Annotated in this window: 50 protein-coding genes, 2 tRNA genes and 1 pseudogene (1 of these 53 running past the window's edge); 20 read left to right on the forward strand and 33 right to left on the reverse strand. The window is 68.2% G+C overall.

All coding sequences use genetic code 11. The features are described from left to right. Positions 1 to 73: 73 nt before the first annotated feature. Positions 74 to 379, reverse strand: a complete 306-nt coding sequence (locus tag ACFV7R_RS16920; protein WP_385264419.1) for a winged helix-turn-helix domain-containing protein — start codon at positions 377 to 379, stop codon at positions 74 to 76. Between the two features lie 196 nt (positions 380 to 575). Here ACFV7R_RS16920 and ACFV7R_RS16925 point away from each other — a divergent pair, with 196 nt between their 5' ends. Beyond that, positions 576 to 809 carry a hypothetical protein gene (locus tag ACFV7R_RS16925; RefSeq protein WP_385264131.1) on the forward strand — a complete coding sequence of 78 codons (234 nt, stop codon included), beginning with the start codon at positions 576 to 578 and terminating at the stop codon, positions 807 to 809. An 87-nt stretch (positions 810 to 896) separates the two neighbouring features. Further along, entirely contained in the window at positions 897 to 1,607 is a 711-nt protein-coding gene (locus tag ACFV7R_RS16930) for a restriction endonuclease (RefSeq protein WP_385264133.1), read from the forward strand. Between the two features lie 96 nt (positions 1,608 to 1,703). On the opposite strand, the gene ACFV7R_RS16935 is transcribed toward ACFV7R_RS16930, so the two are convergent. Genes ACFV7R_RS16935 through ACFV7R_RS16960 form a run of 6 tightly spaced genes read right to left on the reverse strand, consistent with a single transcriptional unit; the run spans position 1,704 to position 5,833 of the window. Next, positions 1,704 to 2,456: a class E sortase gene (locus tag ACFV7R_RS16935; RefSeq protein ID WP_385264135.1), complete on the reverse strand. Its 753-nt coding sequence runs from the start codon at positions 2,454 to 2,456 to the stop codon at positions 1,704 to 1,706. Positions 2,457 to 2,475: 19 nt separating this feature from the next. Further along, a complete protein-coding gene (locus tag ACFV7R_RS16940) occupies positions 2,476 to 3,579 on the reverse strand; it encodes a class E sortase (protein ID WP_385264420.1) in 1,104 nt (367 codons plus the stop codon). After that, positions 3,498 to 4,136 carry an aminodeoxychorismate/anthranilate synthase component II gene (locus ACFV7R_RS16945; RefSeq protein ID WP_385264137.1) on the reverse strand — a complete coding sequence of 213 codons (639 nt, stop codon included), beginning with the start codon at positions 4,134 to 4,136 and terminating at the stop codon, positions 3,498 to 3,500. Before ACFV7R_RS16945 ends, ACFV7R_RS16940 begins: the two co-directional genes overlap by 82 nt. Next, positions 4,133 to 4,330 carry a hypothetical protein gene (locus ACFV7R_RS16950; protein WP_206306887.1) on the reverse strand — a complete coding sequence of 66 codons (198 nt, stop codon included), beginning with the start codon at positions 4,328 to 4,330 and terminating at the stop codon, positions 4,133 to 4,135. The genes ACFV7R_RS16945 and ACFV7R_RS16950 overlap by 4 nt, the downstream gene beginning before the upstream one ends. A 16-nt stretch (positions 4,331 to 4,346) precedes the next feature. Next, complete coding sequence (locus ACFV7R_RS16955; protein ID WP_385264139.1) at positions 4,347 to 5,033, reverse strand: class E sortase; 687 nt, start codon at positions 5,031 to 5,033, stop codon at positions 4,347 to 4,349. 20 nt (positions 5,034 to 5,053) lie between these two features. Next, positions 5,054 to 5,833: a DUF881 domain-containing protein gene (locus ACFV7R_RS16960; protein WP_385264140.1), complete on the reverse strand. Its 780-nt coding sequence runs from the start codon at positions 5,831 to 5,833 to the stop codon at positions 5,054 to 5,056. A 146-nt stretch (positions 5,834 to 5,979) separates the two neighbouring features. Between ACFV7R_RS16960 and crgA the strand changes: the two genes are divergently transcribed. After that, entirely contained in the window at positions 5,980 to 6,234 is a 255-nt protein-coding gene (gene crgA, locus ACFV7R_RS16965; protein WP_129798863.1) for a cell division protein CrgA, read from the forward strand. Positions 6,235 to 6,537: 303 nt separating this feature from the next. Here the strand turns inward: crgA and ACFV7R_RS16970 are convergent, their stop codons facing one another. Continuing rightward, entirely contained in the window at positions 6,538 to 7,464 is a 927-nt protein-coding gene (locus ACFV7R_RS16970; protein WP_385264141.1) for a rhomboid family intramembrane serine protease, read from the reverse strand. A gap of 135 nt (positions 7,465 to 7,599) precedes the next feature. Further along, positions 7,600 to 8,133, reverse strand: coding sequence for a peptidylprolyl isomerase (locus tag ACFV7R_RS16975; protein ID WP_385264142.1), 534 nt, complete (start codon positions 8,131 to 8,133; stop codon positions 7,600 to 7,602). Between the two features lie 315 nt (positions 8,134 to 8,448). Here ACFV7R_RS16975 and ACFV7R_RS16980 point away from each other — a divergent pair, with 315 nt between their 5' ends. Further along, complete coding sequence (locus ACFV7R_RS16980) at positions 8,449 to 9,150, forward strand: DUF5324 family protein (RefSeq protein ID WP_385264143.1); 702 nt, start codon at positions 8,449 to 8,451, stop codon at positions 9,148 to 9,150. A gap of 652 nt (positions 9,151 to 9,802) precedes the next feature. Here the strand turns inward: ACFV7R_RS16980 and ACFV7R_RS16985 are convergent. Continuing rightward, a tRNA-Ala gene (locus tag ACFV7R_RS16985) sits at positions 9,803 to 9,875 on the reverse strand. A gap of 183 nt (positions 9,876 to 10,058) precedes the next feature. Here ACFV7R_RS16985 and ACFV7R_RS16990 point away from each other — a divergent pair. Together ACFV7R_RS16990 and ACFV7R_RS16995 are read left to right on the forward strand one after the other, a co-directional pair. Continuing rightward, positions 10,059 to 10,607 (forward strand): DNA-binding protein, encoded by a 549-nt coding sequence (locus tag ACFV7R_RS16990; RefSeq protein WP_129802951.1) that lies wholly within the window; start codon positions 10,059 to 10,061, stop codon positions 10,605 to 10,607. A gap of 161 nt (positions 10,608 to 10,768) precedes the next feature. Beyond that, the gene (locus ACFV7R_RS16995; RefSeq protein WP_385264145.1) at positions 10,769 to 12,415 is read left to right on the forward strand and encodes a protein kinase; all 1,647 of its coding nucleotides are present in this window, start codon (positions 10,769 to 10,771) and stop codon (positions 12,413 to 12,415) included. On the opposite strand, the gene ACFV7R_RS17000 is transcribed toward ACFV7R_RS16995, so the two are convergent. Both ACFV7R_RS17000 and ACFV7R_RS17005 read right to left on the reverse strand, forming a co-directional pair. Then, entirely contained in the window at positions 12,416 to 13,735 is a 1,320-nt protein-coding gene (locus tag ACFV7R_RS17000) for a hypothetical protein (RefSeq protein ID WP_385264147.1), read from the reverse strand. A 195-nt stretch (positions 13,736 to 13,930) separates the two neighbouring features. Then, positions 13,931 to 14,059, reverse strand: coding sequence for a DLW-39 family protein (locus ACFV7R_RS17005; protein ID WP_003999697.1), 129 nt, complete (start codon positions 14,057 to 14,059; stop codon positions 13,931 to 13,933). Positions 14,060 to 14,359: 300 nt separating this feature from the next. On the opposite strand from ACFV7R_RS17005, the gene ACFV7R_RS17010 reads away from it, so the two are divergent. Beyond that, positions 14,360 to 14,743 carry a DUF6344 domain-containing protein gene (locus ACFV7R_RS17010; RefSeq protein WP_385264149.1) on the forward strand — a complete coding sequence of 128 codons (384 nt, stop codon included), beginning with the start codon at positions 14,360 to 14,362 and terminating at the stop codon, positions 14,741 to 14,743. Positions 14,744 to 14,873: 130 nt separating this feature from the next. On the opposite strand, the gene ACFV7R_RS17015 is transcribed toward ACFV7R_RS17010, so the two are convergent. Continuing rightward, positions 14,874 to 15,581, reverse strand: coding sequence for a TetR/AcrR family transcriptional regulator (locus ACFV7R_RS17015; RefSeq protein WP_385264422.1), 708 nt, complete (start codon positions 15,579 to 15,581; stop codon positions 14,874 to 14,876). Between the two features lie 3 nt (positions 15,582 to 15,584). On the opposite strand from ACFV7R_RS17015, the pseudogene ACFV7R_RS17020 reads away from it, so the two are divergent. Beyond that, positions 15,585 to 16,835: pseudogene (locus ACFV7R_RS17020) on the forward strand (MFS transporter); the annotation flags it as partial. Between the two features lie 156 nt (positions 16,836 to 16,991). Here ACFV7R_RS17020 and ACFV7R_RS17025 read toward each other — a convergent pair. From ACFV7R_RS17025 to dnaA, 9 genes are all read right to left on the reverse strand, one after another. Beyond that, positions 16,992 to 17,065 (reverse strand) — tRNA-Ile (locus ACFV7R_RS17025). Positions 17,066 to 17,190: 125 nt separating this feature from the next. After that, positions 17,191 to 17,985, reverse strand: coding sequence for a DUF3566 domain-containing protein (locus ACFV7R_RS17030; protein WP_385264150.1), 795 nt, complete (start codon positions 17,983 to 17,985; stop codon positions 17,191 to 17,193). A gap of 18 nt (positions 17,986 to 18,003) precedes the next feature. Next, positions 18,004 to 20,595, reverse strand: coding sequence for a DNA gyrase subunit A (gene gyrA / locus ACFV7R_RS17035; protein ID WP_385264151.1), 2,592 nt, complete (start codon positions 20,593 to 20,595; stop codon positions 18,004 to 18,006). 42 nt (positions 20,596 to 20,637) lie between these two features. After that, on the reverse strand, positions 20,638 to 22,722 hold the full coding sequence (gene gyrB / locus ACFV7R_RS17040; protein ID WP_385264152.1) for a DNA topoisomerase (ATP-hydrolyzing) subunit B: 2,085 nt from the start codon (positions 22,720 to 22,722) through the stop codon (positions 20,638 to 20,640). 401 nt (positions 22,723 to 23,123) lie between these two features. Next, positions 23,124 to 23,651: a DUF721 domain-containing protein gene (locus ACFV7R_RS17045; protein WP_129798849.1), complete on the reverse strand. Its 528-nt coding sequence runs from the start codon at positions 23,649 to 23,651 to the stop codon at positions 23,124 to 23,126. Then, a complete protein-coding gene (gene recF, locus ACFV7R_RS17050; protein WP_129798848.1) occupies positions 23,648 to 24,769 on the reverse strand; it encodes a DNA replication/repair protein RecF in 1,122 nt (373 codons plus the stop codon). The genes ACFV7R_RS17045 and recF overlap by 4 nt, the downstream gene beginning before the upstream one ends. A 39-nt stretch (positions 24,770 to 24,808) precedes the next feature. Further along, a complete protein-coding gene (gene gnd, locus ACFV7R_RS17055) occupies positions 24,809 to 25,684 on the reverse strand; it encodes a phosphogluconate dehydrogenase (NAD(+)-dependent, decarboxylating) (protein WP_385264155.1) in 876 nt (291 codons plus the stop codon). 189 nt (positions 25,685 to 25,873) lie between these two features. After that, positions 25,874 to 27,004: a DNA polymerase III subunit beta gene (gene dnaN / locus ACFV7R_RS17060; RefSeq protein WP_129798845.1), complete on the reverse strand. Its 1,131-nt coding sequence runs from the start codon at positions 27,002 to 27,004 to the stop codon at positions 25,874 to 25,876. 856 nt (positions 27,005 to 27,860) lie between these two features. Continuing rightward, positions 27,861 to 29,780, reverse strand: a complete 1,920-nt coding sequence (dnaA, locus tag ACFV7R_RS17065) for a chromosomal replication initiator protein DnaA (protein WP_385264156.1) — start codon at positions 29,778 to 29,780, stop codon at positions 27,861 to 27,863. Positions 29,781 to 30,155: 375 nt separating this feature from the next. Here dnaA and rpmH point away from each other — a divergent pair, with 375 nt between their 5' ends. The 9 genes from rpmH to ACFV7R_RS17110 all read left to right on the forward strand — a co-directional run bounded on the left by rpmH (position 30,156) and on the right by ACFV7R_RS17110 (position 37,149). Then, positions 30,156 to 30,293, forward strand: coding sequence for a 50S ribosomal protein L34 (gene rpmH / locus ACFV7R_RS17070; RefSeq protein WP_003956500.1), 138 nt, complete (start codon positions 30,156 to 30,158; stop codon positions 30,291 to 30,293). 21 nt (positions 30,294 to 30,314) lie between these two features. Beyond that, on the forward strand, positions 30,315 to 30,686 hold the full coding sequence (rnpA, locus tag ACFV7R_RS17075; RefSeq protein ID WP_129798843.1) for a ribonuclease P protein component: 372 nt from the start codon (positions 30,315 to 30,317) through the stop codon (positions 30,684 to 30,686). Next, positions 30,683 to 31,036: a membrane protein insertion efficiency factor YidD gene (yidD, locus tag ACFV7R_RS17080; RefSeq protein WP_385264157.1), complete on the forward strand. Its 354-nt coding sequence runs from the start codon at positions 30,683 to 30,685 to the stop codon at positions 31,034 to 31,036. Before rnpA ends, yidD begins: the two co-directional genes overlap by 4 nt. A 3-nt stretch (positions 31,037 to 31,039) precedes the next feature. Continuing rightward, on the forward strand, positions 31,040 to 32,326 hold the full coding sequence (yidC, locus tag ACFV7R_RS17085) for a membrane protein insertase YidC (RefSeq protein ID WP_385264159.1): 1,287 nt from the start codon (positions 31,040 to 31,042) through the stop codon (positions 32,324 to 32,326). 15 nt (positions 32,327 to 32,341) lie between these two features. Continuing rightward, on the forward strand, positions 32,342 to 32,854 hold the full coding sequence (locus tag ACFV7R_RS17090; protein ID WP_385264160.1) for a protein jag: 513 nt from the start codon (positions 32,342 to 32,344) through the stop codon (positions 32,852 to 32,854). Positions 32,855 to 32,962: 108 nt separating this feature from the next. Then, positions 32,963 to 33,679, forward strand: coding sequence for a 16S rRNA (guanine(527)-N(7))-methyltransferase RsmG (rsmG, locus tag ACFV7R_RS17095; RefSeq protein ID WP_385264162.1), 717 nt, complete (start codon positions 32,963 to 32,965; stop codon positions 33,677 to 33,679). 356 nt (positions 33,680 to 34,035) lie between these two features. Next, positions 34,036 to 35,109 carry a ParA family protein gene (locus tag ACFV7R_RS17100; RefSeq protein WP_129799119.1) on the forward strand — a complete coding sequence of 358 codons (1,074 nt, stop codon included), beginning with the start codon at positions 34,036 to 34,038 and terminating at the stop codon, positions 35,107 to 35,109. Further along, positions 35,106 to 36,206, forward strand: a complete 1,101-nt coding sequence (locus ACFV7R_RS17105) for a ParB/RepB/Spo0J family partition protein (RefSeq protein ID WP_129798838.1) — start codon at positions 35,106 to 35,108, stop codon at positions 36,204 to 36,206. Before ACFV7R_RS17100 ends, ACFV7R_RS17105 begins: the two co-directional genes overlap by 4 nt. Before the next feature lie 325 nt (positions 36,207 to 36,531). Further along, the gene (locus ACFV7R_RS17110) at positions 36,532 to 37,149 is read left to right on the forward strand and encodes a GNAT family N-acetyltransferase (RefSeq protein WP_129798837.1); all 618 of its coding nucleotides are present in this window, start codon (positions 36,532 to 36,534) and stop codon (positions 37,147 to 37,149) included. Between the two features lie 93 nt (positions 37,150 to 37,242). Here ACFV7R_RS17110 and trxA read toward each other — a convergent pair whose 3' ends face one another. The 7 genes from trxA to ACFV7R_RS17145 all read right to left on the reverse strand — a co-directional run bounded on the left by trxA (position 37,243) and on the right by ACFV7R_RS17145 (position 47,528). Beyond that, the gene (gene trxA / locus ACFV7R_RS17115) at positions 37,243 to 37,575 is read right to left on the reverse strand and encodes a thioredoxin (RefSeq protein WP_385264164.1); all 333 of its coding nucleotides are present in this window, start codon (positions 37,573 to 37,575) and stop codon (positions 37,243 to 37,245) included. Positions 37,576 to 37,617: 42 nt separating this feature from the next. Next, the gene (trxB, locus tag ACFV7R_RS17120; protein WP_385264165.1) at positions 37,618 to 38,586 is read right to left on the reverse strand and encodes a thioredoxin-disulfide reductase; all 969 of its coding nucleotides are present in this window, start codon (positions 38,584 to 38,586) and stop codon (positions 37,618 to 37,620) included. 178 nt (positions 38,587 to 38,764) lie between these two features. After that, a complete protein-coding gene (locus ACFV7R_RS17125; protein ID WP_385264167.1) occupies positions 38,765 to 39,694 on the reverse strand; it encodes an anti-sigma factor family protein in 930 nt (309 codons plus the stop codon). Then, positions 39,691 to 40,416 (reverse strand): RNA polymerase sigma factor SigM, encoded by a 726-nt coding sequence (gene sigM, locus ACFV7R_RS17130; protein WP_385264168.1) that lies wholly within the window; start codon positions 40,414 to 40,416, stop codon positions 39,691 to 39,693. Before sigM ends, ACFV7R_RS17125 begins: the two co-directional genes overlap by 4 nt. A gap of 521 nt (positions 40,417 to 40,937) precedes the next feature. Then, complete coding sequence (locus ACFV7R_RS17135) at positions 40,938 to 42,641, reverse strand: protein kinase family protein (protein WP_385264170.1); 1,704 nt, start codon at positions 42,639 to 42,641, stop codon at positions 40,938 to 40,940. Positions 42,642 to 42,760: 119 nt separating this feature from the next. Then, positions 42,761 to 45,094, reverse strand: coding sequence for a murein biosynthesis integral membrane protein MurJ (gene murJ, locus ACFV7R_RS17140; protein WP_385264172.1), 2,334 nt, complete (start codon positions 45,092 to 45,094; stop codon positions 42,761 to 42,763). 43 nt (positions 45,095 to 45,137) lie between these two features. Then, positions 45,138 to 47,528 (reverse strand): DUF6049 family protein, encoded by a 2,391-nt coding sequence (locus tag ACFV7R_RS17145; protein ID WP_385264173.1) that lies wholly within the window; start codon positions 47,526 to 47,528, stop codon positions 45,138 to 45,140. A gap of 270 nt (positions 47,529 to 47,798) precedes the next feature. Between ACFV7R_RS17145 and ACFV7R_RS17150 the strand changes: the two genes are divergently transcribed. Then, on the forward strand, positions 47,799 to 49,238 hold the full coding sequence (locus ACFV7R_RS17150) for a CCA tRNA nucleotidyltransferase (RefSeq protein WP_385264174.1): 1,440 nt from the start codon (positions 47,799 to 47,801) through the stop codon (positions 49,236 to 49,238). Positions 49,239 to 49,353: 115 nt separating this feature from the next. Here the strand turns inward: ACFV7R_RS17150 and ACFV7R_RS17155 are convergent, their stop codons facing one another. From ACFV7R_RS17155 to ACFV7R_RS17170, 4 genes are all read right to left on the reverse strand, one after another. Then, positions 49,354 to 49,815 carry a hypothetical protein gene (locus ACFV7R_RS17155; protein WP_385264175.1) on the reverse strand — a complete coding sequence of 154 codons (462 nt, stop codon included), beginning with the start codon at positions 49,813 to 49,815 and terminating at the stop codon, positions 49,354 to 49,356. A gap of 125 nt (positions 49,816 to 49,940) precedes the next feature. Beyond that, a complete protein-coding gene (locus tag ACFV7R_RS17160; RefSeq protein ID WP_385264177.1) occupies positions 49,941 to 51,203 on the reverse strand; it encodes an MFS transporter in 1,263 nt (420 codons plus the stop codon). A gap of 78 nt (positions 51,204 to 51,281) precedes the next feature. Further along, positions 51,282 to 52,364: an inositol-3-phosphate synthase gene (locus ACFV7R_RS17165; RefSeq protein ID WP_385264179.1), complete on the reverse strand. Its 1,083-nt coding sequence runs from the start codon at positions 52,362 to 52,364 to the stop codon at positions 51,282 to 51,284. A gap of 45 nt (positions 52,365 to 52,409) precedes the next feature. Then, on the reverse strand, positions 52,410 to 53,093 hold the full coding sequence (locus ACFV7R_RS17170; RefSeq protein ID WP_385264180.1) for a PadR family transcriptional regulator: 684 nt from the start codon (positions 53,091 to 53,093) through the stop codon (positions 52,410 to 52,412). An 806-nt stretch (positions 53,094 to 53,899) separates the two neighbouring features. Between ACFV7R_RS17170 and ACFV7R_RS17175 the strand changes: the two genes are divergently transcribed. Both ACFV7R_RS17175 and ACFV7R_RS17180 read left to right on the forward strand, forming a co-directional pair. Beyond that, positions 53,900 to 56,179: a transglycosylase domain-containing protein gene (locus ACFV7R_RS17175; RefSeq protein ID WP_385264424.1), complete on the forward strand. Its 2,280-nt coding sequence runs from the start codon at positions 53,900 to 53,902 to the stop codon at positions 56,177 to 56,179. Between the two features lie 96 nt (positions 56,180 to 56,275). After that, on the forward strand, positions 56,276 to 57,671 hold the 5' portion of the coding sequence (locus ACFV7R_RS17180) for a glycosyltransferase family 87 protein (RefSeq protein WP_385264426.1). Its footprint extends 113 nt past the window's final position; 1,396 of the gene's 1,509 nt are visible here — the first part of the coding sequence; its start codon is at positions 56,276 to 56,278; its stop codon lies beyond the right edge, outside the window.

Genomic DNA, 57,671 nt, shown 5'->3' on the forward strand with positions numbered 1-57,671 from the left:
TGCGGAAACACCATGTCCAGCAAGTCGTCACACACTGCGGACCATGCCACCGAAGTGACATTCGGTCACCCCATCACGAAAATCTTGACTGAGCCCATCGAGAAGCCGGCCTCGTCCTCGAAGACGATGAACGCCCCCCGCGCCGCCGCAGTCGTTCCACCTGCGGCCACACGTCCTTCTTCCACAGCTCGACCGCGTGCTCGTCGCGCTCCATCGCCCGGCGGGCGGGACACTGCCAGGACCAGCCGTGCCGGTGCAGCAGCCGCCACACCGCCGCCATCGGGCAGTCGATACCGAACCTCCAGGCGATCAACGCTCTGATCCGGGCCAGGGTCCACCGCTGGTCCTCCCAGCCGTGCTCAGCGGGTCCAAGGGCCAGCTCCCTCTCTCACTCGGCGAACTGGCCGTCCGACAGCTTGGGACGTTTCGGCGGCCCCATGGAGGCGAGGGCCTACGCAGCACAGCAGTGCCTCTATCGATCGTGTCTTCATATGTGACAACTCGTTGATCGGATGGGGTGGGTGCCTGAGCTCTGCCCTGGCCAACAGGCCACACCACGAACAGAAGGGCAGAACGTGATCAACGAATCGGCACTGCTGGAATCGAAGAGCCTGCGCAGCAGCGTGCTGGAGCGCACGGATGTGCTCGACAGGGTGAAGGCACTGTCGCTGCTTCCGGACGGGATGCATGTGACGACGGCGATGGTGGCGGCGTACTTCGAGGTGGGCCGCAAGGCCATCGAGTCCCTGGTAATCGATCACCGAGACGAACTGACGGCCAGCGGGTACCGCGTATTGACAGGTACATAACTGACCTCCTTCAAGGAGGTCAGTGGGATTCAGTCGCGCTCCCGGTCCCTCGCTCTGTATCCGCGTCGCGCCATCCTCAACATCGCCATGCTGCTCCGCGACAGCGAAGTCGCACGTCAGGTGCGTGTCTACCTCCTCGACATGGAGTACCTGGCGCGTACACAACCTGTGGATAACCTCGTCCACACCGACGGCGTCTCCCTCGACGACCGCATCGACCAGCGCATCACCCACATCCTCGGCAAGACGGTCGTGCCGATGTTCAACGCCCTGATCGAAACGTCAGGCGAGCACCGCAGGGAGCTGATCGCGCTCCGCGCAGGCGTCCAGCGCATCGAGCGACGGCTCCACCAGCACCACGCCCGGCTGAAGCGGCTCGAAGGGGTACGAGACGACCGCCCCGCCGTCGGAGTCATGGCCGCCATGGACGCCATGAACGGCCGCACGTTCGAGCGCCACATCGCCAAACTGCTGCAGCGCGACGGCTGCACCAACGTCGTCGTACAAGGCGGTCACGGCGACCGGGGCGTCGACATCATCGCGCTCACGGCCGACGGGCGACGCCTCGTCGCCCAGTGCAAGAGGTTCGCGCCCTACCTCTCCATCACCAGCCCAGACGTCCAGAAGTTCATCGGGTCGGCGAAGGTTCTGTACGGCGCGGACGTGGCGCTCTATGTGGCGACATGCCCCTTCACACCTGAGGCCCTGAGCATCGCCGCCGAGGCCGGCATCACCGCCGTACACCGCGGCGTGCTGGAGGAGTGGAGCGCCGGGGAACCGCTGAAGATCCTGGAGTAGGCATGGTGTGACGCCAAAAGGCCCGAAGCCGCAAGAGGAAGTTGCGGCTTCGGGCCTCCGCCATGCTAGGGGACAGTGGTCCTCGAAGAACCTCTGTCAGCCGCGCAGCTCCTCCGGCACCGTCCGCTCCCCGTCCACCTTCTCCACCCGCTCCAGCTCCCCCCACACCACATACCGGTACCGGCTCGTGAACACCGGCGTGCACGTCGTCAGCGTGATGTACCGGCCCGCCTTCGTCTTCCCGGACTCCTTGGGGATCGCGTCGAGGACCTTGACGTTGTACTTCGAGGTCTCGGGAAGGACGGCGTAGACCTTGTAGACGTACCACTTGTCCTTCGTCTCGAAGACGATCGGGTCGCCCTTCTTCAGCTTGTCGATGCCGTGGAACTTCGCGCCGTGGCCGTCGCGGTGGGCGGCGAGGGAGAAGTTGCCGTTCTTGCCGCTGGTGGGGAGGGCCGCCTTGACGGGGTCGGTGTAGTAGCCGGCGACGCCGTCGTTGAGAAGCTCCGTGGACGTGCCCTTCTTGATCAGGATCTCGTCCTTGTTCATCGCGGGTACGTGCAGGAAGCCGATGCCGTCCTTGGTGTCCAGCGCGCCGGGCCCGGAGGGCGCGGAGCTGGCCCAGTTGTCACGGACCTTGTCGCCCTCCTTGTCCGCTTTACGGTCCGCGAGGACGTTCGTCCACCACAGCGAGTAGACGACGAACAGGCCGAGAACGAGACCTGCGGTGATGAGGAGCTCACCGAAGACGCTGACCGCCATGGCGATCCGGCCCGGGCCGCGGCGCCGCGGCCCGGGCGCAGCGGGGCCGGTGTCGGTGTGCTCTTCGCGATCGGTGGTCGCTGCCACTGTTCCTCTGCCCCTGCCCTTAACTGACGAGCGCATCCGGCTTGCCCTTGCTGCGCGGCCGTTCCTCGACCATCTTGCCCCAGACGATCATCCGGTACTTGCTCGTGAACTCCGGTGTACAGGTCGTCAGGGTGATGTACCGGCCGGGCTCCTTGAAACCCGAGTCCTTGGGGACCGGATCCAGGACACTGACGTTGCTCGGCGAGGTCACCGGAAGGATCGACGCCATCGAGTAGACGAAGTACGTGTCCTGCGTCTCCACAACGATCGGATCGCCCGGGTCGAGACGGTTGATGTACCGGAACGGCTCGCCGTGCGTGTTGCGGTGGCCGGCCAGCCCGAAGTTACCGGTCTTCGCATCCGGCATCGCCGTCTTCAACGCGCCCTCCGCGTAGTGGCCGACCATGCCCCGGTCCAGCACCCCCTTGTTGCTGGTGCCCTCGGCGATCGGCACGACCACGTCCAGCTTGGGAATGTGCAGCAGCGCAAAGCCCTGGCCCGGCTCGAAGGTGCCCGGGTTGCGCTTGCCGCTCGCCCAGTCGTCCTGCAGCTGGCTCGCCTCGTTGCCGGCCTGCGCGTGCGCCCGGACGTTCGTCCACCACAACTGATAGGTGACGAACAGCAGCATCAGCACGCCGGTGGTGATGAACACCTCACCGATCACCCGGCTGGCGACCACCGCCGGGCTCGGTCTGCTCGCCCGCGCCTGCCTCCGCGCCTCCACCCGGGACAAGGGACGCTGCGGAGCCGTCGCGGCGTCGGTGTCGACGGGCCTACGGGAGCCTCCGTGCCGTCCGTGACGCCGCTTGGCGGCCTTTCTGCGGGCCGCGCGACCACCGGTGGCGGGTCCGGCGGCGGAAGAGGCCGACGGGGCGGGAGAAGCCGATATGGACTCACCGACGGGGCCCACCTCGCCCGGCGGCTCGGGTATCCGCAGGGCGACGGTCTCCTCGTCGACGGGGGGTTCGTACGGCGCCTGATACGGCTCCTGGGACGGGGGATACCCCTCCGTGCCGTACCAGTCCGTACCGGGCGCCGCGGTCACGCCGAGGCCCTGCCCACCACCGGGGCGAGCCCCGCCGACCTCGCCACCGCTCCGTGGTCGCCGCACTCCACCAGCCAGTTGGCCAGCATCCGGTGACCGTGCTCGGTCAGCACCGACTCGGGATGGAACTGCACACCCTCGACCGGGAGTTCACGGTGTCTCAGGCCCATGATGATGCCGTCGTGCGTCCGCGCGGTGACCTCCAACTCGGCCGGCACGGTGACCGGCTCGGCGGCGAGAGAGTGGTAGCGAGTCGCCGTGAACGGCGAGGGCAGGCCCGCGAAGACACCCTTGCCCTCATGCTCGACCAGCGACGTCTTGCCGTGCAGCAACTCCGGCGCACGATCCACGACACCGCCGTACGCCACCTGCATCGACTGCATACCGAGGCAGACACCGAAGACGGGCACCCCGGCGTCCGCACAGTGCCGGACCATGTCGATACAGACACCGGCCTGTTCGGGAGCGCCGGGACCGGGCGACAGCAGCACACCGTCGAAACCGTCATCCGCGTGCGCCGTCGACACCTCGTCGTTGCGCCGGACCTCGCACTCGGCACCCAGCTGGTACAGGTACTGCACCAGGTTGAAGACGAAGCTGTCGTAGTTGTCGACGACGAGAATGCGCGCGCTCACTGGTTGTCCACCGTCACATCGTTGAAGGGAAGCAGCGGTTCGGCCCACGGAAAGACGTACTGGAACAGGACGTAGACCACGGCCAGGATCAGTGCCAGTGAGATCAGCGCCCTGACCCACGCGTTCCCCGGCAGATGCCGCCAGATCCAGCCGTACATGCCGTCCCTTCCGTCGCACCACGGCACCAGACTCACGCCGTACTGCACCAGACTAACGGCGCAGGGCCGCTGGTTTCCCGGCCTCCACAGGCTGAGTGGAATCGAGATGCGCCCAGACGATCAGCCGGTGGCTGTGTCCCCACTCCGGTTCGCAGGTGGTCAGCGTGAGATAGCGGCCCGCACGCATGTACCCGGATTTACGTGGCACGGGGTCGATCACCTCAACGTCCGTCGGCACGGTTTTGTACGGCCCCTTGCCGATCCGGTACGTGAACCAGGTCGTCCCATCCGTCAGCACCACCGCGTCGCCACGACGCAGCCGGGGGAAATCCTTGAAGGGATCACCGTACGTGCGCCGGTGACCCGCCACCGAAAAGTTCCCCTTCTGACCCAGCTGCGCGGTGCCGGCGTAGTGGCCGAGCCCCTTCTTCAGAGTGTCGGTGGCGGTGCCCTCGAGCACGGGCTTGTTCCACGTGAAACCAAGACGCGGAATGTACATGATCGCGAACGGTTTCCCGTTCTCGTACGCCGCCGGCTTCGGGGGGCTCGCAGAGGCACCGGGGGCTGCGCCCGGCTGCACGGCCCCCCGCGACCACTGCTCCTGAAGCCGGTCGACCTCGTCATCCATGACGTTGTCAGCCTTCACGCCGGTCCAGAACAGCACATAGACGACAAAGAGCACGATCACAGTGCCGACGGTGATGCACAGTTCGCTGACGATCCTGACGATCACGCGCACCGGCGGCTCCTGAGCGGCGCTTACTCCACGGGCTTCGCGTAGTGCAGGTCCACTGTGCCCGAATAGCCGGGCAGAGTCACCGCCCCGTTCTCCTCCACTTTCCAGCCCAGGCCGTAGACATTGACGTACACCATGTAGTTCTGGATCGCCGGCGACGCCGAAAGCGCCTGCTGCAGCTTCTCCGGATCGCCGACCGCCGTGATCTTGTACGGCGGTGAGTAGACCCGGCCCTGGAGGATCAGGGTGTTGCCCACACAGCGCACCGCGCTGGTGGAGATCAGCCGCTGATCCATGACCTTGATCCCCTCGGCGCCGCCCTCCCACAGAGCGTTCACCACAGCCTGCAGGTCCTGCTGGTGGATGACCAGGTAGTCGGGCTGCGGCTCCGGATAGCCGGGGAGCTTGGCGGTGGCGTTCGGCGGAGCGTCATCGAGCGTCACCGTCAGCGCCTCACCGGTGAGCTTCTGAGTACCCGCGTTCTTCTCCAAGGCGGCGAGCTTGTCGTCCTCCGCCTTGGTGCTGCCGTCATCGCGCTCGGCGAGGGACTCGACGTCCTCACGCAGGGCCGCGTTGGACTCGTCCAGTTCGCCGTTGTTCCGGCTGCGCTCCTCAATCAGGTCGGAGAGCTTCAACAAAGACGCATCCGTACGGATATTGGTGCCTTTGGCCGTATGGAAACTGGTGAAGAAAATGAGCCCCGCGAGAGCGAAGACGCCCACCGTGAGCAGCCGCACGGGCCGGAAAGCCCACCGGCGGGCAGGGCTGGATCCCGTCCCGGGGGAGTCGGCAGAATTGCTCAACGTACCCTTATCTCCTTCGGCGCCACGGAAGCACTACGCTAACGGACGCCCGGGGAGCGCTCTGAGCTCCTTGCACCCCGAACGTTGCCCCGAGCCCGACCCAGTTCCCTGCGCGGCCACGCAGCGCATCGACAGGAGAGACCCTCGTGCCGAAGTCACGTATCCGCAAGAAGGCCGACTACACGCCGCCGCCGTCGAAGCAGGCGACCAGCATCAAGCTGAACAGCCGCGCCTGGGTCGCCCCGGTCATGCTCGCCATGTTCCTCATCGGGCTGGCCTGGATCGTCGTCTTCTATGTGACCGACGGTTCGCTGCCGATCGACTCGCTGGGCAACTGGAACATCGTGGTGGGCTTCGGCTTCATCGCGGCCGGATTCGGTGTCTCCACCCAGTGGAAGTAGGCCGGTCGAAGACCAGGCGAGCGGGCGGTGAACGCAGCTCTGCCCACGGCTATCCGCTGAGTTATCCACAGCAGTGAGAATTTCCACAGCCGACCTGGGGAAAAGACCGACGATCTGTGGATAACGCATCGGACGTTGACACCGATACGACAGCCACACTATCCCCGGAAACCTTGTTCGCCCCCTGTCTGACCTGCGGAAACGCCGCTCACCGACAGGGGGCACACCTGTTCCCACACAGCGTGCACAAGATCCACCACGCACTGTGGACAACTTGAACAGCTCAGTGGATAACCACCCGGCTCAGCTGAGCTGAGCGGTCCGCAGCAGCGTCATCCCCACGACGACCGCCAGGACCAGCGCGCAGGTGCCGTACTGGACCAGTGCCCGGCGTTCGCGCGGGGCGTGGACCATGGCGTAGCCGATGACCAGGCCTGCGGCGAGTCCTCCGATGTGGGCCTGCCAGGCGATGTCGAAGCCCGGGCTGAACGTGAAGATCAGGTTGATCGCGAGCAGGGCGATGACCGGGCGCATGTCGTAGTTGAGCCGGCGCATGAGCACGGCTGTCGCGCCGAAGAGGCCGAAGATCGCTCCCGAGGCGCCCAGCGAGGCTGTCGTCGGGGCTTCCAGCAGATAGGTCAGGGCGCTGCCTGCGAGGCCTGAGACGAGGTAGAGCGTGAGGTAGCGGGTGCGGCCGAGGGCGGCTTCGAGGGGGCCGCCGAGCCACCAGAGGCTGAGCATGTTGAAGCCGATGTGCCAGATGGCTTCGTGGGTGAACATCGAGGTGAACAGGCGGTACCACTCGCCCTCTGCGACGCCCTCTGTCGGTCCCCAGGGCGCTGGTGGCCATTCGCCGATGAGGACGATGTGGTTGAGGAGGGATGGTTCGGCCCGGCCGGCGATGAATACGGCGAGGTTGATTCCGATGAGGATCTTGGTGAGGAGTCTGGGGTCGGCGACGACGGTGCCGCCTGCGATGGTGCGGGGGCGGGAGGCGCCCGGTGCGTGTCCGGTGCCGGAGGCGTCGCGGACGCAGGCGGGGCACTGGAAGCCGACGGAGGCGCTGACCATGCAGTCGGGGCAGATCGGGCGTTCGCAGCGGGTGCAGTGTACGCCGGTCTCGCGGCCGGGGTGGCGGTAGCAGACGGGCGTGCCGGCGGCGTCCTGCGGGCCCTGGTTGTCCGGGCCGTGGTTGTGCGGGCCGTTCGGGCTGCCTGGCGCCTGGTCCATGAGGTCCCCTCATCGTCGAGTCCGACAGAAACGCCCCGCTCTCTTTACGGACGAGCGGGGCGTTTGGTTCCCTACGGGAGGTCTCGGACTCGGCTTTTGCGGGTCCTCCGACTTGGTCCTCGCGGGCCTTCCGGCTCAGCCTTCGCGGGTCTCCACGACGACCGACTCGATGACGACGTCGTTGAGGGGGCGGTCGGTGCGCGGGTTGGTCTGGGTGCTCGCGATCGAGTCGATGACCTTCTGGCTGGCCGCGTCCGTGACTTCGCCGAAGATGGTGTGCTTGCGGTTCAGCCAGGCCGTCGGGGAGACGGTGATGAAGAACTGCGAGCCGTTGGTTCCCGGGCCGGCGTTGGCCATCGCCAGCAGGTAGGGCTTGTCGAACTGCAGGTCCGGGTGGAACTCGTCCGCGAACTGGTAACCGGGGCCGCCCGTGCCGTTGCCCAGCGGGTCGCCGCCCTGGATCATGAAGCCGCTGATGACCCGGTGGAAGACCGTGCCGTCGTACAGCTTGTCCGTGGACTTCTGGCCGGTGGCCGGGTGGGTCCACTCACGCTCGCCCTTGGCGAGCTCGACGAAGTTCTTGACCGTGATCGGCGCATGGTTCGAGAAGAGCCGAACCTGGATGTCGCCGTGGTTGGTCTTCAGGGTGGCGTAAAGCTGCTCAGCCACGATCTGCCTTCCGTTGTCTTCCTGTGACCCCACGATCCTCGCACGGCCTGCGCCGTACGTCGCCCGACGTGCTGTTTAGGGCGGAAATCCGGGCGGGGGGCTTGCAGATTTTCCGATGAGTCGTTCCGTGGCGGGAGCGCGGAGCGGCGATCCGTGGCATTGTCGACGACAAGCTCCTGTTGCCGTATTCATCCGCTATTGCGCGGCGACCATGACCCGGATGCCCGTCCTCACATGCCACGTCATGCTTGGGCAGGCATGATCCCTAAAAGGGTGGAAAGTCGAAATACGTACGCCACCGAGGAGGAGGAACCCGTGACCCGCATCGACAGCGTGCGCGCCGCGACCGGCTCGGCGAAGGACAGCGTGCTGCACGCCGCGGAAGTGGTGGCGCCGTACGCCGACACGGCGAAGGACCGGGCCGCGCACTATGCACACGAGGCACGCGTACGGCTTGCGCCCAGGGTGTCGCAGGCCGCCGGGCAGGCCCGCGTCCAGTACGAGTCGCATCTCGCGCCGCGCCTGGAACAGGCCCGTTCGCATGTGCCGCCGAGGGTGGACCACGCCGCCCATGAGGCCGCTTTCCGTACCCGTATGGCTGCCCGGCAGGCTGCCGGCTACTCCCGGCCGAAGATCGAGCAGGCGGTGGCCGCGGCCGGGCCCGTCAAGGACGAGGCGGCGTCGCGTGGTGCCGCCGCGCTGGCTGCGCTGCGTGGCCAGGTCTCGGCCGAGGAGATTCACAGGCTGGTCCGCAGGCATGAACGGCGGGCCAAGGCCGGCCGGGCCGTGAAGGTGCTGGCGGTTCTCGGCGTTCTCGCGGGCGGCGCTTTCGCCGCCTGGAAGTGGTGGGACAAGCAGGCCAACCCTGACTGGCTGGTCGAGCCGCCCGCCGCGACCGAGGTTTCCGAGTCGGGCCAGCTCACGTCGGTGGACGGCAGCGGACAGTCCGTGCTCGATCCCGAGGTGCAGGCCAAGGAGGCCGAGGAGGAGGCTGCGGACCGCGAGGACCGCGGCTGAGCCGTCTGACTGTGAGGCGGGAGACTTGTGGGTCTCTCGCCCCGCAGTGATGATTCACGCGGGTGCCCCCGGGTGGAACGGTGTTTCACGTGAAACCGGCGAGCGGCGCGCGCTCTGCGTCGTACGGCCGTAACTTGCTTGCTATTGCACCTGGTTGACGATTGCGTGGCACAGCCGTACCTCACCTGTCACGTGCGTGAGCTGCGGTGCTGAATGCCAAGAACGGCACCGTGCGTCAGGAGTGTGGGGGCACCGTTCATCTCTGCGCACGAGGGCGAGTCCAGTTGCGCCTGCAATGAGCTGTCGCAGGTGCACCGGCTGTCAACAGTTGAGCTGGGACATCCACCGAAGCACCGGTCCTCCGGTGTGAGTGGCTCAGGTGGGTCCGCCGCGCCGGATCCGTGATCCGGCGGCGCAGCGCGTGGGCCGGGTCAGGCAGGCCGACGTCCCACAGACTGGCAGAGTCCACGATGTCGAGGGCCGGGGTGCGTCCGCCTGGGTTGAAGCGGGACGCGCGGAAGCCTGACCGGTCCGGTGGGTGTGCTTCGGGGAGCGGCTGCCGCTCCCCGTACGCATACGCGTGTTCCGCGTGCACTGAGACACGAAAATGCCCTCCGAACCGCGTTTCCGCGGTTCGGAGGGCATTTACCGGTGGAGCCTAGGGGAGTCGAACCCCTGACATCTGCCATGCAAAGACAGCGCTCTACCAACTGAGCTAAGGCCCCCGGAAGGGAGACGTCCGGCCGGAAGAACCGCGTACCGGCGGGCGCCGCAGACCAGAGTAGCGGGTGACCCCCGGTATCTCGCAAAAAGATTGGGGGTCCCCGTGAACGACCACTCTCCGTAAGATGCTCGGCGTGGTTCGCTACAGCGAACCGCGGTTTTGGGGAAAGCGATGGGGAGACGCAATGGACGCCGCACAGCAGGAAGCCACCGCAAGAGCGCGGGAACTGCAGCGGAACTGGTACGGGGAGCCGCTGGGGGCGCTCTTCCGTAAGCTCATAGACGATCTTGGACTCAACCAGGCTCGTCTCGCGGGGGTGCTGGGACTGTCCGCGCCGATGCTGTCCCAGCTGATGAGCGGTCAGCGGGCGAAGATCGGAAACCCTGCCGTGGTCCAGCGGGTGCAGTTGCTGCAGGACCTGGCCGCACAGGTGGCGGACGGCAGTGTGAGCGCGGCGGAGGCCACCGATCGGATGGAGGAGATCAAGAAGTCGCAGGGGGGCTCGGTGCTCAGCAACAGCACACAGACGACGAGCAGCTCGGGAGCGCCCACGGTCAAGCGGGTGGTCCGCGAGATCCAGTCGCTGCTGCGTTCGGTGGCGGCTGCGGGAGACATCATCGAGGCCGCGGACACCCTCGCCCCGACCCATCCGGAGCTGGCAGAGTTCCTCCGGGTGTACGGCGCGGGCCGCACCTCCGACGCCGTCGCGCACTACCAGGCCCACCAGAGCTGACCGCACGGCCCGTTCGCCGCGTGGGGTGCGGCAGTCGGGCCCTGTGCGCGGCGGCGGCGAGAGCGGCGCGAGGAAAGGTCGCGAGAGGGGTCGTATCACTCGTCGAGGGGCAGGCAAGGGGGGAAGCCCTGGGATCGTAGGGGGAGGAGCGGCGCACAGCGATGGGTGAGGTCTTCGCCGGACGGTACGAACTGGTCGATCCGATCGGGCGTGGAGGAGTCGGCGCCGTCTGGCGTGCCTGGGACCATCGCCGACGCCGCTATGTGGCCGCCAAGGTCCTGCAGCAGAGCGACGCGCACTCGCTGTTGCGCTTCGTACGCGAACAGGCGCTGAGGATCGATCACCCTCATGTTCTCGCGCCGGCCAGCTGGGCCGCCGACGACGACAAGGTCCTGTTCACCATGGATCTGGTCGCCGGCGGTTCGCTGGTCCATCTCGTCGGGGACTATGGCCCTCTACCGCCGTCCTTCGTCTGCACCCTCCTCGACCAGCTGTTGTCGGGGCTGGCCGCGGTGCACGCCGAGAACGTGGTGCACCGGGACATCAAGCCCGCCAACGTGCTGCTGGAAGCCACCGGTACGGGCAGGCCCAAGCTGCGCCTGTCCGACTTCGGCATCGCGATGCGGCTGGGCGAGCCCCGGCTGACCGAGACCAACCTCGTGGTGGGTACGCCGGGGTATCTGGCGCCGGAGCAGATGATGGGCGCCGAGCCGGACTTCCCGGCGGATCTGTTCGCCGTGGGGCTGGTCGCGCTGTATCTGCTGGAGGGCGCCAAGCCGGACGCCAAGGCGCTCGTGGAGTACTTCGCAGCGCACGGGACTCCCAGTGCGCCCGTGGGTGTCCCGGAGCCGTTGTGGCAGGTCGTGGCGACACTGCTGCAGCCGGATCCGCAGGCCCGCTTCCGCACCGCCACGGGTGCGCGCAAGGCGCTCGCTTCGGCGGCCGAGCTCCTGCCCGACCCCGGCCCCGACGACGAGCAGATCGAGATCTTCGACCAACTCGGGCCGCTTCCCTCGGGGTTCGGGCCCGTGGGGCCGCTCGCTTCGGCGGCCGGGACGCGCACGGCGGCGGGTGCGGGGTCCGGAGTCGGGGCAGTCCCTCCGGGGGCCGGGGACGCAGCCGACTCGCTGTCCTCGCGGTCCGGCACGGGCTCCGTACGTTCTGGGGCGCGCGGGGAGGGCGTGGTCGCGGATCCCCGTCAGCAGCCCACCGCTCACCCTGGCGTCGTCACTCCGGCGCAGCCCTCCGCTCCTTCGCAGCCGGCCGGCATGTCGGACACCGGCAGCTTCCATCTGCCGCCTCCGCAGCCCACCGTCAGTTCCCCTCGGGCGGCCGCCCCCGAGGCCCGGTCCGCAGAGGCATCCGTACCGGCACAGCAGGGCCCACCGCAGCCACAGCACCATCGGCATCCACAAGCACAGCAACCGTTCCTCACCTCCCCTCACGAGACCACGCACGTGCTGTCCTCCCCCCAGCCGCAAGCACCGCTGTACCCCGCTCCGGCGCCGCCCCCGGCGATGCCCCGGCGCGCTGACGCCTCTACTGCTTCGTACACCGCTCAGGACGCGCAGGTTCCACCCTCCGCACCACCGGTTTCGCGGCACCCTGCCGACCAGCCAGCCCACCAGCCGCTCACCGGCAGCCCGAGCGGCCCCCAGCCGAGCGCCCCTCACTCCAGCCGCCGCTACCCCCGCCACCGCCACCCCGGCCGACGTCGCCCGGGCCCGCCCGCGAAGGTGGCGGTCCCGCTGGTCCTGCTGGCCCTGGCCTGCTACGCCGTGGGTTTCTGGGCGTTGACCCAGGTCTGACTACCCGGCGAGGCCGGCCCTCCGCCGTGCCACCGCCGTCCAGACCCCGAGCCCCACCAGAATCACCGTGCCGGCGCCGATCCCGCCCGCCGCGAGTGCCGTCATCGCGGCGTCGTCCCCCGCCGCGCCGCCGGAGCCGGCAGCTCCGCGATCCTGGCGCGTGACCTCGAAGAGGTCGTCCGGCACGGACTGCCCGGCATAGGCGGGCGCTTCCTGCGCCGTCCCCGCCATCCGTACGCGCAACGTCAGCTCGAACGGACCGTCGCCGAAGTCCTCGGCCACCTTCGCGGAGAGATGCACCACGAGGTAATACGAACCGGCGAACCGCATCCCGGCCACCCGGTCCGTGAAGGAGTGGCGGTTGGCGTGTGCGACCGGCGGAAGCGGATCGAGTGCGGCCGACCGCTGTTTCCCGTCGTAGCCGACGCCTGCGTCCTCGACCGGCCCGCGTGCGGGGTTGTAGAGGGACACGTCGAGCGCTCCGACCACGTAGCCGGAACCGGAACCGGCGGTGCCGAGTTCGGCGGTGGCGTACAGCTGCCGGCCCCAGTCGACCGGAACCTCGTAGAAGAGGGTCTGTCCGGGTTCGATGTCGTCGGTCCAGACGCCCTGGTCCAGCGAGGTCGCCGTGGCGAAGCCGGCGCCGCCCGGCCGCTGTTCGGGCTCGTCGGTGGGCGGCGCGGGCGTGGCGGAGTCCCAGTCCTGCGGCGCCCTGGTGGCACCGGGCTGCGCAAGGCCCGGCTCCTCGGTCACGGCCAGCTCCAGGTCCCAGGCAGCCGGCGCGGAGTCCTTCGCACCGACGTGCTCGACGACCACGTAGTACATGCCCTCGGCCTGGCACCGGCTGGTGCCGGACTCGCGCGCGCCCCAGGCGGCGATCGGGTGCGGGCTGCGGCCGGCGCCGAAGGTCGTCGTGTCGAAGGAGCAGGAGCTGCCGTCCGTCTCCTGCACCGTCACCTTGATCCCCTCCACGGCGGAGACGGTGGCGTCCGGGGCGGGTACGGCGGTGGCGGAGACGTACGTGTTCGAGGTGGCGTCGAGGGCGAGGCGGTAGTAGGCCTTTCCGCTGCTCGGCAGGGTGCTCTTGTAGGTCCTGCCGGGCTGGAGGCGTACGGCGTCCGTGGTGGCCGTGGCGCCCGGTACGGACCGGGCGTCCTCGGCGAAGGCGTAGGCGGTGCCGCTCGCCGTACCGTCAGCCATCGCCGTGGGACCGGGCAGGGCGGCCGCCGTCACCACCGTCGCCGCGAGGAGGGCGGCACGCGCGCGTGCCGACGGAAAACGGCCCCGGTGCGCCTCGGACCCTGCCGTACGTCGCCCCATCACGCGCCACCTCTGGAAGTGCCGAATCATCGAACCGTCCGTACCCTGGCCCATCCTGCCCCGCAAGGCCACGGCTCACGGCGCAATCCGTACGAGCGTCCGTACCGAGAGCGCCCGTACCGGAGACTGTCCGCGGACACGCAAAACCCCGACCGCAAAGGCGGCCGGGGTCTGTTCAGTATCGGATGTCGGTACTCACGAACCCGTGGGCACGGAGTCAGTCGCCTCCGTCCACAGATCCTGCTCGGCGCGATCCGCCTGGATCTGGCGGTACACGAGGAGCCCGCCGATGGCGGCCAGTGCGACCAGGAGAAGCTTCTTCACCGCGCGACCTCGTCTTTCCTTGACGTAGGGGACCTCTGGCGCCCGACTATACACACCGCCCTATATCGATCGGTGACCTGCGCCGGGCCCCAACTCCCCGGCGGTACAGCCCACTCCGCGCGGACGGTGCCGCTGCGATCTGACGGTGCTCACAGCCCCGCATTTTTCGGGCCCCTTACGACCATCCGGGTGGTGTTGATCTGAAGATCGCTGCGTCACGGGCGTCGGTCCACCACTTCCCGAGCCTCATACACATGATGAGCAAAGTACGCAAATCGCCCAACCCGAAAGTGAGGGGCCATGGCCCGGAACAAGGTCATGAAGCTGTGGAACGTCATCATCACCGCCTTCCTCGCGCTGTGCACGGCGCTCGGACTCGCCACGACGACCGCCGGCGCGGCGGTACCGCAGACCGAGGCTTCGCGCAACAGCACCGCACGACCCAACACGGCGCCGACGATGTCCCGCTGGGCCCGGCCCCACGCCACGGCCCTGCCCCCCACGATGAAACAGCGCATCCAGGCCGAGGCACACGGCAAGGCCCCGACCTGCCGCCACCGCCCGCTCACCGAGACGGACCCGGACCAGACCGGCGCTGATCCGGAGGCCGGCGACTGCGGCTCCCGAACGGCGGCCCCGGACGATCCCGTCACGCTCCCTCTCTCATCGGTCCCCTTCACCTGAGTTCCTCCGGATTCCGTCAACCCTGTCGTCACGGCGAACCTGCGTACACCGCCCTCATGACGAGGCCCGGCCACTGGCTCAGTGGCCGGGCCTTCACGCGTTCCGCGCCCGCCTCGGGCGGATCCACCGGTCAGGCACCCGGCAGCCTTAGCGCCAGCCCGTCGAGGACGACCTCCAGGCCGTACGAGAACTTGGCGTCGCGCAGGGCGACGGGATCGGTGGTGGCGGCGACGGCGTCGTCCTGCGCGGCCGCCAAGTGGTCGTGGCCGGCGGCGGCCTGCTGCGCGGCGGGCATCAGGCGGGCGATGAGGTCGGCCTCGGTGGTGCCGGAGCGGGCGACGGTGATGAGCCAGGCAGCCTCGGTGGTGCTCATGCCGATGACGTACGACAGCACGGTGTCGATCGCCCGGTGCGGTTCCGGGAAGCGCGCGGCCGTGAACAGGGCGGCGAGACGCTCGGAGAACGACATCAGGTTGGGGCCGAGGTAGGCGAGGCCTGCCTGGCCCAGGACCGAGGACAGCCAGGGGTGGCGCAGGGCGGTCGTACGGAAGGAGTGCGCGGCCTCGGTGACGGCTGCGCGCCAGTCGGGGCTGTCGGCGGGCGGTACGTGGATCTCGGCGGCGACCTCGTCCACGGCCAGCTCCATCAGCTCGTCCTTGGTCGCGACGTGCCGGTAGAGGGAGGTCGCGCCGGCGTTCAGGCGGGCGCCGAGCTTGCGCATGCTCAGCGCGTCGATGCCTTCGGCGTCGAGCACGGCAACAGCCGCGCGGACGATCGCGTCCCGGCTGAGGGCGGGCTGGTCGGGCTCGCGCTGCTGCCGGGCCCAGACGGACGGGATCGGGTCTTCGGAGCGGCCTCACTGGGGGCGACCTTCTGCTCCAGCCCCGGGGAGATGATCGCCATACGGATCGCGATGGGCGTCGGCGGAGCGCTGATCATGCCCTCCACCCTGGCGATCCTCATCACGGTTTTCGACGAGGAGGAGCGCGGCAAGGCGATGGCGGCGTGGGGTTCGGTGTCGATGCTGGGCCTGGTCGGCAGCCCGGTGCTCGGCGGCGTACTGATCGACCACTTCTCCTGGCACTCGATCTTCCTCATCAACGTCCCGGTCGTCGCTCTCGCCGTCGTCGCCGGTCTCACCCTCATGCCGGAGTCCAGGGCGCCGTGGCAGAAGCCCGACCCGCTGGGCGCGGTGCTGTCCGCCGTCGGTATGACCGCACTGGTCTGGTGGATCATCGAGATTCCGCAGCACGGCGCCTTCGAGGGCCGCTCGGCGGTCACCCTGGCCGTCGCGGTCGTTGCCCTGCTCGGCTTCGTGGTCTGGGAGAACGTCACCCCCGCTCCGATGGTCCCGCTGGTCCTCTTCAAGCACCGCAACTTCAGCGGCGGTTCGCTCTCCCTGGCGTTGGTCCAGATCGGCAACGGCGGTCTGCTGTTCGTCCTGACCCAGTACCTGCAGTTCGTGCTCGGCTACTCGCCGGTCAAGGCGGGCGTGGCCTTCCTGCCGATGGCGGTCGCGGCCCTGCTCGGCAACGGCTCCGGCGTCAAGCTCGCCGAGAAGATCGGCAACCGCTACGTGATCCTGTCCGGCATGCTCGTGATGGCTGCCTCGTTCGGCCTCCTCACCACGGTCTCGGCCGACTCCGGCTTCACGGTCCCGGCGGTGGCCCTCGCCCTGCTGGGCCTCGGCGCCGGTCTTGCGATGCCCGCCGCGGTCGCCGCGCTGATGGGCACCGTCCCGGCCGACAAGGCGGGCGTCGGCTCGGCCCTCAACGACACCATCCAGCAGGCCGGCACCGCCCTCGGCATCGCCATCCTCGGCTCCCTCCTCACCAGCGGCTATGCCGCCGAGATGCCGGCCGACGCCCCCGAGCAGGCCAGGCAGTCCATCACCGGCGCCCTGGCCACCACCGACAGCGCCCTGATCGGCACCGCCCGCGAGGCCTTCACCGCCTCGATGACCACCACCTTCACACTCAGCGCGATCGGCGTCCTGGCCGCCGCCGTCCTGGCCACGCTGGTGATGCGCGACCGCAAGCCGCAGCAGCCGACGGAGGCCACCGCCCCGCAGGAACCCCAGCTGGTCGCCTGACCCTCGTCGGCCAAGAGCGGGCGCTTCCCCTTCAGGCGCCCGCTCTTCGCGTCGCCGAGCGCGGGCGCATCACGGACGGCCCTGTGACGACCGGCCACAACACGGAGAGGGCGCCTCCCACCTGGGGAGACGCCCTCTGCCTTCGTTCTGCATCTGTGGGGCTAACAGGATTTGAACCTGTGGCCTCATCCTTATCAGGGATGCGCTCTAACCAACTGAGCTATAGCCCCGCCGCGCTGTGCGGTGTGTGTCCCGCGCGCTGACTCCTGAAGATTAGCGCACGACCGGGGCAGTCCCAAAATCGATAATCGGTGGAGGTTTGAAGCGGCCCGTCAGCGAACCGGCTCGTCCGGCCTCACTCGTCCTCTGCCAGTGTCAGCTCCACGCCGCCGACGAAACCCGCGGAGAGGTTGTAGATGAACGCGCCGAGTGTCGCGAGGGCCGTCGCCAGGACGACGTCGATGACCGCGATGATCGTGGCGAACAGCAGGACGTTGGGCAGCGACAGGAACGCCTGCAGGTCGAAGCCGTTGGACTCGTTCGAGCCGGTCGCCTCGGAGATCGTGCCGCCGACGGTCGAGAACACGCCCATCGCGTCCATGACCATCCACAGCACGGCGGACGCGACGATCGTGCAGATGCCCAGCGCGATGGAGAGCAGGAAGCTGACCTTCATCACGGACCAGGGGTCGGCCTTGGCCACCCGCAGCCGCGCTTTGCGGACCCGGGGTGTGGTGCGTGCGCCGGTGCGCGGGCGTCGTACCGCGCCGGCGGGAGCGGACGTCTGGTACGCCTGCGGCGGGTGGTAGGGCCCGGTGGGTTGCTGAGGCTGGCGCTCCCCGGGGAGCGGGGACGCCGCCTGTTGCGCCTCGGCCGACTGGGCCGACGGCTGGGCGCCCGGAGCGGCCGGGCCCGCTCCAGCCGCGTACTGCTGGGTCTGCGGGCCTCGGGTGTCCGTCACAGTTCCCCCCTGGGATCCATGAGTGTCAGGCGAGTGCGAGTCGGTCGCGTGGGGTTTGATCGCCTGCAGGTTGGTCGTGTGGGAGTCCGTCACAGGCGCGGCGGAGCCACGACCGCCGCTGTCCGTTTCCGTACCGGTCGAGGTACCGGCAGGGATACCGGCAGATCCGGCGCCCGTGGCTCCGCTCACGCTGACTCACTCCTCGTGCTACTCGGCCGAGGGCGCCTCACCCTCGTCCGTGCCGGTGGTCGCGGCACCTTCGACGGTCTCGTCGACGGCAATGACGCCGTCAACCTCCTCCGCCTCACGTCCCGCCTCGGCGTTACGTGCGATACCGACCACGGCATCGCGCTTGCCCAGATTGATCAGTTGGACGCCCATGGTGTCACGGCCCGTCTCCCTGACCTCGTTGACTCGCGTGCGAATCACACCGCCGGACAGCGTGATGGCGAGGATCTCGTCGGTCTCCTCGACCACCAGCGCGCCGACGAGCGATCCACGGTCCTCGACGATCTTGGCGGCCTTGATGCCGAGGCCGCCGCGACCCTGGACGCGGTACTCGTCGACAGCGGTCCGCTTCGCGTACCCGCCGTCGGTGGCAGTGAACACGAACGTACCGGGTCGAACAACATTCATCGAGAGCAGTTCGTCTCCCGCACGGAAACTCATGCCCTTGACGCCCGAGGTCGCGCGGCCCATGGGGCGCAGCGACTCGTCCGTCGCGGTGAACCTGATCGACTGCGCCTTCTTGCTGATCAGCAGCAGATCGTCGTCGGGCGACACGAGTTCGGCTCCGATCAGTTCGTCGTCGGAACCGTCCTCCCTTTCACGGAGATTGATCGCGATCACGCCGCCGGAGCGAGGCGAATCGTAATCCTTCAGCGGCGTCTTCTTGACCAGACCGGCCTTCGTGGCCAGGACCAGATACGGCGCCGCCTCGTAGTCACGGATCGCGAGGATCTCGGCGATCGCCTCGTCCGGCTGGAAAGCCAGCAGGTTGGCGACATGCTGGCCGCGCGCGTCCCGGCCGGCGTCCGGCAGCTCGTAGGCCTTGGCCCGGTACACCCGGCCCTTGTTGGTGAAGAACAGCAGCCAGTGGTGGGTCGTCGAGACGAAGAAGTGGTCGACGATGTCGTCTTCCTTCAGCTTCGTACCGCGTACGCCCTTGCCGCCGCGCTTCTGCGCCCGGTAGTCGTCCGTCTTGGTCCGCTTGACGTAACCGCCGCGCGTGACCGTGACGACGATGTCCTCCTCGGCGATGAGGTCCTCGATGGACATGTCACCGTCGTAGGGGATCAGCTGGGTCTTGCGGTCGTCGCCGTACTTCTCGACGATCGCGGCGAGTTCCTCGCTGACGATGCCGCGCTGGCGGATCGGCGAGGCGAGGATCTCGTTGTACTCGTTGATCTTCGCCTGGAGCTCGTCGTGCTCCTGGACGATCTTCTGGCGCTCCAGGGCGGCCAGTCGGCGCAGCTGCATCTCGAGGATGGCGTTGGCCTGGATCTCGTCGATCTCCAGGAGCTCCATCAGGCCGGTACGCGCGATCTCGACCGTGTCACTGGCCCGGATCAGCGCAATGACCTCGTCGATGGCGTCCAGCGCCTTCAGCAGACCGCGCAGGATGTGCGCCCGCTCCTCGGCCTTGCGCAGCCTGAAGCGCGTACGGCGGACGATGACCTCGATCTGGTGCGTCACCCAGTGGCGGATGAACGCGTCCAGGGACAGCGTGCGCGGCACACCGTCGACCAGCGCCAGCATGTTGGCGCCGAAGTTCGTCTGCAGGTCGGTGTGCTTGTAGAGGTTGTTCAGTACGACCTTGGCGACCGCGTCCCGCTTCAGGACGATGACAAGGCGCTGGCCCGTGCGGGAGCTCGTCTCGTCACGGACGTCCGCGATGCCGCCGATCTTGCCGTCCTTCACCAGGTCGGCGATCTTCTGCGCGAGGTTGTCGGGGTTGACCTGATACGGCAGCTCCGTGACCACCAGGCACTGGCGGCCCTGGATCTCCTCGACCTCGACGACCGCGCGCATGGTGATCGAGCCGCGGCCGGTGCGGTAGGCCTCCTCGATGCCCTTACGGCCCACCACAAGGGCACCGGTCGGGAAATCGGGGCCCTTGATGCGCTCGATGAGCGCGTCCAGCAGCTCCTCGTGGCTGGCCTCCGGGTGCTCCAGGTACCACTGGGCGCCGGCCGCGACCTCGCGCAGGTTGTGCGGCGGGATGTTGGTGGCCATGCCGACCGCGATACCGGCGGAGCCGTTGATCAGCAGGTTCGGGAAGCGGGCGGGCAGGACGGTCGGCTCCTGGGAGCGGCCGTCGTAGTTGTCCGTGAAGTCGACGGTCTCCTCGTCGATGTCGCGGACCATCTCCATCGACAGCGGCGCCATCTTGCACTCGGTGTAGCGCATGGCCGCCGCCGGGTCGTTGCCCGGGGAGCCGAAGTTGCCGTTGGAGTCGACGAGCGGCATGCGCATCGCCCACGGCTGGGCCAGGCGGACCAGCGCGTCGTAGATGGAGCTGTCGCCGTGCGGGTGGTAGTTGCCCATGACGTCGCCCACGACACGCGCGCACTTGTAGAAGCCGCGCTCGGGGCGGTAGCCGCCGTCGTACATCGCGTACAGGACGCGGCGGTGGACGGGCTTGAGGCCGTCCCGGACGTCCGGCAGCGCGCGGGAGACGATGACGGACATCGCGTAGTCGAGGTAGGAGCGCTGCATCTCCGTCTCGAGCCCGACGGGCTCGACACGGAGGGCCGGGCCCTCTTCTTCAGGCGTGACGGGGGTGTTCTCGTCGGCCATAGCTGGTGAAGATCCTTCCTGGTGCGGTCAGCTGAGACCGACTCAGATGTCGAGGAAGCGGACGTCCTTGGCGTTGCGCTGGATGAACTGGCGGCGCGCCTCGACGTCCTCGCCCATCAGGACCGAGAACAGCTCGTCGGCCTGGGCGGCGTCGTCCAGGGTGACCTGGCCGAGGACGCGGTGCTCCTGGTCCATCGTGGTGATGCGCAGCTCCTCGGCGTTCATCTCGCCGAGACCCTTGAAGCGCTGGATCGAGTCCTCCCTGATCCGCTTGCCACGCTGGCGGCCCATCTCCAGCAGCGCGTCGCGCTCGCGGTCGGAGTACGCGTACTCGATGTCCTCCCGGCCCCACTTGATCTTGTAGAGCGGGGGACGGGACAGGAACACATGGCCCGCCTCGACCAGCGGCCGCATGAAGCGGAACAGGAAGGTCAGCAGCAGGGTGTTGATGTGCTGGCCGTCGACGTCGGCGTCCGCCATGAGGATGATCTTGTGGTAACGGAGCTTCTCGATGTCGAAGTCCTCGTGGACCCCGGTGCCGAAGGCGGAGATCAACGCCTGGATCTCCTGGTTCTGCAGGATCTTGTCGATCCGCGCCTTCTCGACGTTGAGGATCTTGCCTCGGATCGGGAGGATCGCCTGGTACTCGGGGTTGCGGCCGGACTTGGCCGAGCCGCCGGCGGAGTCACCCTCGACGATGAAGATCTCGCACTTGGTGGGGTCGTTCGACTGGCAGTCGGACAGCTTGCCCGGCAGCGACGCGCTCTCCAGCAGCCCCTTGCGGCGGGTCAGGTCACGGGCCTTGCGGGCCGCCACGCGCGCGGTGGCCGCCTGGATGCCCTTGCGGACGATGTCCGCGCCCTCGTTCGGGTTGCGGTCCAGCCAGTCGTTGAGGTGCTCGTAGACCACCTTCTGGACGAAGGTCTTCGCCTCCGTGTTGCCCAGCTTGGTCTTGGTCTGGCCCTCGAACTGGGGCTCGCTCAGCTTGACCGAGATGATCGCCGTCAGACCTTCGCGGATGTCGTCACCCGTGAGGTTGTCGTCCTTCTCCCGCAGCAGCTTCTTGTCGCGCGCGTACTTGTTGATGAGCGAGGTCAGCGCGGCGCGGAAGCCCTCTTCGTGGGTACCGCCCTCGTGAGTGTGGATGATGTTGGCGAACGAGTACACGCCCTCGGTGTAGCCGTTGTTCCACTGCATCGCGACCTCGACGGACAGGTTCTTCTCCTTGTCCTCCGCCTCGAGGTCGATGACAGACGGGTGCACCACATCTCCCTTGCGGGAGTTGAGGTACGTCACGAAGTCGACGATGCCGCCCTCGTAGTGGTAGGCGACCGTCTTGGGCTCGGCCTTCTCGTCCGCGCCCGCCTCGTCCGCACCGGCCGTGGCCTTGGCCGACTCGCGCTCATCAGTGAGTTTGATCGTCAAACCCTTGTTGAGGAACGCCATCTCCTGGAAGCGCCGCGAGAGCGTCTCGAAGGAGTAGTCGGTGGTCTCGAAGATGTCCGGGTCGGCCCAGAAGGTCACCGACGTGCCGGTCTCCTCCGTGGCCTCGTGCTGGGCGAGCGGGGCGGTCGGGACGCCCATCTTGTAGTCCTGCGTCCAGCGGTGGCCGTCGGTCTTGATCTCGACGGAGACCTTGGTGGACAGGGCGTTCACGACCGAGACGCCGACACCGTGCAGCCCGCCGGAGACCGCGTAGCCGCCGCCGCCGAACTTGCCGCCCGCGTGCAGCACGGTCAGCACGACCTCGACGGCCGGCTTGTTCTCCGAGGGGACGATGCCCACCGGGATGCCACGGCCGTTGTCGACGACCCTGACCCCGCCGTCGGCGAGGATCGTGACGTCGATGGTGTCCGCGTGCCCGGCCAGCGCCTCGTCGACGGAGTTGTCGACGACCTCCTGCACAAGGTGGTGCAGTCCGCGCTCACCGGTCGAGCCGATGTACATACCGGGTCGCTTGCGAACCGCGTCCAGACCCTCGAGGACGGTGATGGCGCTGGCGTCGTACGAAGCTGTGACCTCGCCGTTCAAGGCGATGGCCGCGGCGTTCACGTCGGCGTCGGTGGACGGGATGTTCTCGTTGGGGTTGCCGGAATCGGCCACGAAGCGCCCTTTCTGGCACAGCACGAGCCGGGCTCGTCGGCGGGTTGCCGGAGCGGCTGCGGCATGTTGCGTTGGTAAGCCTTGATCAGCGTTGCTCAGCTTTTCCCGGACGTCCCCACGACTGGGGCGGGATTGTCCTTCAGTCTACCGGTAGCGCCGACAGTGATGGGGGTTTGCGGGCACCTGAGTCCTCATGTGGCGCCCTGAACCATCCTCGGCCGGGTCCCGATATGCGGATGGGGGCTCCAAGAGGCTCACAGAGGCACTCAGCGCTTCCGGATGTCAACCCTTTGCTACTCCGGGGGCAGACCGATATTCGCAACTGTGTCCGGTCATGCGGCAGTAGGCGTCCCGCGGTCACACCGACGCCCGTTCGACAACACCGACGTGATGTCGGTCACTCCCGACAGAACCGGTCGGCCGGATCACCCGTAGGTGTCGCCGGAGCCCGTGCTGCCGGGCGCACGCAAGGGGCCGTAGCGGCGGGCGGGGCCGCCGGGCCCGTACACCTTGATCTGCTTCACCGCGCCGTGACCGAGGTCCTCGTTGAGGCGGGCGACCAGCGTGGGCGCGAGCAGCCGCAGGTTCGTCGCCCAGGCCGTGGAGTCGCAGCGCACGACCAGCACCCGCTCGTCCTCGTCGTACTTCTCCGGAACGCAGTGCTTGGCCACGTCCTCGCCGACGATCTGCGGCCAGCGGCCCATCACACCGCCCACCGCGGCCGGGGCCTCCCAGCCCCGCTCGCTGATCAGCCGGTTGATCGCCGCGCCGAGCGCCATCGGGTCGCGGCCGTCGGCGCGCGCCCCGGAGCGCAGGCCGCCACGCCGCGCCTGCTTCTTCTGCTGCGCCGCATCCCCACGCGCGCGTGCCTGCTCCTTCGCCGCCCGCAGCGCGACCCGCGCGAGGTCGACGCCGGAAGGGGTCCCCTTGGGTGCCGGTTCATCGGTGCTCATACGCGCTCCACCGTCCCGTCCGACACCGTGTACCGCGCCCCCGCCAGCACATGCGGTACGTCGTCGTCGACCGCTGCCGTCACCAGCACCTGCTCGCCGGGCGCGACCAGCTCGGCCAGGCGCTCGCGCCGACGGGTGTCCAGCTCCGCGAAGACGTCGTCGAGGATCAGCACAGGCTCGTTGCCCTCGGCGCGCAGCAGGTCGTACGACGCGAGGCGCAGCGCCAGCGCGTAGGACCAGGACTCCCCATGGGAGGCGTATCCCTTGGCAGGCAGCTCACCGAGTTTGAGAATCACATCGTCCCGATGGGGCCCTACGAGGGTGACGCCCCGCTCGATCTCCTGCTTCCGGGCCTCGGCCAGCGCGGCAATCAGCTGCTCGAAAAGGGCCTCGCGGGTGTGCGCGTCGCCTGGAGACGACGCCTTGTACTCCAGGGCGACCGGGCCGCCGCCGGGGGCCAGCTGCTCGTACGCCTTGTCGGCGAGCGGCTGAAGCGCGGCGATCAGGTCGAGGCGCTGGGCGAGCAGCTCGGCACCGGCGCGCGCGAGATGCTGATCCCATACGTCGAGGGTGGACAGGTCCATCGAGCGGCCCCCGTGCCGGCGGGCCAGCGCGGCCGACTTCAGCAGCGTGTTCCGCTGCCTGAGGACACGCTCGTAGTCGGAGCGCACGCCGGCCATACGCGGCGAACGGGCGGTGATCAGCTCGTCGAGGAAGCGGCGCCGCTCCCCCGGGTCGCCCTTCACCAGGGCGAGGTCCTCGGGCGCGAACATCACGGTGCGCACGATGCCCAGCACATCACGGGGCCTGACCTGCGAGGACCTGTTGATGCGGGCGCGGTTGGCCTTGCCGGGGTTCAGCTCCAGCTCCACCAGCTGCTGCCGGTCGCCCTGGCGGACCTGCGCGCGGATGATCGCGCGGTCGGCACCCATGCGGACGAGGGGGGCGTCGGAGGCGACCCGGTGGCTGCCGAGAGTGGCGAGGTAGCCGACGGCCTCGACGAGATTCGTCTTGCCCTGCCCATTGGGCCCGACGAAGGCGGTGACGCCCGGGTCGAGCGGGACCTCGACCCGGGCATACGAGCGGAAGTCGGCCAGCGACAGATGCGTGACGTGCATGGTGGTGCGCCGACCTCCCCCGGTGTCCTGTGTTACTCGCTACTTCTTCTCGACCGCGTGGCCGCCGAACTGGTTCCGCAGCGCCGCGATCATCTTCATCTGCGGAGAGTCCTCCTGGCGCGACGCGAACCGCGCGAAGAGGGAAGCCGTGATCGCGGGCAGCGGCACGGCGTTGTCGATCGCGGCCTCCACAGTCCAGCGGCCCTCGCCGGAGTCCTGTGCATAACCCTTGAGCTGCTCCAGGTGTTCGTCCTCGTCGAGGGCGTTGACCGCAAGGTCGAGCAGCCAGGAGCGGATGACAGTGCCCTCCTGCCAGGACCGGAAGACCTCCCGGACGTCGGTCACGGAGTCGACCTTCTCCAGCAGCTCCCAGCCCTCGGCGTAGGCCTGCATCATCGCGTACTCGATGCCGTTGTGGACCATCTTCGCGAAGTGGCCCGCGCCGACCTTGCCGGCGTGCACAGAGCCGGAGTCGCCCTTGGGCTTGAGCGCGTCGAAGATCGGCTGCACCTTGGCGACGTTCTCCGCGTCGCCGCCGTACATCAGCGCGTAGCCGTTCTCCAGGCCCCAGACGCCGCCGGAGACGCCGCAGTCGACGAAGCCTATGCCCTTGGCGGCCAGCTCCTCGGCGTGCTTCTCGTCGTCCGTCCAGCGCGAGTTCCCGCCGTCCACGACGACGTCACCAGGCTCCAGCAGCTCGGCGAGTTCGTCGATGGTCGACTGGGTGGGTGCACCGGCCGGGACCATCACCCACACGACCCGCGGGCCCTGCAGCTTGCCCACAAGCTCTTCGAGGCTGTGGACATCCGCGAGGTCCGGGTTGCGGTCGTATCCGACGACGGTGTGGCCCGCGCGGCGGATCCGCTCGCGCATGTTGCCGCCCATCTTGCCGAGGCCGACGAGACCGAGCTCCATCAGTTGTGTTCCTTAGGTTGCTGTGGCGTGTGAGGCACTTTCGTACCCGCGTCCGAGCCTAAACCCGGACGGTCACGCACACCTGTGGGCATACGCGCTCATACGTAGCCCCTCACCTGCGGCTTCGAGGGATCGACGGGCACGGTTGTCCACTCGGACCGCACAGCCTGTGGACAACCGTCGGCAGCGTCAGCCGCTCAGGCGCACCGGCATGATCAGGTACTTGTAGGCCTCGTCCGCCTCGGCATCCAGCGCCGGCTTGCCGCTGAGCAGCGCGGGCTTCGTGGACGTCGTGAACGACAGCTGGGCCACCGGGGAGTCGATGGCGCTCAGTCCGTCCAGCAGGAACGTCGGGTTGAAGGCGATCGAGATGTCATCGCCCTCCAGTTGGGCGTCCACCCGTTCCACAGCCTGTGCGTCGTCGCTGGAGCCGGCCTCCAGGATGAGCACGCCCTGCTCGAAGCTGAGCCGCACCGGAGTGTTCCGCTCGGCAACCAGGGCCACACGCTTGACGGCTTCCACGAAGGGCGCGGTCTCGATCACGGCGACGGAGTTGAACTCGGTCGGGAACAGCGTGCGGTACTTCGGGAGGTCGCCCTCCAGGAGGCGGGTCGTCGTACGGCGACCGGCGCCCTCGAAGCCGATCAGACCCTCGCCCGCGCCCGAGCCGGACAGCGCCAGGATCACAGTGTCGCCGCTGGTCAGCGCCTTGGCCGTGTCCAGGAGCGTCTTGGCGGGCACCAGGGCGACCGCAGAGGCGTCCGGGTTCTCCGGCTTCCAGAGGAACTCGCGGACCGCGAAGCGGTAGCGGTCCGTCGAGGCCAGGGTGACCCGGTCGCCCTCGATCTCGATGCGCACACCGGTGAGGACGGGCAGCGTGTCGTCACGACCGGCGGCGATGGCGACCTGGGCGGCCGCGGCGGCGAAGACCTCGCCGGGGACCGTGCCCGTGGCGTTCGGCATCTGCGGCAGCGCCGGGTACTCCTCCACAGGCAGGGTGTGGAGTGTGAAGCGCGAGGAGCCGCAGACCACCGTCGCCCGTACACCGTCTGTGGAAATCTCCACCGGCCGGTTGGGGAGGGCGCGGGAGATGTCGGCGAGCAGTCGGCCCGAGACGAGGACCGTGCCCTCCTCCTCGACCTCCGCCTCCACCGACACGCGCGCGGAGACCTCGTAGTCGAAGCTGGACAGGCTCAGCTGACCGTCCTCGGCCTTCAGCAGCAGGCCGGCGAGGACAGGCGCCGGCGGACGGGCCGGGAGGCTGCGCGCTGCCCAGGCCACTGCCTCCGCGAGTACGTCGCGTTCCACCCGGATCTTCACTGTTGCCGCCTCCTGCTGTTGCCGGCGCTTCTCGCCCTGCCTGGCTTCGTCGTCTGTCTCGGTGTCGCGGGCCCCTGGGACGGGAAGGACACCGGGAACAGTCTGACGCACCGCACTGACAGTAGGTGCCTCTCGGGGTCAAGTCGTGACGAGGGGCAGCAGGACACCGAAGAGCGAGTTGTGCACAGGGCCCTCTTCGAAACGGATTCCCAGCTCTCTCTAGTTGGGAGTAGTAGTAGGGCCTGTGGATACCGTGGATAACTGCGTTATCCCAGCTCAGGGCGGAAATTTTGTCCACGGGGCCTGTGGGCCGAGACAGTGGACAACTGAACACTTCTGTGGAGAACGGAAAGTTCTGCACACCCCATGCACAGGGTGGGGCGAGTTCTCCCCAGCACCGTCCCCAGCTTTACCCACGTTTCCCACAGCCCAACCCGGCAGCTTTGTGTGACGCCTTTCACTCGGCCCGGTGAGCAGGCGCGTCATGTTGCCGAACAGTGGACAGAGCTGTGGAGAAGCTAGGCATCACTGGGGACAACCTGCCCCGGCCTGTGGGTGGCTGGTGGACAACTCCGTGCACAGTCTGTGGATCACCCGCCTGTCCACAGTCTGTGGAGATCCTTCGTCCACCGATCCACAACCACTTGACCTGGTCTGATGGTCCTTCAACAGGCCGGGCTGTGGACACGATCTGGACAACTTCGCAGTCCCCAGGATGTGGACGGCAGAAAGTCACCGAATCTGTGGAGAGTGGCCGTAACCCGGCTCGTAATCGAACCGCGGGTGGCCGGCGAACGACGAAGGGCGCCCCGGGGACCTCGTCCCGGGGCGCCCTCAGAGGCGTAGGACGGCTGTGTCAGCCGTTCTTGATGCGGTTCGTCAGCTCGGTGACCTGGTTGTAAATGGAGCGCCGCTCGGCCATCAGATTGCGGATCTTGCGGTCGGCGTGCATCACCGTCGTGTGGTCGCGGCCGCCGAACAGCGCGCCGATCTTCGGCAGGGACAGGTCCGTCAGCTCGCGGCACAGGTACATGGCGATCTGCCGGGCCGTCACCAGCGCGCGCCCGCGCGAGGTTCCGCACAGGTCCTCGACCGTGAGGCCGAAGTAGTCGGCGGTCGCGCTCATGATGGCTGTCGAGGTGATCTCGGGGGCGGAGTCCTCGCCGCCGGGGATCAGGTCCTTCAGGACGATCTCCGTCAGGCCCAGGTCCACCGGCTGCCGGTTGAGCGACGCGAACGCCGTCACCCGGATCAGCGCGCCCTCCAGCTCGCGGATGTTGCGCGAGATCCGCGAGGCGATGAACTCCAGTACCTCTGGCGGGGCGTTGAGCTGCTCCTGCACCGCCTTCTTGCGCAGAATCGCGATCCGCGTCTCCAGCTCGGGCGGCTGGACGTCGGTGATCAGGCCCCACTCGAAACGGTTCCGCAGCCGGTCCTCCAGCGTCACCAGCTGCTTGGGCGGCCGGTCGCTGGAGAGCACGATCTGCTTGTTGTCATTGTGGAGCGTGTTGAAGGTGTGGAAGAACTCCTCCTGCGTCGACTCCTTGTCCGCCAGGAACTGGATGTCGTCGACGAGCAGGATGTCCATCTCGCGGTACCGCTTGCGGAAGCTGTCGCCCTTGCCGTCGCGGATGGAGTTGATGAACTCGTTGGTGAACTCCTCCGAGCTCACGTACCGCACACGCGTGCCCGGGTAGAGGCTCCGCGCGTAGTGTCCGATCGCGTGCAGCAGGTGCGTCTTGCCGAGCCCCGACTCCCCATAGATGAACAGGGGGTTGTACGCCTTGGCCGGCGCCTCGGCGACGGCCACCGCAGCTGCGTGCGCGAAGCGGTTCGAGGCGCCGATGACGAACGTGTCGAAGAGGTACTTCGGGTTAAGTCGCGCGGTCGGCTCACCGGGGCCGGTCGCCGGTGCGGGCTGCGCCGCCAGCGGGCCCGGCGCGCCACTGGGCGCGGGCAGTGAGGTGCCCGCCGGGCCGCGGTGCGCGGGCCCGGCGCCGCCCTGCGGCTCGGGCAGTTCCCGCCGGGCGTCGCGCTGGTCGTAGTCGCCGTGTGACGGGTCGTATTCGGAGCGCTGCTGGTCGTACGACGGGCGCTCCATGCCCTGCTGGCGGTACTCCTGCGAGGGTGATCCGTAGGAGTCCTGTGCTGGTGAGCCGTAGGAGTCGCGGGACGGTGGGCCGTAGGAGTCCTGTGCCGGTGAGCCGTACGCGTCCTGCGACGGCGTTGCATAGGGGTCCCGTTCCGGGAAGCCGAGCCGCGGCTGCTGCCAGCTGTACTCGTCCTGCGCCGACCGTGGCCAGGCACCCGGCTCGGGGCGCTGGTACTCCGCCGGGTAGGCGGGGCGGGCCGTGGGGAGCTGGTCGCCGGACGCTCCGGGGCGCCGTTCGGAGCGGTGCCGGCCGTAGCCCTCGTACTGGCCGGACGGAGCGGGGAGTTCCGGCTCCTCGTAGCGCGGCTGGGGCTGGGTGGGGGGCGCCGACGGGGCCGGGGTCTCGCCGGCGGAGTCGTCGACGGTGATCGCGATGCGGATCGGGCGGCCGCACTCACGGCTCAGCGTCTCGCTCACGATCGGGGCGAGGCGGCCCTCGAGCACGCCCTTCGCGAACTCGTTCGGTACGGCCAGCAGGGCGGTGTCGGCGACCAGCGCGAGGGGCTGGCAGCGCCGGATCCAGTGCTCGTCCTTGGCCTCGACGCCCTGCCCGCGGCCCTCACCGAGAAGCTGCTCGAGAACTCGTGGCCACACTGCGGCAAGATCGGCAGGTACGTCAGCCACAGGGCACGCTCTCTCATGGGTCCCACGAACGTGTGGTTGTGGGACGGGTCGGGATGTAAGTCGGGTTCCGCAGGGATAAGGGAACGAATCGGAGTCCAGCCACGGTAGTCAGGGCGACCGCTGCGGTTCAAGTTATTGTCCCCAGCCTGTGGATAGTGTCTCCCGGCGGCTGTCGGTTTGACCGGATGGCGTAGCCCCACGTACCGTAACCAGGTCGAGTTGTCGATGGCTGCTGCCGCCTGCCTCCGATGGGCACAGATCGCGTCAAGGTGATCGGAAAGCGGTGCACTCGGGCGTAACGCGAGCTACTCGTGGGCGCACGGTGACAGCCAGGACGGCACCCCGCCACCACCGATTTCTTTCTGGAGCCCCCGAGTGAGCAAGCGCACCTTCCAGCCGAACAACCGTCGTCGCGCGAAGACCCACGGCTTCCGGCTGCGTATGCGCACCCGTGCCGGCCGCGCGATTCTCGCGTCCCGCCGTAGCAAGGGTCGCGCCCGTCTGTCCGCCTGATCGCGGTCAGGTCATGACGTCGTGCTGCCCACCGAGAACCGGCTGAGGCGGCGCGAGGACTTCGCGACCGCGGTTCGACGAGGACGCCGGGCTGGACGCCCACTTCTCGTCGTCCACCTTCGTAGCGGTGCCACGGACCCGCATGCGCCTGGGGAGAGCGCTCCCCCGACGCGTGCGGGTTTCGTCGTGAGCAAGGCCGTGGGTGGCGCTGTCGTGCGCAACAAAGTCAAGCGCAGACTTCGCCATCTGATGCGTGAGCGAGTCGACCAGCTGCCCCCCGGTAGCCTGGTAGTCGTACGAGCGCTACCCGGTGCGGGTGACGCTGAACATGCACAGCTGGCCCGAGACCTGGATGCCGCTCTTCAGCGGTTGCTGGGAGGGGGCGCGCGATGAAGTACCCGCTGCTGGCGCTGATCAAGCTGTACCAGTGGACCATCAGCCCGCTGCTGGGGCCGGTGTGCAAGTACTACCCGTCGTGTTCCCACTACGGCTACACGGCTATTGACCGGCACGGTGCCCTCAAGGGCACCGCACTCACGGCCTGGCGCATCCTGCGCTGCAATCCGTGGTCGCTGGGTGGTGTGGACCATGTCCCGCCGCGCAAGCGCCCGCGGTGGCACGAACTGCTGCGCAACGCATGGCGCGCACGCAAGGGCGGGCCCTCCGCCGCCGAAACGGCCACCGAAGAGAATGTTCCTTCGAGCCCGGCCGCAGAGACCCCGTCCCATGCCCAAGGAGCATGATTAGTGGACACGATTGCCAGCCTCTTCAGCTTCATCACCACACCCGTTTCGTGGGTCATCGTTCAGTTCCACTCGCTGTACGGTGCGATCTTCGGCCCTGACACGGGCTGGGCCTGGGGCCTGTCCATCGTGTCTCTGGTGGTGCTGATCCGTATCTGCCTGATCCCGCTCTTCGTGAAGCAGATCAAGGCGACCCGGGCCATGCAGACGCTCCAGCCCGAGATGAAGAAGATCCAGGAGCGCTACAAGAGCGACAAGCAGCGTCAGTCCGAAGAGATGATGAAGCTGTACAAGGAGACGGGCACCAACCCGCTCTCCTCGTGCCTTCCCATCCTGGCGCAGTCGCCGTTCTTCTTCGCCCTGTACCACGTGCTGAACAGCATCGCGTCGGGCGACACCATCGGTGTGATCAACGAGCGGCTGCTGGAGAGCGCGCAGAAGGCGCACATCGTCGGTGCCCCGCTGGCTGCGAAGTTCACGGACAGCTCGAGCACGGTCGAGGCGCTCGGCTCCTCGATCACCGACGTGCGGGTCGTCACCGCCATCATGATCATCCTGATGTCGCTGTCGCAGTTCTACACGCAGCGCCAGCTGATGACGAAGAACGTCGACACCTCGGTGAAGACGCCGTTCATGCAGCAGCAGAAGATGCTGATGTACATCTTCCCGGTGATCTTCGCGGTCTTCGGCATCAACTTCCCGGTCGGTGTCCTCGTCTACTGGCTGACCACCAACGTGTGGACCATGGGCCAGCAGATGTACGTCATCCGCAACAACCCGACCCCTGGTTCCAAGGCGCAGGCCGCCTACCTGGACCGCCTGTACAAGCACGTCACGCACCACGGCAAGGCCCGCAACCGGCGTGAGCGTGCCATCGTGAAGGCCATCGTGGCCAAGGGGCGCGACCGCAACGACTACGAGCGCAAGTTCATCAACGGCCTGAGCAAGGCGGGCCTCGCGGCCCAGGCCGACGGCTCCGTTGTGAAGAGCGAGGTCCCCGTGGCCACCGTGACCGAAGACGGTACGCCGGCCACCACCGTTCCCAAGCGTCAGCAGCCCAAGCGGCAGCCCAAGTCCAAGCGCCAGTCCGGCGGACCGAAGCCTGCCGGGGGTGCCGAGAAGACGTCCTCGCCGTCGACCTCGCTGAGCAAGTCGGGCGATCCGGAGGACGCCAAGCCGGCGGGGTCCGCCGGGAAGGCGAATCCCAAGTCCGGAGGCGGTTCCCGCAGCCGGGCCCAGTCCGGCCAGCGCAAGGGTCCGCAGCGGCCCAAGTCCTCGTCCAAGAAGTAAGAAGGAGTCCATCCCGTGACGGAAGGCACCACCTCCGCCGCTGCCGAGGGTGCAGACACCCTGACCCGCCTGGAGCAGGAGGGTGACATCGCGGCGGACTACCTCGAGGGTCTGCTGGACATCGCCGACCTCGACGGCGATATCGACATGGACGTCGAGGGTGACCGTGCTGCTGTCTCGATCATCAGCGACACGGGGAGCCGTGACCTGCAGAAGCTGGTCGGCCGGGACGGTGAGGTGCTGGAGGCGCTTCAGGAGCTCACGCGCCTGGCCGTGCACCGGGAGACCGGCGACCGCAGCCGACTGATGCTGGACATCGCCGGGTACCGTGCCAAGAAGCGCTCCGAGCTCTCCGAGCTGGGCGCCAAGGCTGCTGCCGAGGCCAAGAGCAGCGGCTCGCCTGTGAAGCTCAAGCCGATGACGCCGTTCGAGCGCAAGGTCGTCCACGACGCGGTCAAGGCTGCAGGTCTGCGCAGCGAGTCCGAGGGCGAGGAGCCGGAGCGCTTCGTCGTCGTGCTGCCTGCCTGAGCGGTCCCTACGCTCCACCGGCCCCGTCTGTTGCGCAGGCGGGGCCGAACTTTGTCAGCCTGGTGGTCAGCGCCCAGTGCGCTTTTGCGGTACGGAAGGACGGTCCCCGTGACGGAGGCAGCGGAACTCCCCCCTGCGCCCGAGCAGGCACGCGACGTATTCGGTGATCGCTTCGCGGATGCGGTGAGGTACGCCGAGCTCCTGGCCGAGGCCGGGGTGCAGCGTGGGCTCATCGGCCCGCGTGAGGTGCCCCGTCTCTGGGAGCGGCATCTGCTGAACTGCGCCGTGCTCTCGGAGGTCGTTCCCGAGGGTGTGACGGTGTGCGACGTGGGTTCCGGTGCCGGTCTGCCCGGGATTCCCCTGGCGCTGGTGCGGGAAGACCTGAAGATCACGCTGCTCGAGCCACTGCTCAGGCGAACGAACTTCCTGACCGAGGTCGTGGAACTGCTGGGCCTCGATCATGTGACCGTTGTGCGCGGCCGTGCCGAGGAGGTCATGGGCAAGCTGCCGCCGGTCCATGTGGTGACGGCGCGGGCCGTGGCACCGCTGGATCGGCTGGCCACCTGGGGGATTCCGTTGTTGCGCCCGTACGGCGAGATGCTCGCGCTCAAGGGCGACACCGCGGAGGAGGAGCTGAAGAGCGCGGCCACTGCTCTGAGCAAGCTCGGTGCGGTTCAGACGTCCATCCTGCATGTCGGCGAGGGTGTGGTGGATCCGATGTCCACAGTCGTGCGTGTGGAGGTCGGGGAGAGCCCGGGCGGTGTGCGGTTCGCGGCGAAGCGTGCGAAGGCGGCACGTACGGGGCGGGCGCGGCGGCGGCGCTGAGATCGGGGGGTGCTGGGTCGTGGTGCCGTTCTCCTGAGGCGCCTGCTGATCCGTCCTGAGGGTGAGACGTACTCCACACAAGCTGCCAAACCTATGCATGACGGAGTGTCGCGACGGTCAGGCCCCGGCCGCTGTGCATCGTGTTTCACGTGAAACGTCGCTCACTGCTCCACGGCATCATCGGCCGCGGCCGCGCCGCAGCCGAACCTCGTGACCGCAAGCCTCTCGGTTCCCTGGGCGGGGAGGCTCCTGTCGATTCAGGTGACACTCCGTCCCTCGCCAGGGGCACGGAGTTGTCCACAGAGGTGGATTTCTCCACAGAACACCAGGCCTCACTGGTTCGCGACCCCGAAGACATGGGAGGCTCTGTTCATTGCGAGCCTGAAGTCGAGGAGAGTGAATCCTTGCGGTCCGACGCCAACATCGCGGGACCGATGACCGATCCGGTCCCCGGTCCCCGTACCGAGTCGCCGGGGGAGGATGTTTCACGTGAAACACCGCCCCCGATGGACGACACTCCCATCGGTCGTGCTGCCCAACTGGCGGTCGAGGCTCTGGGCCGGGCCGGTGAGGGTCTGCCGCGACCCGAACAGACCCGTGTCATCGTCGTCGCCAACCAGAAGGGTGGAGTGGGCAAGACGACGACGACCGTCAACCTGGCCGCTTCGCTGGCTCTGCACGGTGGCCGTGTCCTGGTGATCGACCTCGACCCGCAGGGCAATGCGTCCACCGCTCTGGGGATCGACCATCACGCCGAAGTCCCTTCCATCTACGACGTGTTGATCGAGAGCAAGCCGCTCTCGGAGGTCGTTCAGCCGGTCCCCGATGTCGAGGGTCTCTTCTGCGCGCCCGCCACGATCGATCTCGCCGGTGCGGAGATCGAGCTGGTGTCCCTGGTGGCGCGGGAGAGCCGTCTCCAGCGAGCGATCCAGTCCTACGAGCAGCCACTGGACTACGTCCTTATCGACTGCCCACCGTCGCTCGGTCTGCTCACGGTCAACGCGCTGGTGGCCGGCCAGGAGGTCCTCATCCCGATCCAGTGCGAGTACTACGCGCTGGAGGGGCTGGGTCAGCTGCTACGCAACGTCGACCTGGTACGGGGACACCTCAACCCTTCGCTGCATGTATCGACGATCCTGCTCACCATGTACGACGGCCGGACGCGGCTTGCATCACAGGTCGCGGACGAGGTGCGCAACCACTTCGGCGACGAGGTGCTGCGGACGAGCATTCCCCGCTCGGTCCGTATCTCCGAGGCGCCGAGCTACGGGCAGACGGTGCTGACTTACGATCCAGGATCGAGCGGTGCCCTCTCCTATCTTGAGGCGGCACGAGAAATCGCGTTGAAGGGTGTCGGCGTCAGCTATGACGGGACGCACGCCCATATCGGCGCTCAGAGCGACCAGAGCATGGTGGAGGGGATCCAGTGAGCGAGCGACGGAGGGGGCTGGGACGTGGTCTCGGCGCGCTGATCCCTGCGGCCCCGACCGAGAGGACGCCGGCGCAGACCGCGGTGGGGGGCGCTGCTTCCACGTCCCCCACCGCGGTGCCGGTGCTGAACAATGAGCGCGGGGTGGCCGCGGCGAAGGTGGCCACGCTGCCGCCTGTTTCACGTGAAACCGAGGAGCCCTCGGTGAGCGGCGCCGTGGAGACGCCTGCACCTCCCATGGGCGCCCACTTCGCCGAGATCCCCCTCGGCTTCATCACGCCGAACCCGCGGCAGCCGCGTGAGGTCTTCGACGAGGATGCGCTGCACGAGCTCGTCACCTCCATCAAGGAGGTCGGTCTTCTCCAGCCGGTCGTCGTACGGCAGCTGGGCATCGACCGCTACGAGCTCATCATGGGTGAGCGGCGTTGGCGGGCCTGCCGTGAGGCGGGACTTGAGGCGATCCCGGCGATCGTGCGGGCCACGGAGGACGAGAAGCTCCTCCTGGACGCCCTGCTGGAGAATCTGCATCGGGCCCAGCTGAACCCCCTCGAAGAGGCGGCCGCCTACGACCAGTTGCTGAAGGACTTCAACTGCACGCATGACCAGTTGGCGGACCGTATCGGTCGGTCCCGCCCGCAGGTCTCCAACACGCTGCGTCTGCTGAAGTTGTCGCCGGCGGTTCAGCGCCGGGTGGCCGCCGGAGTGCTCTCCGCCGGGCATGCGCGGGCCCTTCTCTCGGTCGAGGACTCGGAGGAGCAGGACCGGCTGGCGCACCGGATCGTGGCCGAGGGGCTCTCGGTGCGTGCCGTCGAGGAGATCGTGACCCTGATGGGATCGCGGCCCAAGGCGGCTCAGCGCTCCAAGGGCCCCCGGGCCGGGACCCGGGTCTCTCCGGCACTGACCGACCTCGCCACCCGTCTTTCGGACCGTTTCGAGACGCGGGTGAAGGTCGACCTGGGCCAGAAGAAGGGCAAGATCACCGTGGAGTTCGCCTCCATGGAGGACCTCGAGCGGATCCTCAGCTCGCTCGCGCCCGGTGAAGGGCCGGTCCTGCAGAAGAGCCTTCTGGAAGGCGACTCCGAGGAGGCAGAAGACTGAGCCTCGGGCGGCGGGGTGGTTCCGCCCAGCAGTGCCGTCAGTGCGGGCCGTGTCCGGTGTGTACCGGAACGCGGCCCGCACTTTGCTTTTTGGCGGTATCGATGGAATCGCATAGTGGATACGATGCGTTCGGATATGGCGCATCCACCTGGGAGTAGGCTCTAAGGGGAGGCGGGGTCATGCGACCGATGAGCCGGACCGGACTGGTGAGCGCGGGACTGGGGCTGGGCGCGGTCGGCGGGTTCGTCGGCAGCCTGCTCAGGGAACGGAGCGCACTGACTGCCGCCCGCGATGCGGCGGGCGAAGGAAGCGAGGAACAGCCTTCATGGGGCGTCGGCTCGTACCGCTCACGCTGGACAACCTTCCGGACCTTCCCAAGCGCTGTCGCACGTGCGTCTTCTGGGAGTTGGATCCAGTCAGCGGTGAGGCCGCGGTAAAGGCGGGCACGTCCGCGCTGGAGAAGGAGGCCTGGATCTCCGCCGTGCTGTTGGACTGGGGATCATGCGGGCGGGTCGTCTATGTCGATGAGGTACCGGTGGGCTTTGTGCTCTACGCGCCTCCGGCATACGTTCCCCGCTCCACGGCGTTCCCCACGAGCCCCGTCTCGCCCGACGCCGTGCAGTTGATGACTGGGTTCATCGTGCCGGGTTACCAGGGGCAGGGGCTGGGCCGAGTGATGGTCCAGACAGTCGCCAAGGATCTTCTGCGGCGCGGCTTCAAAGCGATCGAGGCGTTCGGGGATGCCCGGTGGAAGGAACCCGCCTGTGTGCTGCCCGCTGATCATCTGCTCGCGGTCGGCTTCAAGACCGTCCGCTCCCACCCCACGTATCCGCGGATGAGGCTGGAGCTGCGCACGACGCTCTCCTGGAAGGAAGACGTGGAGCTGGCGCTGGACCGGCTGCTGGGGGCGGTGCAGAAGGAGCCGGTCTTGAGGCCTCTCTAGAAGGCCACGCATCAAACGAATGGGCCAGCCCTCTCGGGCTGGCCCATTCGTGTTTCACGTGAAACATGGTGCCGTCTGCTCGACGGCACAGCGTCACTCAGCGATGAAGTCCGCGAGGTCGCGGATGATCGCGGCCTTCGGCTTGGCACCGACGATCGTCTTGGCGACCTCGCCGCCCTGGTAGACATTCAGGGTCGGGATCGACATGACACCGTACTTGGCGGCCGTACCCGGGTTCTCGTCGATGTTCAGCTTGACGACCTCGATCTTGTCGCCGTACTCGGCGGCGATTGCCTCGAGGGACGGCGCGATCTGGCGGCACGGACCGCACCAGGCGGCCCAGAAGTCCACCAGTACGGGCTTGTCGCTCTTGAGGACGTCCTGATCGAAGGAGTCGTCGGTCACATTCTTCAGGGTGCCAGCCACGGCGGGCTCCTAACTGGTTGGTGCGTGGGGCGGATTGAGGGTTCAGGCAGAGGTCTTCTCGGGCTCGGCCTTCTTCGCGTCCGCGAGGGCGGCGAGGAAGCGCTCGGCGTCGAGGGCGGCGGAACAGCCGGTGCCGGCCGCCGTGATCGCCTGTCGGTAGGTGTGGTCGACCACGTCACCGGAGGCGAAGACACCCGTCAGGTTGGTGCGGGTGGAGGGCGCGTCGACCTTCAGGTAGCCCTCCTCGTCCAGGTCCAGCTGGCCCTTGAACAGCTCGGTGCGCGGGTCATGGCCGATCGCGATGAACAGGCCGGTCACCGCGAGATCCGACAGCTCGCCGGTCTTGACGTTGCGCAGCTTCAGGCTGGAGAGCTTCTGATCGCCCTGGATCTCGGCGACCTCGCTGTCCCAGACGAACGAGATCTTCGGGTCGGCGAAGGCGCGCTCCTGCATCGCCTTGGAGGCGCGCAGGGTGTCCCGGCGGTGGACGACCGTGACGGACTTGGCGAAGCGCGAGAGGAAGGTGGCCTCCTCCATTGCGGTGTCGCCGCCGCCGATCACGGCGATGTCCTGGTCCTTGAAGAAGAAGCCGTCGCAGGTGGCGCACCAGGAGACGCCGCGGCCGGAGAGCGCGTCCTCGTTGGGCAGGCCGAGCTTGCGGTGCTGGGAGCCGGTGGCGACGATGACGGCCTTCGCGTGGTGCACCGTGCCCGCGGTGTCGGTGACGGTCTTGATTTCACCGGTCAGGTCTACGGAGACGATGTCGTCCGGAACGAGCTCGGCGCCGAACCGCTCGGCCTGGGCGCGCATGTTGTCCATGAGCTCGGGGCCCATGATGCCGTCCTGGAAGCCCGGGAAGTTCTCCACGTCGGTGGTGTTCATCAGCGCACCACCTGCGGTGACGGCACCCTCGAAGACCAGTGGCTTCAGCGACGCGCGCGCGGTGTAGAGCGCCGCCGTGTAGCCGGCGGGCCCGGAGCCGATGATGATCACGTTACGGACGTCGCTCACGGCTTGATTCCTCGTCTCTGGACTGCGTCGTTCGACCGGGGGAGCCCCTTTCAGGACTCTCACCCCACCCAACGGATCCTAAGGGGCGCGCATTCCCGCTGTGCCCGGGCACACGGAGAGCTCCCTGGAGGAGATACCCACGGGAGCACAAACGAGGCGACAGGATGAGGCCTGCTCCTCACCGGCGCGTGTAGGACTGCTCCAGCAGAACCGTGGCCTTGGCGGACGACGACTGATCCACACAGTTCGCGTCGACGACGTAGGCCGTGACCCGCGTCGGGTTCGAGGTGTCGGGCAGGACGACGAGGAGGGCGCTCGTTCCCTGATATGTGCCGGGCTTGGTCGCAAGGGCGGCGTCGTTGCGACCGATGCCCTGCTGGACGCACTCGGGGACCTGGACCGTGGGCTGCTGAAGGATGCGATTCCTGTCGGTTCTGGGGGTGGACTCCACACCGAAGTCGTCGGGAGTGCGGGAGCCGTTCCCGGAGCTCTGGCCCTTGGCGAGGAGATCCACGACCTGCTGCTCCAGCTTCCCCTCGGAGAAGGTGTCCGCGGAGGCGGACTGCTGCTCGTGGGCCGTGGTGCCCGGCTCTGACCCGGTCAGCGAGGACACGAGGACGGAACCGAGCCCCAGAGCGGCGGCAGAGAAGACCGCACCCAGGACAGCCACCCTGCGGCGCCCGCCCCGCCTGCGGTTCTTACGCCCGGGACCGGTGGTGGAGGTGCCTGCGTGGCCAGAGGGACGAGCCGTGGCTGCCGATGTTTCACGTGAAACATGCGTGCCGTCGTCCGCGTCGGAGATCGTGTGGGCCCCGTCGGCGGGTGCCGTGGCGCTCGGCGCATCGGGTGCAGTGGCATGGAGGAGAGCCTCCGCGGCGAGAGCGGCATCGATCCGTTCGGCGACATCGGCGGGCATACGCGCCGGACCCGGCAGTGTGCCGAGCAGCCCTCGGATCTCTTCCAGCGACGCGAAGACATCAGCGCAGAGTTCGCACTCGTCCAGATGCCGTCGTACATCTGCGGTCCGGTTCGGGGGAAGCAGGCCTTCGGCGAGGTCGGAGATCTCCGTGACGTCCGGGTGCCCGGCCGTATCCGTCGTGGATGTCACGCTCGCCCACCTCCGCCCTTCACAGCAGCTGAATCGCTTGGCCCTGCACCCCGTGGTCCCGCACCGTGCGGTCCCGCTGCCGGTGGGACGGATGTCCCCTGGGCCCGGTTCCGTCCTGCGGCCTGCTCTTCGCCGTGACCGGTGTTTTCCGGACGCAGATGGGTGAGCAGCGGGAGGAGCCTGGCTCTGCCGCGTGCGCAGCGGCTCTTCACCGTCCCGGTCGGGACGTCGAGCATGCGGGCGGCCTCGGCGACCGGGTACCCCTGCATGTCCACGAGGACGAGGGCGGCGCGCTGGTCGGGCGGGAGTGTGCCGAGCGCTTCGAGGAGCTGTCGATGCAGGTCGTTTCGCTCGGCGGGGGCGGATGCCGACTCGTGCGGCTCGAGCAACTGCTCCAGCCGCTCGGTGTCGTCGACCGGCGAGGTCTTGCGGGAGGCTGCCTTGCGGGCGCGGTCGAGGCAGGCGTTCACCGTGATCCGGTGCAGCCAGGTTGTGACGGCCGACTGGCCGCGGAAGGTGTGGGCGGCCCGGTAGGCGGAGACAAGGGCGTCCTGGACCGCGTCAGCGGCCTCCTCGCGGTCGCCCAGGGTGCGGAGGGCCACGGCCCAGAGGCGGTCGCGATGGCGGCGTACAAGCTCACCAAAGGCGTCCTTGTCTCCCGCGACATGGCGCGCAAGGAGGTCGGCGTCCGACAGATCGGCCCGGCTCGATCCGCTATCCACACATATCCCCCGACTCCCTAGGGGAGGCAACCCTGCTGCTGTCAATCCGACTCGTAAGCCTGAGCGACAGAATGCCACACAGCGGGCCGGCCGATGGTCAGACTGTGCCTTGAAACAGGGTCAGGCTGTTCCGTCAAAGAAGATCAACTGCGCGCTCGATGTGAGTGGCCTCCACGCGTTGATCATCTTCCTCGCGGGACGGCGCTGCGCCGTCCCGCGAGGTACCAAGGGGAGGGACAAGTAAAGCGTCGCGTCACGGCGGTGGGTGCAGCGGTGAGGCGGATCGGACCGTCGACTTCGACGGGTTCGAGAGGTCACTGACCGATCCGGAAGTGGAGAAGGCCTTCTCTGAGTCCGCGATACAGAGGAGCCTGATCAAGAAGAACCAGGTGGTTCTCGACCGGTTCCTGGATCGGCAGACAGCCAGAGTGGTTGCCGCTCGGAAGCTGCTCGGTACGGATGACTGAAGCGAGCGGCCCGCGGCCTTGAACGGCTGCGGGCCGACCTCGTCGTGCGGAGCTTCAGCTGGTCACCTTGACGTCGATCACCCTGCCGCGCCACTTGCCGTCGTCCGCCTGTATCGGCAGCTCGGTGAGCCACACCAGCAGATACCGGGAGGTGAGGGCCTTGTCCGGCTCGAGCGTCACCGTCGCGCCCGAACCCTCGGCGACCTTGGTGTAGCTGTCGAGGGACGTCGGCATTGCGCCGGTGTCGCCGGAAGCGGCGCGGAGCTCGACCGACGTACTCCCCTTGAAGGAGACGGTCACCTTTCCGACCTGCTGGGCCTTGCCGAGGTCGAGGATGACTCCGACGCCCGACTTCAGGTTTCCGAAGTTGGCGCCCTCGTAGTAGCTGGTCTGCCAGTACGTACCTGGAGTGGTGTCGTAGACCTTGTCCACGTCGTCCGGGTACTCCTCGCCGTCGTTGCCGAGCGGGTCGAAGTCACGGGCGCTCTGGATGGCGATCGGCTTGCCGCTGGCCGGCTTCTTCGGGCTCTTGTCGTTCCCGTCCGTCGTCTGCGTCTGGTTCGTGTCGTCGGACTGGTTGCCCTGGTCCATGAGCGCGTCCGCGAGCTGCCAGCTGCCCAGGCCCAGAGCGGCGATGAGGAGCGCCGAGACGGCCCACTTCAAGGCCCTTCCCGTGCGGCTCTGCAGCGGAGGCGGCGGAGGCGGTACCGGCTGGGTGGCGCCGGGATGCGGGGCCTGACGGCCGTACGTGCCCTGCTGGTACGTCGTGCGCTGATACTCCGGCGGTGCGGTGAACGCGGGCTCCGGCGGGCGGATGCGGGGCATCTCACCGATCGCCTTCACCAGCTCCTCCGGCGTCGTGCAGGGGGACTCGTGCCGGGAGGCGGTCGCGCCGTCGTTGGCGAGCGCGCGCATGGCGAGCTCCGACAGGCCACGGTGGACGCCGGCGCGCACCTGGTCGGGGGCGATGAGACCGACGTCCTTGGGCAGCCCGGCCAGTCCGTAGGCGTCGTCCTCGTACGGCCAGCGCTGGGTGAGCGACGTGTACAGCAGGGCGCCGATGGCTTCCGTGTCGGTGCGCTGCGGGGTGTCGGAACTGATGCCGCGCAGCGCGGCGTTCACGGCGAGACCGCGGATGCGCCACTGTCCGGAGGAGGTGCGCAGCACGGCGTTGGGGTTCAGCCGTAGGTGGGCCAGACCCTCACGGTGGGCGGCGGCCATGGCGGCGGAGACCTGGCTGACCATCTGGTAGGCGTCGTGCGGCTCCAGGGGACCGGAGGAGAGGAGCGTGGTGAGCTCCGTGGCGTCCGGCAGCCATTCGTGCACGACGTACACGAGATCGTTCTCCTCGACGGCGTCGAGGACCTGCACGAAGCGGGGGTCGCCGAGCAGCGCGGAGGAACGGGCTGCGGCCAGGACGGAGCGGGCCCGGGAGTGGTCCGCGGGCAGCACGTGCACGCCGACGGCGCGGCGGAGTTTCTCGTCGACGGCACGCCAACTGCTGAAACCGTCCAGACGGGTGATGCAGTCCTCGAGGCGGTAGCGTCTGGCGAGCTTGTGGCCGCTGTGCAGCTCGGGCGGCGAGGCTTTCGTTCCGGGATCCTCCGCCCCGCCACTCCCCTGTGCTTCGTCGCGCTCCGTGTCCCGCTCCCGGTTGTTGGCCACCCCGTCGGCCGTGGACTGGTCCGCCTTGGCGGTCAGCGGCTCATCGCCGCTGTTGTCTGCCACGTCGACGGCAGCCGTGCTCCGTTCCGCCACCGTCGTTCCTGCCTCCCCATTCGTTGCGCGCCGTCCGACGCCGAAACCAATTGTGCCCACAGTCCGCCGCTATGCACGACACACGGTGGCGGACGATGGTTGTGCGCGTACCCCCCGATTCAGCGACCCAGACGCCCGCGGACCATGCCGACGAGCGAGTTCAGCTCCGCGATCCGCATGCGGCGGGCGGCGACGTAGAAGATGCCCAGCAGGACGGCACCGCCGGCCAGCAGCGCGGCGAAGGAACCGGCGACGCCCTGGCCGAGGGCCCGGGTGATGCCGTAGCAGGCCGCGCCGCTCAGCAGCGCCGCCGGAACCGAGGCGATGCTCAGCCGCGCGTACGTGCGCAGCACACGGGTGCCGTCGAGGTCACCGCCCAGGCGCTTGCGCAGTCGGCGCCAGGCGACTCCGACGCCGATGGCGTAGGCGAGGCCGTAGGAGGCGGCCATGCCTACGACGGCCCAGCGGGACGGGATCAGGAAGAAGCACAGGGCCGAGGCGCCGGCGTTGACCGCGGCCACGATCACTGTGTTGTAGAAGGGCGTGCGGGTGTCTTCGTACGCGTAGAACGCGCGCAGGACGACGTACTGCACGGAGTACGGGATCAGGCCGAGGCCGAAGGCCATCAGCATGTAGCCCATGTTGGTGGCCTCGCTGGTGCCCGACGAACCGAACATCAGCGTGCACATGGGGATGCCGAGTGCCACGAAGCCGAAGGAGAGGGGCACGATCGCGACTGCCGTCGTCCTCAGTCCCTGCGAGATGTCGTCGCGGACGGCGCCGCCGTCGTCCTCCGCCGCGGAGCGCGCGAGGCGGGGCAACAGGGCGGCCATCAGGGAGACGGTGATGATCGCCTGGGGCAGGCCCCAGATGAGCTGGGCGTTGGCGTAGGCGGCGAAGCCGGTGCCGTCGACAGGCGAGTCCTTGCCCGCCGCCGTGGACAGTTGGGTGACGACGAGCGCGCCGGCCTGGTTGGCGAGGACGAACAGGACGGTCCACTTCGCGAGCGTCACGGCCTTGCCGAGGCCATGACCCTTCCAGTCGAAGCGCAGCCGAGGCCGGAATCCGGTCTCCCGCAGGTACGGGATCATCGCCAGCGCCTGCACGACGAGGCCGAGCAGCACGCCGATACCGAGGAGCCGTTGGCCCTCCGGTGGAATGTTCGTGACCGTCATGCCCGAGTGCTCGGCAGTTCCGTACACCCAGAGGAACATGCCGAGCGTCACGATGATGACGATGTTGTTCAGGACCGGAGTCCACATCATCGCGCCGAAACGGCCACGGGCGTTGAGGATCTGACCCATCACCACATGGATGCCCATGAAGAAGATCGAGGGCATGAAGTAGCGAACGAACGTGACGCCGACCTCGTTGGCGGCGGGGTCACTGGCGACCGCGTCGGACATCAGGCGGATGAGAAGTGGCGCACCGAAGACGGAGAGCACAGTGAGCGCGCCGAGCGTCACCATGACCAGCGTCAGCAGCCTGTTCGCATAGGCTTCGCCGCCGTCCTCGTCGTCCTTCATGGCGCGGACGAGTTGCGGCACGAAGACGGAGTTGAGGCCACCGCCGACCGTCAGGATGTAGATCATGGTCGGCAGCTGGTACGCGACCTGGAAGGTGTCACCGAGCAGGCCGACACCCAGCGCCGAAACGATCATCGCCGACCGTACGAACCCCGTGAGACGGGACACCATCGTGCCCGCCGCCATCACGGCGCTGGACTTCAGCAGGCCTCCGGCCCGTCCGCCCTTCTTCGCCGCCACGGGTGTCTCGTCGGCGGGCGGGGACGGGGGCGCCGGGTACTGCTGGACCGATGCCTGGTACTGCCCGGCAGTTGCCTGGTGCTGCTCCGGCGACGTCTGGGCGCCGCCGTACGGCCCGGCTGCCGCAGGGGCCCCGCCGTACTGTCCCGTCGGCCCCTGGCCCGTGCCGGGTGCGACGCTCGGACCCGGCACACCGGGGTGCTGCATCGACGGATGGGCACCGCCCTGCTGCTGGTCCCGGAAGAGGTGCGCGAAGGCGTCCGGCTCGTGGCGCTCGCCGCCGACCTGGGTGACCAGGTCGTCGACGCCGACGTACTGGGTCGTGCGGGGGTCGTCGCCGTACGGCAGGTACTGGGTGGGGCCCTCCGGCTCGGGCGGCGGGGTCTGGGCCCACACGCGGGGGTCGGGGGCGTACGGCGACTGGGGCGGCTGGGCGTACAGCTGCTGCGGCGACTGGTACGTGCCCGGGGGCGGCGGGGGGTGTGCGGCGCGGTCGTAGAGCGCCTCGGCGACCGGGTCCTGGGCCGAGAGGTCCTGGTCCCGGTAGGGGTCCTGATCGTAGGCGTCCTGGAGGTACATGTCCGCGGGGTGCTGCGGCGGCACCCGGCCGTGCTCGGGCGGCGGGCCCTCGGGGTAGCCCGAGCTGCCCGCGGCCTGGCCGCGGTCACCGTCGTACGGCGCGTTCATGGTTACCCCACCTCATCGTCCCGGGCCCACCGGCCACGACATGTCAACGGTCCACTCTCTCACCCGTCCCGGACGGGTCGGCGCTTTCCGCTGAGGTGTCCGGTGTCGGGTCACTCGGCTGCTCCGGGGCGCCTGCCCCGGGCCGGGTGCCCGACTCCTCCCTGAGACGGTGTTCGGGGCTTTCGGGGTTCTGCGGACCGTCGTCGGGCTCGTCCGCGGTCTCGGGGGCGTCCCCGTCGGCCTCGTGGGCAGCCGCGCGCTTGCGCTGGGTGTACATCCGGAAGCCGGCCAGGACGAGCAGCAGGACACCGCCGCCGATGACCAGCATCACCGTGGCCGTGATCTCGGTGACCTTCACGTCGAAGCGGACGGGTGCCCCGTACGGATGGCCGTCCTCCGTGAACAGCTGGGCGTAGACGGTCACCCGGCCGTTGGCGTTGGCGGACGTGGTGAACTTCACGGACTGGCTGTGGCCGCCGGAGACGGTGACGGGCTGCTCGTCATAGGCCTTGCCGTCGATCTCGAGGCGGGTCGGGCTGGTCGAGGTCAGCCGCAGGACCAGGTTGTCGACGCCCTGGACCAGGTTGTTCTGCACGGTCACCGGGATCGTGGCACTGCGGCCGGAGAGTTTGGTCTCCGACTTGTCGATCAGCGTGACCCCTTCGGACAGGTCGTCGAGATACGACTCCACGCCGTCGCGGTAACCCCGGGCCTCGGTGGCCAGGCCGCGCCACGACGTGGACATCTCGCGGTTTATGGCCCGCCCGAAGGGGGTCACCACCCGGGACTGCTGGGTGAGGATCACCTTGAAGCTGTCGAGCTTGTCCTGCGTCTGCGCGATCTGTTCGAAGGCCGAGCGGGGCAGTTCCTGCTTGCGCAGCGAGGACGGGTAGTCGGAGGTCGACGGCACGTTCGTGGTGGCGCCGGGGTCCGGCTTGGCCTCGGCGGCCGCGGTGAGCTCCTGGGCCTCCGTCCAGGTGCCGGCCTGCAGGGCCGTGACCGCTTCGGCCGTGGCCCGGGCCTGGCTGGCGGTCGGCATGCGCTGCGGGGCGATGACGATGCTGCGCTGCTGGTTCGTCTGGAGGTTGAGGGCGAGGCTCTGGGCGAGGAACTTCTGTACGGCCAGTGTGTTGGCGGACGCCTTGGTCAGATCGCCCTGGAAAGCCGTCGACAGCCGCGCGTCCGCGACCACCGCTGTGGTGCCGCCGCCGATGGGGCGGGCCGCGGAAGGCGTGTACGGCAGGCCGCCGGTCTCCTCCAGGCTGTCGTTGCGGGCGATCACCTTGTCGGCGCCGGCGGAGGTGGCGACCTTGACGATCGACGGGTCCACGGCGCCGTCCACGGGCCAGGCGAAGTCGGTGCTCGGTGTCACGTGGAGCACGGTCTTCACCGTGGTGGCGGCGACGTCGGTGGCCGCCTTGAACTGGCTCAGTGAGCCGGTGACGTCCGTGCCGTTGTGGGCGAGGGAGGCGAGGTCCGGGTCGGCGAAGGGCAGGGCGACGACCTCCTTGTCCGCCACCGCCTTCTGCAGGTCGGCCAGCCACTGCTTCGCGACCGCCTGGTGGGTGCCCGCCGTGGGGGTCTCGCCCTCGCCCTGGACCCGGTAGCCGCGCGTCATCGCGTCGACGGAGGCCAGGAGGTCCGGGTCGATCACCCAGGTGACGTCGAGGTCCTTGCCCAGCGACACCAGCTGCTCCAGACGGCCGCCCGGGGCGATCTCCTTGGCGAGGTCGTCGTTGAGGAAGACCGGCGTCTGCTGTTCGTTCGAGCCCGTCTCCGCCGTCATGTGCCCGGTGGACACCAGCGGCCACAGGACCGTGGTCTTCGTCCTCGTGTCCGCTTCGTCGGGCTGCCACGGCAGGAACGTCCGCTCGATGCCCAGCACCTGCTCCCAGGGCTGCGCGGCCGTCTCGCCGGACAGCGAGACGCCGAGCTGGTAGACACCGTTACCGCCCAGGTCCAGGTCGTCGACCGGTACGGAGATACTGAAGCGCTCGCCGACGCCCGGAGTCAGCTTGGCGAACTCCTGCGTGAACGAGCCGCCGATCGCCGTGCCGTCGGCGCCCGGTACGTACCCGGTGCGCTTGGCAGCGATGTCGATCGCCGATCGGGTCGTCAGCTCGGGGCCCACACGCAGATCCACATGGGCGTCGGTGACCGCCTGCTTGCCGTTGTTGGTCACCGTGCCGGAGACGGTCAGCGTGTCGCCCTCGGTGGGTGCGCTGGGACTGAGTGAATCGAGGGCGACGGTGACTGTGCGGGAGCCGGAGGCAGCCCGCGCGGAGGTCTGTCCGGCGGCGTCCGCGGCAGGGGCGGCGGGGAGCTGGAGCAGGCCCGCCAGCAGGGGCGCACTGGCCAGCAGCGCCGCGGTGCGCCTCATCCACCGGCGGGCAGGTGAGGGACTCGTCCCCTGGAAGTCTGCCGCCTCGGCCACGCGCTGGTCCGTCCCTCGTCGTCGTCAGTGGTCGTCGGAATGTGCGTCCACGCATGGTAACGATGCGCGCTGAGGGGAAGTGCCGCGGACTGCTCCACAGGATCGGGGGAAGGCGGGGCCGCGTCCCGTATGTGCGCGTATAAATGCGCGTATCAAGAGGAACGCCTGCGTACGTCGTGAGGGCTGACCTTGTGCCCGTATCGACAGCGGTGTTTGCGTGCGATCAATCGAGGCGCTCGCGGCCGTCCGGGCCACGTACCCTCTTCTGTTGTGCCGAACGCCAACGATGACACCAGTGCCCTGAGCCAGGTGCGGCACCGCGCGGTGAGTGAGCCGCTGCGGGTCGCCCCGGTCGCCGACGACCTCGCCCGCCGCTTCCAGGAGACGGGATTCTCACTTGCCCTGGTCGGCGGCTCGGTCCGGGATGCGCTGCTGGGCCGGCTCGGCAACGACCTGGACTTCACGACCGACGCCCGCCCCGAGGACGTTCTGAAGATCGTGCGGCCGTGGGCGGACTCCGTGTGGGACGTGGGCATCGCCTTCGGCACGGTCGGTGCCCAGAAGGACGGCTTCCAGATCGAGGTGACCACCTACCGGTCGGAGGCGTACGACCGGACGTCGCGCAAGCCCGAGGTGTCGTACGGCGACTCCATCGAGGAGGACCTCGTCCGGCGTGACTTCACCGTGAACGCGATGGCCGTCGCGCTCCCGGAGAACAAGTTCATCGATCCGTACGGCGGGCGGGACGATCTGGCGGCGCGGGTCCTGCGCACTCCGGGCACGCCCGAGGAGTCCTTCTCGGACGACCCGCTTCGGATGATGCGGGCGGCCCGTTTCGCGGCCCAGCTCGATTTCGAGGTGGCCCCCGAGGTCGTCGCGGCGATGAAGGAGATGGCCGGGCGCATCGAGATCGTCTCGGCCGAGCGGGTGCGGGACGAACTGAACAAGCTGATCCTCTCCGCCCACCCGCGCAAGGGGCTGGCTCTGCTGGTCGACACCGGGCTCGCCGATCATGTGCTGCCGGAGCTGCCGGCGCTGCGGCTGGAGCGTGACGAGCACCACCGCCACAAGGACGTCTACGACCACACCCTGATCGTCCTGGAGCAGGCGATCGCGCTGGAGGAGAACGGCCCGGACCTGACCCTCCGCCTGGCCGCGCTGCTGCATGACATCGGCAAGCCGCGGACGCGCCGCTTCGAGAAGGACGGCCGGGTCTCGTTCCACCACCACGAGGTGGTCGGGGCGAAGATGACCAAGAAGCGCATGACGGCCCTGAAGTACTCCAACGAACTGGTGAAGGACGTCTCACGCCTGGTCGAGCTCCACCTCCGCTTCCACGGCTACGGGACCGGGGAGTGGACCGACTCCGCGGTCCGGCGTTACGTAAGGGACGCGGGGCACCTTCTCGACCGTCTGCACAAGCTGACCCGCTCGGACTGCACAACACGGAACAAGCGCAAGGCGGCGGCGTTGTCGCGGGCGTACGACGGCCTGGAGAAGCGGATCGCCCAGTTGCAGGAGCAGGAGGAACTGGACGCCATCCGGCCCGACCTCGACGGCAACCAGATCATGGAGCTCCTGGACATCAAGCCTGGTCCTGCTGTGGGTCGCGCCTACAAGCACATGCTGGAACTGCGCCTGGAGAACGGGCCCATGGAGCACGATGCGGCTGTCGCGGCACTCAAGGAGTGGTGGGCCGCACAGGGCTGAGGCGGTGAAACGGGGTCGGTGAAACGGGGTCATGTTTCACGTGAAACATGACCCCTCACTAGATGCCGATGGGCGGTGTTTCACGTGAAACACCGCCCATCGGCATGTTCAGGTGCTACTTGTTGTCCCCCAGGCAGAGGACGAACGAGTCGCTGCCTTCCGTCCATTCGATGGCCGCGGTCGTCCCCTCCACCGACTGGCAGGCGAGCATGGACACGCTGGTGCTGTTGTCCTTCTTGAGGACCTTGTAGTCGGCCTTGGAGTCGCTGCAGTCCAGCTGTTCGATCTCGGCGGAGTCGTCCGTGCCATTGTTGGTCAGGCAGTCGCCGACAGCCAGCTTCTTGGTGTCGTCGTTACTGATGTACCAGCTGACGGCGGCAAAGAGGAGGCCAGCGACGATGACGCCTATGCGCAGGTACTGCTTGATCCCGCGCTTCGGCCGCTCCGGCGGAACCGGCGCGTACGGTGCCGTGCCCTGTGGCGGGTACGGGGCCTGGGGCTGGCCCTGCGCGTAGGGGTTCTGGCCTTGCGGCTGGCCCTGCGCGAACGGGTTGCCCTGGGGCGGCGGAGTTGTCACTTGGGGGTCCCCCTGAAACGTAGGTGTGCGGCGCACAGCAGGCGCGCGCATAAGACCCACGTAAGTTAGCGGGCCCCACTGACAACTCCACAGCCGGGAGTGACTCTGTGGCACTGATGTGACACTTACCGGAGTTCAAAGCGGGCCATAGCTGCCGCAACCGCCCCGTAGAGCGCAGCCACCGTGAGCACCAGGTGCACCGAGCGCCCGTCCGGCGGCAGCATCAGCGCGGCCACACCGGCGGCGCCGACGAAGGCGATGTTGAACAGGACGTCGTAGAGGGAGAAGATCCGGCCGCGGAAGCCGTCGTCGACCGACGACTGCACGATCGTGTCCGTGGAGATCTTTGCGCCCTGCGTGGTGAGGCCCAGGACGAAGGCCGCGACCAGGACGGGTGCGGTGGCGAACGGGAGGCCGAGGGCGGGCACCAGGACGGCAGCGGATGCCGCGCAGACGACGATCCAGCCTCCGGGGCCGAGCTGTCCCGCGGCCCAGGGAGTCAGCACGGCCGCCGCGAAGAAGCCGGCGCCGGAGATTCCCACCGCCAGCCCCAGCAGGGCGAGTCCGTCGTCCGTGTTCGTGGTCAGGGCGTACCGGCAGAGCATCAGCAGCATGACCGTCAGGGCGCCGTAGCAGAACCGCATCAGCGTCATCGACGCAAGCGCCCAGGCGGCGTCCCGGCGTGTCGGCGCGGCGAGGTGGCGTACTCCGGCCACGAGGTCACGGGTGGTTCCGGAGAGCGCCGCCGCCAGCCGTGGCTGCACCAGATCACGGTCCGGACCCAGCAGGTCCCGGGCGATACGCAGGGAGGCCAACGCCGAGCACAGATACAGCACGGCGCCCAGCAGTACCACCACCGTGTCCGAGTCCGCGATCAGCAGCCGTACGACGAAGGCGAGGCCGCCGCCCGCGGTCGCGGCGAGGGTACCGGCCGTCGGGAACAGGGAGTTGGCCATGACCAGGCGGTCCTTGTCGACCACGCGGGGCAGCGCCGCGGACAGGCCCGCGAGGACGAAGCGGTTGACGGCGGTGACGCACAGGGCGGAGACGTAGAAGAGCCAGTCCGGGACGGGGCTCAGCATCAGCACCGCCGTCGTCGACGCCAGCAGGGCGCGCAGCAGGTTGCCGTACAGAAAGACCTGCCGGCGACGCCAGCGGTCCAGCAGGACGCCGGCGAAGGGGCCCACCAGGGAGTACGGGAGGAGCAGCACCGCCATGGCCGAGGCGATCGCGGTGGCCGAGGTCTGCTTCTCCGGGGAGAAGACGACGTAGGTCGCGAGCCCGACCTGGTAGACGCCGTCGGCGCCCTGGGAGAGAAGCCGTACGGCGAGCAGGCGCCGGAAGTCCCGGAATCGGAGCAGGACGCGCAGATCGCGCACGACGGCCATGGGCACAGCCTCACATACGGGGAGGGTCCCCGGGGGCAGTGCCCCGAGGACCCTCAACTGACCGCAAAAGGGGTCGACTTAGCGCTCGACCGCACCCTGGATGAACTTCTCGACGTTCTCGCGGGCCTCGTCGTCGAAGTACTGGACCGGCGGGGACTTCATGAAGTAGCTCGAGGCGGAGAGGATCGGGCCGCCGATGCCGCGGTCCTTGGCGATCTTCGCGGCGCGCAGAGCGTCGATGATGACACCGGCGGAGTTCGGGGAGTCCCAGACCTCCAGCTTGTACTCCAGGTTCAGCGGAACGTCACCGAAGGCGCGGCCCTCGAGGCGGACGTACGCCCACTTGCGGTCGTCGAGCCAGGCGACGTAGTCGGACGGGCCGATGTGGACGTTCTTCTCGCCGAGCTCCCGGTCGGGGATCTGCGAGGTGACGGCCTGCGTCTTGGAGATCTTCTTGGACTCCAGGCGGTCACGCTCGAGCATGTTCTTGAAGTCCATGTTGCCGCCGACGTTCAGCTGCATCGTGCGGTCCAGGATGACGCCCCGGTCCTCGAACAGCTTCGCCATGACGCGGTGCGTGATCGTGGCGCCCACCTGCGACTTGATGTCGTCGCCGACGATCGGGACGCCCGCCTCGGTGAACTTGTCCGCCCACTCCTTGGTGCCGGCGATGAAGACCGGGAGGGCGTTGACGAAGGCGACCTTGGCGTCGATGGCGCACTGGGCGTAGTACTTCGCTGCGTCCTCGGAGCCGACGGGCAGGTAGCAGACGAGGACGTCGACCTGCTTGTCCTTGAGGACCTGGACGATGTCGACCGGCTCCTCGGCGGACTCCTCGATGGTCTCGCGGTAGTACTTGCCGAGACCATCGAGGGTGTGGCCGCGCTGGACGGTCACACCGGTGTTCGGCACGTCGCAGATCTTGATGGTGTTGTTCTCGGAGGCGCCGATGGCATCCGCGAGGTCGAGGCCGACCTTCTTCGCGTCGACATCGAACGCGGCGACGAACTCCACGTCACGAACGTGGTAGTCACCGAACTGGACGTGCATCAGGCCGGGGACCTTGGACGCCGGGTCGGCGTCCTTGTAGTACTCGACTCCCTGCACCAGCGACGCGGCGCAGTTGCCGACGCCGACGATGGCTACGCGAACCGAACCCATTCCGGTTGCTCCCTGTGTGTACTCGGTGAGGCCCTGACGGGAACCTCACATGGCGGTGTCGTCGGGCGAATCCGGCCGGGAGGTGTCCCCGGGCCGGGGCAGGTCGCCTGACGCTCCAGATGTGGTGTCCTGCTGAGCGGGCCCCCCGGTGGCGGAACCACGAAGGTCCCGCCCGGCCCGCTCGCTCTCGATGAGCTCGTTCAGCCAGCGCACTTCGCGCTCCACGGACTCCATTCCGTGGCGCTGGAGCTCAAGGGTGTAGTCGTCGAGGCGCTCCCGAGTGCGGGCCAGGGAGGCCCGCATCTTCTCCAGCCGCTCCTCCAGCCGGCTGCGGCGGCCCTCCAGTACGCGCATGCGTACGTCCCGGGAGGTCTGGCCGAAGAAGGCGAACCGGGCGGCGAAGTGCTCGTCCTCGTACGCGTCGGGGCCCGTCTGCGCGAGCAGCTGCTCGAAGTGCTCCTTACCTTCCGCCGTCAGCCGATAGACGATCTTGGCGCGGCGTCCGGTCAGTGGGGCGGCGAGGGCTTCCTCGGATGTGTTCCCCGGTTCCTCGATCAACCAGCCGTTGGCGACCAGCGTCTTGAGGCAGGGATAGAGCGTCCCGTAGCTGAACGCACGGAACACGCCCAGTGACGTATTGAGTCGTTTGCGCAGCTCGTAGCCGTGCATCGGTGACTCGCGGAGCAGGCCGAGTACGGCGAACTCGAGGATCCCGGAACGCCGGCTCATCGTCGCCCCCTCTCTGCTGCGGTCGGACCGTCACGGTCTTTATGCCGTGCTGATGTATCGACTCGATACATCAGCACGATAGAACGGTGTTGTGGATGCGACAAGAGCGTGGACGGTGAACGGGATCACATCACTGATTCGTTGCAAGTAAGTTGCCTGATTTGGGGTGAATTTCAGACCTAGGTAGGTTTCGTGGCTGCGTAGTCTGTGCGGCATGCACATCACCGGGAACCGAGTTGCGTCTGGGGGCGTCCTCGTCCTCGGTGCAGTACGGGTGAATGCGGAACCGACCACATCCGTACTTCGGGGGGACCGGAAACCAGCCGCCGTTTCCAGGCGCGCCAGGGTGCGCCTGCCCTAGGAGTAGTCGTTCGATGAGCGAGCACCGTCGCAAACCGCCGCAGCCGCAGGAAGGCGGACGTGCCGCGGCCCGACGCGGCCAGTCCGGTGCGTCCTCCGGCCGCCGTGCGGCACCGCGAGGCGCCACCGGGTCTCCATCCGACTCTTACGGGTCGGGTTTCCCCGGGCCGGGAGGCGAGGAGCGGCCGTACGGCGGCCGCGCCGAGGCCCGGCGCGCGGCACAGAGAAGCGTTGGGGGCCGCCGCAGAGCGGCGGACCCCGGCCGGAGCGGCCGGCGGGCCGTCCCCGGCGGTCCGAACGGGCCCGGGCGGGGACGCGCAGCGGCCTCCGGCAGAAATCGGCTCGTCGACTATCCGCGCGCGGGACGGTACGGCTGGCGCCGCTGGGTGCCGTCCTGGAAGCTGCTCTCCGGGCTGTGCCTTGCCTTCTTCGGCAGCCTGGTGGCCGTGGCCGGCATCGGATACGCCATGGTCAGCGTCCCGAAGGTCGCCGAGACCGCAGAGGCGCAGAACAACGTCTACTACTGGTCCGACAAAACCGAGATGGTGTCCACGGGCGGTGAGACGAACCGGCAGATCATCAACCTGTCGCAGATCCCGAGGGACATGCAGAACGCCGTCATCTCCCAGGAGAACAAGACCTTCTGGACCGACAGCGGTATCGACCCGAGGGGCATCGCCCGAGCCGTGTTCAACATGGCCCAGGGTGGCGAGACACAGGGCGGCTCGACCATCACCCAGCAGTACGTGAAGAACGCGATGCTGGACGACCAGTCGCAGACGATCACGCGTAAGTTCAAGGAGCTGTTCGTCTCCATCAAGGTGGGCGCCTCGGTCGACAAGGACGAGATCATGGAGGGCTACCTGAACTCCGCCTACTACGGTCGCAACGCCTACGGGATCCAGGCCGCCGCGCGCGCGTACTTCAACAAGGACGCCATCAAGCTGAACGCGGGCGAGTGCGCGTTCCTGTCGGCCACGCTCAAGGGCGCCACGTACTACGACCCCGCGGGCTCGCCCTCCATCGACCCGGTCGGTGCCACCGCCGATGCCAACAAGAAGCGGGCCCTGCGTCAGATGCAGGACACCCTGGAGAAGATGGTCGAGTACGGCCACCTGGACGCCGCGGAGCGCGCCAAGTACACGAAGCTTCCCAAGGTCCAGAACCCGCGCTTCAACACCGCGCTGAGCGGCCAGATCGGCTACCTCGTCGACCTGGCCAACGCCTACCTCATCAACAACAGCGAGAAGACCGGCGTCACCGAGCGGAAGCTGCGGGAAGGCGGGCTCTCGATCTACACGACCTTCGACAAGAAGAAGGTCAAGGAGCTCGAGACCGCGGTGAAGAAGGTCCAGAAGGCGAACATCAAGCCCAAGGAACGGCCCGACACGGACACGCACGTCCAGTTCGGCGGCGCCTCCGTGGACCCGGACACCGGTGCCATCGTCGCCATCTACGGCGGTGAGGACGCGACCAAGCACTTCACCAACAACGCCGACGAAACCGGCGCCCAGGTCGGTTCGACGTTCAAGCCGTTCGTGCTCGCGGCGGCCATGAAGTGGGGGGTGCGGGACCCTGAGCTGGGTGAAGTGCAGGCGCAGGACGAGCGGACCAAGGTGTCCCCGAAGAGCCTGTACAGCGGCAAGAACAAGCTCAAGATCAAGGACTACGACGGGTCGGTCTGGCAGAACGAGAAGGGTGAGGAGTGGCTGCAGGTCAACGACGGTGACAAGTCGGAGGGCAGCCCGCCGAACTACCAGATCGACCTCCGTGAGGCGATGAGGGTCTCGGCGAACTCCGCCTACGTGCAGCTCGGCATGGACGTCGGTCTGGACAAGGTGAAGGAGGCCGCCGTCGACGCGGGCGTACTGGAGAGCAGTCTGGCGGGCACGGAGTACCCGTCGTTCTCCCTCGGTATCTCCAAGCCCAGTGCGATCCGCATGGCGAGCTCGTACGCCACGTTCGCGGCGAGCGGCGAGCGGCGTGATCCGTTCTCCGTCTCGAAGGTCACGGACAAGGACGGCCCGGTCTTCGAGCACGAAGTCAAGACCGCGCGGGCCTTCGAGTCGAAGGTGGCCGACAACGTCACCGACGTCCTGAAGACCGTGGTCGAGGACGGTACTGGTACCAACGCCCAGCTGCAGGGTCGTGAGGTGGCCGGCAAGACCGGTACCACCGACGGCAACAAGTCGGCCTGGTTCGTCGGCTACACCCCGCAGCTGTCGACCGCGATCAACATGTTCCGGTATCCCGACGACGAGACCATCAAGAACCGCACGTTCCTCGAGATGTACGGGACGGGTGACCAGGAGTCGATTCACGGTGCCTCGTTCCCCTCGGAGATCTGGCACGACTACATGGAACAGGCGCTGAAGGGCGAGAAGGCCGAGAAGTTCCCGACCCCCGAGCCCATCGGCGTGGTGGTCAACGACGTTCCGCCCCCGACCCCCACTCCCTCGGTCACCGAGACCGAGGAGGAGGAGAGCCCGACGCCGACACCGACGCCCAGTAAGACCAAGGGCCCGCCCTCGCCCTCGGTGAGCGAGACCTGTGGCTTCTTCGGCTGCGAGACCACCGATGGCGGCAACGGCAATGGCGGTACCGATACCGGAGGCACAGACGGCGGTGTGACCACGTCACCGAGCCCTACGGATACGGGCGGAGACAGTGGCAACGGCAACGGCAACGGCAACGGAGGTGACCTCTTCGCAGGCACAGACGGTTAGCCGTAGCGCCCGAAAAGGGTGTTTCACGTGAAACGTGGGCCGCCGCACCCCCAGGGTGCGGCGGCCCACGGCGTACTCCTGGGCGCGTACGGCAGGATGTGCTCCATGCCCAGTGCAGAAACGACGCCAGCGAGCGTGCAGGAGCCGGACCAGGTGCGGCCCACCACGGCCGACGCGGTCGCCGCAAGCGGCAGTGAGCTGATCGGCGGCCCCATCGGGCGGCGCGCCCTGCTCGGGGCGTCCTGGTGGACGCCCGTACGGGTGATCGCTCTGGTGGCGATCGGGATGTTCGTCCTCGGACTGGTCCAGAAGGCGCCCTGCTACAACGGCGGCTGGTTCTTCGGCGCCAGTTCGCAGTACACGCACGCGTGCTATTCGGACATTCCGCACCTCTACAACGGGCGCGGTTTCGCCGATGGGCTCGTGCCGTACTTCGACAAGCTCCCCGGCGACATGGAATACCTCGAGTACCCGGTGCTGACCGGTGTGTTCATGGAGGTGGCCGCCTGGCTCACGCCCGGCAGCGGCAGCATCCAGGACCAGGAGCAGTGGTACTGGATGGCCAACGCCGGGATGCTGATGGCCTGTGCGGCCATCATCGCCGTGTGCGTGACCCGGACGCATGCCCGGCGCCCCTGGGACGGCCTGCTGGTCGCCCTGGCGCCCGCCTTCGCGCTGACCGCCACCATCAACTGGGATCTGCTGGCGGTCGCCCTGACGGCCGCGGCGATGCTGATGTGGTCCAGGGGCCGCTCCCTCGCCTTCGGTGTCCTCCTGGGGCTCGCCACGGCTGCCAAGCTCTATCCCCTCTTCCTGCTGGGACCTCTGTTCGTGCTGTGCTGGCGTGCCGGCAAGTGGCGGGACTTCGGCAAGGCACTGGGAGGCGCGGTCGTCGCCTGGCTGGTGGTCAACGGGCCGGTGATGCTCTTCGCCTTCGAGGGCTGGTCGAAGTTCTACACGTTCAGCCAGGAACGGGGCGTCGACTTCGGGTCCTTCTGGCTGATCATGGCCCAGAACTCCAGCGACCCGCTCAGCACCGAGACCGTCAACACCCTTGCCACGCTCCTGATGCTGCTGTGCTGCGTCGGCATCGCCGTGCTCACGTTCACGGCGCCGCGCCGCCCGCGGTTCGCCCAGCTCGCCTTTCTGATCGTCGCGGCGTTCATCCTCACCAACAAGGTCTACTCGCCGCAGTACGTCCTGTGGCTGATCCCCCTGGTCGCGCTGGCCCGGCCCAAGTGGCGGGACTTCCTGATCTGGCAGGCGTGCGAGGTGGCGTACTTCCTGGGGATCTGGCTGTACCTCGCGTACACGACCAGCGGTGACGCCCACAAGGGGCTGCCGACCGACGGCTACCACTGGGCGATCGGGGTGCACCTGCTGGGGACGCTGTACCTGTGCGTCATCGTGGTGCGCGACATCCTCATGCCGGACCGGGACGTGGTGCGCCGGTCCGGCGAGGACGACCCCTCGGGGGGTGTGCTCGACCGTG

It is taken from the genome of Streptomyces sp. NPDC059866 (assembly GCF_042731325.1).
Classification (GTDB): domain Bacteria; phylum Actinomycetota; class Actinomycetes; order Streptomycetales; family Streptomycetaceae; genus Streptomyces; species Streptomyces flavusporus.

Excerpts from the sequence above, each read along its gene's own strand:
- ACFV7R_RS17170 (WP_385264180.1), bottom strand. The coding sequence starts at position 53,093 with ATGAGCCGGCGTTCCGGGATCCTCGAGTTCGCCGTACTCGGCCTGCTC.
- gnd (WP_385264155.1), bottom strand. The coding sequence starts at position 25,684 with ATGGAGCTCGGTCTCGTCGGCCTCGGCAAGATGGGCGGCAACATGCGC.
- ACFV7R_RS16930 (WP_385264133.1), top strand. The coding sequence starts at position 897 with ATGCTGCTCCGCGACAGCGAAGTCGCACGTCAGGTGCGTGTCTACCTC.
- ACFV7R_RS17160 (WP_385264177.1), bottom strand. The coding sequence starts at position 51,203 with ATGGCCGTCGTGCGCGATCTGCGCGTCCTGCTCCGATTCCGGGACTTC.
- ACFV7R_RS16970 (WP_385264141.1), bottom strand. The coding sequence starts at position 7,464 with ATGGACCAGGCGCCAGGCAGCCCGAACGGCCCGCACAACCACGGCCCG.
- ACFV7R_RS17000 (WP_385264147.1), bottom strand. The coding sequence starts at position 13,735 with ATGGGGCGACGTACGGCAGGGTCCGAGGCGCACCGGGGCCGTTTTCCG.
- ACFV7R_RS17165 (WP_385264179.1), bottom strand. The coding sequence starts at position 52,364 with ATGGGTTCGGTTCGCGTAGCCATCGTCGGCGTCGGCAACTGCGCCGCG.
- ACFV7R_RS17010 (WP_385264149.1), top strand. The coding sequence starts at position 14,360 with ATGGCCCGGAACAAGGTCATGAAGCTGTGGAACGTCATCATCACCGCC.
- ACFV7R_RS17110 (WP_129798837.1), top strand. The coding sequence starts at position 36,532 with ATGGGGCGTCGGCTCGTACCGCTCACGCTGGACAACCTTCCGGACCTT.
- ACFV7R_RS16990 (WP_129802951.1), top strand. The coding sequence starts at position 10,059 with ATGGACGCCGCACAGCAGGAAGCCACCGCAAGAGCGCGGGAACTGCAG.
- yidD (WP_385264157.1), top strand. The coding sequence starts at position 30,683 with ATGAAGTACCCGCTGCTGGCGCTGATCAAGCTGTACCAGTGGACCATC.
- ACFV7R_RS17100 (WP_129799119.1), top strand. The coding sequence starts at position 34,036 with ATGGGAGGCTCTGTTCATTGCGAGCCTGAAGTCGAGGAGAGTGAATCC.
- recF (WP_129798848.1), bottom strand. The coding sequence starts at position 24,769 with ATGCACGTCACGCATCTGTCGCTGGCCGACTTCCGCTCGTATGCCCGG.
- murJ (WP_385264172.1), bottom strand. The coding sequence starts at position 45,094 with ATGAACGCGCCGTACGACGGTGACCGCGGCCAGGCCGCGGGCAGCTCG.
- ACFV7R_RS17045 (WP_129798849.1), bottom strand. The coding sequence starts at position 23,651 with ATGAGCACCGATGAACCGGCACCCAAGGGGACCCCTTCCGGCGTCGAC.
- gyrA (WP_385264151.1), bottom strand. The coding sequence starts at position 20,595 with ATGGCCGACGAGAACACCCCCGTCACGCCTGAAGAAGAGGGCCCGGCC.
- ACFV7R_RS16995 (WP_385264145.1), top strand. The coding sequence starts at position 10,769 with ATGGGTGAGGTCTTCGCCGGACGGTACGAACTGGTCGATCCGATCGGG.